Origin of the sequence: Bradyrhizobium sp. CSA112 (assembly GCF_029051645.1) — a bacterium.
Classification (GTDB): domain Bacteria; phylum Pseudomonadota; class Alphaproteobacteria; order Rhizobiales; family Xanthobacteraceae; genus Bradyrhizobium.
The window spans coordinates 132,598-176,126 of sequence record NZ_JAACFS010000013.1 but is presented as its reverse complement, the minus strand read 5'-3'; the positions used below and the strand labels follow the sequence as shown (position 1 = coordinate 176,126).

At 61.5% G+C, this 43,529-nt stretch carries 45 protein-coding genes; 27 read left to right on the top strand and 18 right to left on the bottom strand.

Going from position 1 to position 43,529, the window contains the following annotated elements; translation table 11 throughout:
* The first annotated feature begins 116 nt into the window (after positions 1–116).
* Entirely contained in the window at positions 117–407 is a 291-nt protein-coding gene (locus tag GWE18_RS22305) for a hypothetical protein (RefSeq protein ID WP_275187845.1), read from the top strand.
* A gap of 72 nt (positions 408–479) precedes the next feature.
* On the opposite strand, the gene GWE18_RS22300 is transcribed toward GWE18_RS22305, so the two are convergent.
* Positions 480–2,426, bottom strand: a complete 1,947-nt coding sequence (locus tag GWE18_RS22300; RefSeq protein ID WP_275187844.1) for an ATP-binding protein — start codon at positions 2,424–2,426, stop codon at positions 480–482.
* On the bottom strand, positions 2,423–3,100 hold the full coding sequence (locus GWE18_RS22295) for a response regulator transcription factor (RefSeq protein WP_275187843.1): 678 nt from the start codon (positions 3,098–3,100) through the stop codon (positions 2,423–2,425). Before GWE18_RS22295 ends, GWE18_RS22300 begins: the two co-directional genes overlap by 4 nt.
* Positions 3,101–3,258: 158 nt before the next feature.
* Here GWE18_RS22295 and GWE18_RS22290 point away from each other — a divergent pair, with 158 nt between their 5' ends.
* On the top strand, positions 3,259–4,524 hold the full coding sequence (locus GWE18_RS22290; protein ID WP_275187841.1) for a threonine ammonia-lyase: 1,266 nt from the start codon (positions 3,259–3,261) through the stop codon (positions 4,522–4,524).
* Between the two features lie 118 nt (positions 4,525–4,642).
* Here the strand turns inward: GWE18_RS22290 and GWE18_RS22285 are convergent, their stop codons facing one another.
* The 3 genes from GWE18_RS22285 to GWE18_RS22275 all read right to left on the bottom strand — a co-directional run bounded on the left by GWE18_RS22285 (position 4,643) and on the right by GWE18_RS22275 (position 6,938).
* Positions 4,643–5,035 (bottom strand): hypothetical protein, encoded by a 393-nt coding sequence (locus tag GWE18_RS22285; RefSeq protein WP_275187840.1) that lies wholly within the window; start codon positions 5,033–5,035, stop codon positions 4,643–4,645.
* Between the two features lie 216 nt (positions 5,036–5,251).
* Complete coding sequence (locus GWE18_RS22280; protein ID WP_275187839.1) at positions 5,252–6,007, bottom strand: class I SAM-dependent methyltransferase; 756 nt, start codon at positions 6,005–6,007, stop codon at positions 5,252–5,254.
* A 43-nt stretch (positions 6,008–6,050) separates the two neighbouring features.
* Positions 6,051–6,938, bottom strand: coding sequence for a helix-turn-helix transcriptional regulator (locus GWE18_RS22275; RefSeq protein ID WP_275187838.1), 888 nt, complete (start codon positions 6,936–6,938; stop codon positions 6,051–6,053).
* An 88-nt stretch (positions 6,939–7,026) separates the two neighbouring features.
* Between GWE18_RS22275 and GWE18_RS22270 the strand changes: the two genes are divergently transcribed.
* The 5 genes from GWE18_RS22270 (at position 7,027) to GWE18_RS22250 (ending at position 10,295) form a co-directional block, all read left to right on the top strand.
* Positions 7,027–7,719, top strand: coding sequence for an ABC transporter permease (locus GWE18_RS22270; protein ID WP_275187837.1), 693 nt, complete (start codon positions 7,027–7,029; stop codon positions 7,717–7,719).
* A 2-nt stretch (positions 7,720–7,721) separates the two neighbouring features.
* Positions 7,722–8,444, top strand: coding sequence for an ATP-binding cassette domain-containing protein (locus GWE18_RS22265; protein WP_275187836.1), 723 nt, complete (start codon positions 7,722–7,724; stop codon positions 8,442–8,444).
* Between the two features lie 32 nt (positions 8,445–8,476).
* Positions 8,477–9,304 (top strand): substrate-binding domain-containing protein, encoded by an 828-nt coding sequence (locus tag GWE18_RS22260; protein ID WP_275187857.1) that lies wholly within the window; start codon positions 8,477–8,479, stop codon positions 9,302–9,304.
* A gap of 41 nt (positions 9,305–9,345) precedes the next feature.
* Complete coding sequence (locus GWE18_RS22255; protein ID WP_275187835.1) at positions 9,346–9,849, top strand: hypothetical protein; 504 nt, start codon at positions 9,346–9,348, stop codon at positions 9,847–9,849.
* A gap of 137 nt (positions 9,850–9,986) precedes the next feature.
* A complete protein-coding gene (locus tag GWE18_RS22250; protein WP_275187834.1) occupies positions 9,987–10,295 on the top strand; it encodes a hypothetical protein in 309 nt (102 codons plus the stop codon).
* Between the two features lie 61 nt (positions 10,296–10,356).
* Here the strand turns inward: GWE18_RS22250 and GWE18_RS22245 are convergent, their stop codons facing one another.
* Positions 10,357–11,124, bottom strand: coding sequence for a lytic transglycosylase domain-containing protein (locus GWE18_RS22245; RefSeq protein WP_275187833.1), 768 nt, complete (start codon positions 11,122–11,124; stop codon positions 10,357–10,359).
* Between the two features lie 526 nt (positions 11,125–11,650).
* Here GWE18_RS22245 and GWE18_RS22240 point away from each other — a divergent pair.
* Positions 11,651–12,817 carry an MFS transporter gene (locus GWE18_RS22240; protein WP_275187856.1) on the top strand — a complete coding sequence of 389 codons (1,167 nt, stop codon included), beginning with the start codon at positions 11,651–11,653 and terminating at the stop codon, positions 12,815–12,817.
* Positions 12,818–12,983: 166 nt separating this feature from the next.
* Positions 12,984–13,184 (top strand): hypothetical protein, encoded by a 201-nt coding sequence (locus GWE18_RS22235; protein ID WP_275187832.1) that lies wholly within the window; start codon positions 12,984–12,986, stop codon positions 13,182–13,184.
* A gap of 57 nt (positions 13,185–13,241) precedes the next feature.
* Here the strand turns inward: GWE18_RS22235 and GWE18_RS22230 are convergent, their stop codons facing one another.
* Entirely contained in the window at positions 13,242–14,405 is a 1,164-nt protein-coding gene (locus GWE18_RS22230) for a kelch repeat-containing protein (protein WP_275187831.1), read from the bottom strand.
* A gap of 445 nt (positions 14,406–14,850) precedes the next feature.
* Here GWE18_RS22230 and GWE18_RS22225 point away from each other — a divergent pair, with 445 nt between their 5' ends.
* The 4 genes from GWE18_RS22225 to GWE18_RS22210 all read left to right on the top strand — a co-directional run bounded on the left by GWE18_RS22225 (position 14,851) and on the right by GWE18_RS22210 (position 21,728).
* A complete protein-coding gene (locus GWE18_RS22225; RefSeq protein ID WP_275187830.1) occupies positions 14,851–16,818 on the top strand; it encodes a peptidoglycan-binding protein in 1,968 nt (655 codons plus the stop codon).
* Between the two features lie 314 nt (positions 16,819–17,132).
* Positions 17,133–18,575 (top strand): DUF4403 family protein, encoded by a 1,443-nt coding sequence (locus GWE18_RS22220; RefSeq protein ID WP_275187829.1) that lies wholly within the window; start codon positions 17,133–17,135, stop codon positions 18,573–18,575.
* Positions 18,576–18,735: 160 nt separating this feature from the next.
* Positions 18,736–19,776 (top strand): alpha/beta fold hydrolase, encoded by a 1,041-nt coding sequence (locus tag GWE18_RS22215; protein WP_275187828.1) that lies wholly within the window; start codon positions 18,736–18,738, stop codon positions 19,774–19,776.
* A gap of 161 nt (positions 19,777–19,937) precedes the next feature.
* Complete coding sequence (locus GWE18_RS22210; protein WP_275187827.1) at positions 19,938–21,728, top strand: peptide ABC transporter substrate-binding protein; 1,791 nt, start codon at positions 19,938–19,940, stop codon at positions 21,726–21,728.
* Between the two features lie 205 nt (positions 21,729–21,933).
* Here GWE18_RS22210 and GWE18_RS22205 read toward each other — a convergent pair whose 3' ends face one another.
* On the bottom strand, positions 21,934–22,311 hold the full coding sequence (locus GWE18_RS22205; RefSeq protein WP_275187826.1) for a VOC family protein: 378 nt from the start codon (positions 22,309–22,311) through the stop codon (positions 21,934–21,936).
* Positions 22,312–22,475: 164 nt separating this feature from the next.
* Positions 22,476–22,856, bottom strand: coding sequence for a helix-turn-helix domain-containing protein (locus GWE18_RS22200; RefSeq protein ID WP_275187825.1), 381 nt, complete (start codon positions 22,854–22,856; stop codon positions 22,476–22,478).
* Positions 22,857–22,927: 71 nt separating this feature from the next.
* On the opposite strand from GWE18_RS22200, the gene GWE18_RS22195 reads away from it, so the two are divergent.
* The gene (locus GWE18_RS22195; protein ID WP_275187824.1) at positions 22,928–23,311 is read left to right on the top strand and encodes a nuclear transport factor 2 family protein; all 384 of its coding nucleotides are present in this window, start codon (positions 22,928–22,930) and stop codon (positions 23,309–23,311) included.
* Positions 23,312–24,188: 877 nt separating this feature from the next.
* Here the strand turns inward: GWE18_RS22195 and GWE18_RS22190 are convergent.
* Positions 24,189–24,731 (bottom strand): hypothetical protein, encoded by a 543-nt coding sequence (locus tag GWE18_RS22190; protein WP_275187823.1) that lies wholly within the window; start codon positions 24,729–24,731, stop codon positions 24,189–24,191.
* Between GWE18_RS22190 and GWE18_RS22185 the strand changes: the two genes are divergently transcribed.
* The 3 genes from GWE18_RS22185 to GWE18_RS22175 all read left to right on the top strand — a co-directional run bounded on the left by GWE18_RS22185 (position 24,730) and on the right by GWE18_RS22175 (position 27,410).
* A complete protein-coding gene (locus GWE18_RS22185; RefSeq protein ID WP_275187822.1) occupies positions 24,730–25,128 on the top strand; it encodes a hypothetical protein in 399 nt (132 codons plus the stop codon). The two genes, GWE18_RS22190 and GWE18_RS22185, sit on opposite strands and share 2 nt — an antisense overlap.
* A 224-nt stretch (positions 25,129–25,352) precedes the next feature.
* A complete protein-coding gene (gene cax / locus GWE18_RS22180) occupies positions 25,353–26,501 on the top strand; it encodes a calcium/proton exchanger (RefSeq protein ID WP_275187821.1) in 1,149 nt (382 codons plus the stop codon).
* 630 nt (positions 26,502–27,131) lie between these two features.
* Positions 27,132–27,410, top strand: a complete 279-nt coding sequence (locus GWE18_RS22175; protein WP_275187819.1) for a hypothetical protein — start codon at positions 27,132–27,134, stop codon at positions 27,408–27,410.
* Here GWE18_RS22175 and GWE18_RS22170 read toward each other — a convergent pair.
* Both GWE18_RS22170 and GWE18_RS22165 read right to left on the bottom strand, forming a co-directional pair.
* Complete coding sequence (locus tag GWE18_RS22170) at positions 27,399–29,327, bottom strand: HAMP domain-containing sensor histidine kinase (protein WP_275187818.1); 1,929 nt, start codon at positions 29,325–29,327, stop codon at positions 27,399–27,401. The genes GWE18_RS22175 and GWE18_RS22170 overlap by 12 nt on opposite strands.
* A 147-nt stretch (positions 29,328–29,474) precedes the next feature.
* A complete protein-coding gene (locus tag GWE18_RS22165) occupies positions 29,475–29,819 on the bottom strand; it encodes a hypothetical protein (protein ID WP_275187817.1) in 345 nt (114 codons plus the stop codon).
* A gap of 162 nt (positions 29,820–29,981) precedes the next feature.
* Here GWE18_RS22165 and GWE18_RS22160 point away from each other — a divergent pair, with 162 nt between their 5' ends.
* Positions 29,982–30,257: a hypothetical protein gene (locus GWE18_RS22160; protein ID WP_275187816.1), complete on the top strand. Its 276-nt coding sequence runs from the start codon at positions 29,982–29,984 to the stop codon at positions 30,255–30,257.
* Positions 30,258–30,467: 210 nt separating this feature from the next.
* Positions 30,468–30,752, top strand: coding sequence for a hypothetical protein (locus GWE18_RS22155; RefSeq protein WP_275187815.1), 285 nt, complete (start codon positions 30,468–30,470; stop codon positions 30,750–30,752).
* A gap of 32 nt (positions 30,753–30,784) precedes the next feature.
* On the opposite strand, the gene GWE18_RS22150 is transcribed toward GWE18_RS22155, so the two are convergent.
* Positions 30,785–31,306: a GNAT family N-acetyltransferase gene (locus GWE18_RS22150; protein ID WP_275187814.1), complete on the bottom strand. Its 522-nt coding sequence runs from the start codon at positions 31,304–31,306 to the stop codon at positions 30,785–30,787.
* Positions 31,307–31,488: 182 nt separating this feature from the next.
* On the opposite strand from GWE18_RS22150, the gene GWE18_RS22145 reads away from it, so the two are divergent.
* From GWE18_RS22145 to GWE18_RS22110, 8 genes are all read left to right on the top strand, one after another.
* On the top strand, positions 31,489–32,610 hold the full coding sequence (locus GWE18_RS22145; protein ID WP_275187813.1) for an AI-2E family transporter: 1,122 nt from the start codon (positions 31,489–31,491) through the stop codon (positions 32,608–32,610).
* 125 nt (positions 32,611–32,735) lie between these two features.
* A complete protein-coding gene (locus GWE18_RS22140) occupies positions 32,736–34,925 on the top strand; it encodes a DUF3141 domain-containing protein (protein ID WP_275187812.1) in 2,190 nt (729 codons plus the stop codon).
* Between the two features lie 28 nt (positions 34,926–34,953).
* The gene (locus GWE18_RS22135; RefSeq protein WP_275187811.1) at positions 34,954–35,925 is read left to right on the top strand and encodes a phosphate acetyltransferase; all 972 of its coding nucleotides are present in this window, start codon (positions 34,954–34,956) and stop codon (positions 35,923–35,925) included.
* 5 nt (positions 35,926–35,930) lie between these two features.
* On the top strand, positions 35,931–37,148 hold the full coding sequence (locus GWE18_RS22130) for an acetate/propionate family kinase (protein ID WP_275187810.1): 1,218 nt from the start codon (positions 35,931–35,933) through the stop codon (positions 37,146–37,148).
* On the top strand, positions 37,145–37,936 hold the full coding sequence (gene fabI, locus GWE18_RS22125; protein ID WP_275187809.1) for an enoyl-ACP reductase FabI: 792 nt from the start codon (positions 37,145–37,147) through the stop codon (positions 37,934–37,936). Before GWE18_RS22130 ends, fabI begins: the two co-directional genes overlap by 4 nt.
* An 80-nt stretch (positions 37,937–38,016) precedes the next feature.
* The gene (locus tag GWE18_RS22120; RefSeq protein ID WP_275187808.1) at positions 38,017–38,472 is read left to right on the top strand and encodes a potassium channel family protein; all 456 of its coding nucleotides are present in this window, start codon (positions 38,017–38,019) and stop codon (positions 38,470–38,472) included.
* A gap of 246 nt (positions 38,473–38,718) precedes the next feature.
* Positions 38,719–38,955 carry a hypothetical protein gene (locus GWE18_RS22115; protein ID WP_275187807.1) on the top strand — a complete coding sequence of 79 codons (237 nt, stop codon included), beginning with the start codon at positions 38,719–38,721 and terminating at the stop codon, positions 38,953–38,955.
* A gap of 136 nt (positions 38,956–39,091) precedes the next feature.
* A complete protein-coding gene (locus GWE18_RS22110) occupies positions 39,092–39,538 on the top strand; it encodes a hypothetical protein (RefSeq protein WP_275187806.1) in 447 nt (148 codons plus the stop codon).
* Positions 39,539–40,376: 838 nt separating this feature from the next.
* Here the strand turns inward: GWE18_RS22110 and GWE18_RS22105 are convergent.
* From GWE18_RS22105 to GWE18_RS22085, 5 genes are all read right to left on the bottom strand, one after another.
* Positions 40,377–41,132, bottom strand: a complete 756-nt coding sequence (locus GWE18_RS22105; RefSeq protein ID WP_275187805.1) for an outer membrane beta-barrel protein — start codon at positions 41,130–41,132, stop codon at positions 40,377–40,379.
* Between the two features lie 253 nt (positions 41,133–41,385).
* On the bottom strand, positions 41,386–41,676 hold the full coding sequence (locus GWE18_RS22100) for a hypothetical protein (RefSeq protein WP_275187804.1): 291 nt from the start codon (positions 41,674–41,676) through the stop codon (positions 41,386–41,388).
* A 47-nt stretch (positions 41,677–41,723) separates the two neighbouring features.
* Positions 41,724–42,182 (bottom strand): MaoC family dehydratase, encoded by a 459-nt coding sequence (locus GWE18_RS22095; RefSeq protein ID WP_275187803.1) that lies wholly within the window; start codon positions 42,180–42,182, stop codon positions 41,724–41,726.
* A gap of 29 nt (positions 42,183–42,211) precedes the next feature.
* Positions 42,212–42,862, bottom strand: coding sequence for a 3-oxoacid CoA-transferase subunit B (locus GWE18_RS22090; protein ID WP_275187802.1), 651 nt, complete (start codon positions 42,860–42,862; stop codon positions 42,212–42,214).
* Positions 42,863–42,865: 3 nt separating this feature from the next.
* Complete coding sequence (locus GWE18_RS22085) at positions 42,866–43,513, bottom strand: 3-oxoacid CoA-transferase subunit A (RefSeq protein ID WP_275187801.1); 648 nt, start codon at positions 43,511–43,513, stop codon at positions 42,866–42,868.
* Positions 43,514–43,529 lie beyond the last annotated feature (16 nt).

Here is a 43,529-nt window from a genome sequence, read left to right as displayed (position 1 = left end):
CCATTTTCATGGGATGTTGCCGCGGGCTCTCAAGGAGCATGTACATCTCGCGTCGGCTGCGGTGACCGATCGGCACATCGCAAAGAGCTGCACGCCCAATTCGGGAGAGATGACACATGTTGAGGAAGACAGGTTGGCTGAGCTCTGGTCTGACGATCGCGGCGTTTTCGGCCGTGGCTTCGTTTGCGCTGGGCGGTGTGGGTTCGGCCCAGGCGGCGGTGGTTTACTGCAAGACTGTCGGCGTGCCGAAGGGTTGCGTGGCGCGTCCGACGCCGGTTGCGGCGGCTGCGGTCGTGACGCCGGCCGTCGGCGTTGCCCGTGTCGGGGTCGGCGCGCCCGGCGTCGGCGTTCGTGCCGGCACCCCCATGAACCGCGGTGGCCCGGTCAATCGCGTCGGCCGTCGCTAAGCGCAAAGCGTTTTCAAGCGAAGTGGATTCCGGTTCGCGTAAAGAAAACGCGTCAAAACGAAGAGACGTAAATCAACCGGCAGCGCCGTCGCTGTCGGGAAAGCGGTGGGGTAATGTCAGTCTCACGCGCGTGCCTTGATCGGTCCCTTGGGCGCAGGAGCTCAATTCCAGCTCCGCGCCACAGCGCGCCGCGCGGCTTCGCATGTTGCGCAAGCCGCGCGCCGCTTTTATCGCGCCTGCCGCCGCGCCGTCAGGCGCGATCTCAAAACCCGTGCCGTCATCCTCGACGGTGATGCAGCCGCGGTCGAGGCCATCGGCGCCCGCGAGCGTCTCTATCCTCACCGTGATACGCCGCGCATTGGCATGCTTGACCGCGTTGGTCACGGCTTCATCCAGCAGGCGCACGATCTGGATGACGTGCCACGGCCGCAGTTCGGGATGAACCGGCAGGCCCTGCGGGGTGACCGCACGCCAGTCGAGTGCGATGTCGTGCGGACGTAGCTGCGCCATGGCCCGTTCGCGCCATGAGCCCAGCGCCAGCATCAGGTCGCCGCCGATATCGTCCATGGAGTCGATGACGAGGCGCAGATCCTTCAGCGCCGCGCGCGCCGCATCGCCGATTGGTGCGCTACCATTGCCGCGTTCGCTCAATGCCACGATGCTGACGAGCTGGCCGCCGAGCCCGTCGTGCAGGTCGCGCATCAGGCGCGTGCGCTCCCGCGCCAGCGCCGCGGCGCGGGCGCGCTCCTCCTCGCGGGCGAAACTGGCCTTCAGCTTCTCTTCCGCCTCGCGCACCTGGGTAACCAGGCGGCTGGCAAATCCGTCGACCTCGTTCAGCGCCCGCGCGAACCGCCAGGTCAGGCCTGCGCCGATCGCGACCAGCATCGCCGAGTACGACAGCCGCGCGGTGAAGATGCGATTGGGCATCATCTGAAATACCGAGAGCAGGTCGACAACCCAGCAGGTCAGCATGATCGTGACCGCGCAGCCGAGCAGCAGGCTCGCGACATTCCGCCGCTTCAGCATCGAGCGGGCGGTGACGACGGCTATGATGAGAAGGGAGAGGCCAACCATCGGCACGGCGAGATACAGGAACAGCGCTCGCACCATCGCCTGGCTTCCGAACAGGCCGGCCAGCGCCAACAGCACGCCGGGAATGAAAATGATCCAGCCGTAGCGCTGCCATTTCCAGCCCGAGAACAGCAGCGCAAATGTCAGCACCAGCCCGCTTTCGATCGGAGCCGAAGAAATCAGGATCACGTTGAGCCGGGAAAACGGCGTCTCGCCCATCGGCGTTTGCAAAAAGGCTTGGCCGACACCCACCGCCATTGCCGCGGCCAGAACGCCATAGGCCGGCTCATGGCGCCGCATCACCCACATGATTCCCAGGATGACCGCGAGGATCGCCTGCCACGACGAGAACACCACCGGCAGGGTGACGAAGATCAGCGTTCTCAGATTATAGCTCGGACGCAACAATTCGTCCGGGCCGACCCAGATGCGATCGAGAAATCCTGTGATCGGGCCCCAGATGAACAGCTTGATCGAAACGTCGTTGGCGCCGTCGTGCAGCACCGACGCGGGGATCACCGCGATCTGCGCCGTGTTGCGGTCGGGACGGTTGGCGGCGGGGTCGCGCCGGCTGTCCAGGATTACGACGCCGTTGACGGTGACCTCGACGCCGTTGGTGAAGCGCGGCAGAAATACCGACCAGGCACGCGCGGCCTCACTGGCCGGCCGGATGAACTGTCCGGCGAAGCGCGGCGGGTCGTTCATCGCGTGGCGCAGGGATGAAAAATACGGCAGCGTCACCGCGCGTTCGGCGCCGCTTTCCGAGAGCCTGAACGCCGTGACCTGATATTCGCCCGGAGGCTCCGGCAGCGACTGTCGCAGCGCGAAGATGCATGCGGCCACGATCAGCGCCTGCAGCAAAAGGTATTGGACGAGACGGGACGTTTGCAGCCGCCGCCGCTCGCGGCCGGGCAAGTCCGGTTGCGCGTCGTCTCCGTGGTCGTTCACAGCTTTATCAAGCCTTGCTGGACCGCCTCGAACACCGCCTCGCCCCGGGTATGGACCTCGAGCTTGCGGTAGATGCTCTTGATGTGCCCGGGCACCGTCTGGCGCGACAGGCCGAGATGGCTGGCGATCTCGGCATAGCTAAAACCCTTGGCGATGCCCCAGAGGATGTCGATTTCGCGCGGCGTCAGCTTGGCGGTGTTGAGCGCAGGGCCGGGCGGCGGCTCGGGCGTGTTCTGGGTCCGCCGCACAATGAACCGCGCGATCGAGGCCGAGATCGGCGAGTGCCCGGCGACCAGGTCGCGTACGGTGGCGGCGATATCGGTCGGGAACGCGTCCTTGAGCAGATAGCCCGTGGCGCCGACGGTGATCGCCGAGATCACGCTCTCCTCGTCGCCGAGGATCGAAATCACCATGATCTCGGTCTCGGGAAAGCGCTGCCGGGTTTCGCGGATCAGGTCGACGCCATGGCCGTCGGGCAATTGAAGGTCGGTCAGCAGCACTTTTGGCGCGCCTTGCGCGAGACAGGCGCGGGCTTCCGTGAGCGTGCCGGCAGCCCTGACCTGGTACCCGGCCTTGGCGAGCGCGTCCTGCAGCCGCCAAAGCGTCGGCGCGTCGTCCTCGACCAGCACGACCGTGATGGCCTCCGCCTTCGGTCCATCGCTCAATGGATTCATCTGAAAACTCCGGCCGCTGTCCCTGCGACCCTCGCAAGTGTAACGCCGCGGCGGCCTTTTGCGACACCCATGTTCATGGGGCGGGATTTTACGAGATTCGGAGGAGGCGCGTCCGCCGGAAAAGGCCTATACGATTGCCTCCCAACGAGGCCTCCGAAATGCCGAAAGCCCCCAAGAACGCCCCGCCGGACCAGCACGCTTCCGAACCCGGCCTTGCCGTCACACCCGATGACGTCATGGCCGCGGCGGCTGCGATCCGCGGTTCCGTCATCGTTACCGAATGCGATGCCAGCCGGACGCTCAGCGAGATCTGCGGCTGCAATCTCTGGCTCAAATTCGAGAACCTGCAGTTCACCTCGACCTTCAAGGAGCGCGGCGCGCTCAACCGGCTGCAGGCGCTGTCGCCGGAGACGCGGCATCGCGGCGTGATCGCGATGTCGGCCGGCAACCACGCGCAGGGCGTCGCCTATCACGCCCATCGGCTCGGCATTCCCGCTACCATCGTGATGCCGATAGGCACGCCGATGGTGAAGATCGAGAACACCAGGCGTCACGGCGCGGAGATCGTCATATCAGGCAAGACTCTGGAAGAGGCTGCCGAGTTCGCGCGCACGCATGGCAAGGCAAAGAACCTCGCCATGATCCACCCTTACGACGATCCCCTGATCATCGCAGGCCAGGGCACCATCGCGCTCGAAATGCTCGCTGCCGTGCCGCAGCTCGATATGCTGGTCGTTCCGATCGGCGGCGGCGGACTGATTTCCGGCATGGCGGTCGCGGCCAAATCGCTGAAGCCGGAGTTGCAGATCGTCGGCGTGCAGGCGCAGCTCTATCCTTCGATGTACAACGCCATCAAGGGCGAGCGCCTGCCGATGCGCGGCGACACGCTCGCCGAAGGCATTGCGGTGAAGGTGCCGGGCCGGATCGCCACCGAGATCATCCGCCGCCTCGTCGACGACATCGTGCTCGTCACCGAAGACCAGATCGAGCGTGCGGTGGCGATGCTGATTGCGATCGAAAAGACCGTGGTCGAAGGCGCCGGCGCGGCGGGCCTTGCCGCGGTGCTGGCCGCACCGGAACGTTTTGCCGGCCACAATGTCGGGCTTGTTCTCACCGGCGGCAACATCGATACCCGGCTGATCGCTTCCGTGCTGACCCGCGAGCTCGCGCGCGAGGGGCGGCTGACGCAGATCGCCATCGACATCGTCGACCGGCCCGGCCAGCTCGCCGCCGTCTCGGCGCTACTCGCCGAAGCCGGCGCCAACATCATCGAGGTCTCGCACCAGCGCACGTTCTCCGACCTGCCGGCCAAGGGCACCCTGCTCGAAGTGGTGATCGAGACGAGGGACCGCGCGCATCTGGAGGACGTGATGAAACGGCTCGGCGAGGCCGGATATGTCGCGTGGCTGCCGGGGCGACGATAGCCCTCAGGTTAGGAGTCGCACCGCGCCAGTGTCGCTGACTTCACAATCGCCAGGCTCGGCGGCGAGATCGCGAAAGCCTGCCTGGCGCATGAAGCCGAACAGCGCCTGCGGCGCCTTGCTATCCGCGAATGCGTTGCTCGATGTTGGCCGCCGGTCCCCCCGCGCGCACGTTGCGAGTGCCTGACGGATGAGCTTGTGAGCCCGCGAAGCTTTTCCACGGACCAATAGTTTCGACGATGATATTAATTCCAGCCACCGCGCTTTCGATTTGGCGCTGCACGCTGTCGACCTCGGACTTCAGGAACTCTTGCATTTTCTGGAGTTCGGAAGCCAGCTTGTGAAGTTCGTCTATCGAATTTGAGGTCAACCGGGCGACGGACGAGTTGAATCGCTCTGTGCTGATCTCCAGCGGGCTAGCGGGATTCGACTTCTCTTTGCTAGGTTGTGTCGCCAGGGCTTCGTCCGGCGGAGGTGCTTTTTCGTCGGGTGCGGCAGACGTTGGAGTATCCATCAGTTCCTCCTTTTGGTGCCCGCGGCTATAGGCGTCGTTGAGTCGTTAGGCGATTTGGTGGCGTGGCGGTGGCGATCCGGAGCCGAACCCGAAGATTTCCGGTTTATGGGCGTGCTGGATCGGGAACCGCTTTCTCCAAGCTAGTCGACGCCCGCGGCTGGTGCGGACACTTGCTTCAGGTCTCAGCCAAGCCTCGTCTGTAGGCCCACTTGGTTCTCATTCCTGGTTGTCACACAGGCATACTTGTCGCGCGCTTTCAGCCACCAGTGGGCTGCGGTCAAAATCACCGAAGCGCTCGACGAGGCGTAAGCCACCTGATGCAATTAGCAACGGCATCTCTTGCGGAAAGATGTTTCGCATCTGCAAGGGAGTCTTCCAGAAATCCTTCCTTGCCGATGTCGACCAATACCAATCCACGTGACTGATTTGGGTGAGGGGATCGTATCTTAGGGTCTCCTCGACGATTATCTCACCTTGAGTATCATGGACAATCGATCCGACCAGCTGGCGCTTGTCGGGAGTGCAGCTCAGTCTCGCCGCATTCGGAAGGAAGGCATCGAACACAAGCCTGCCCTTCGGTGATAGATGCCGTGCGACTGACCGAAAAAAGCCCGTGAAATCGTCCAGGCTATGCAGGTGCAGGACCGAATTCATTGCAACAATGATGGTTCCGAAGGTGCGTCCATTTAAGTCAAAATGGCGCATGTCCAACTGCACCAGGTCGAGTTCGACCGCCTGTGCCTCGGCGGAACGTCGCGCACGCTCGAGCATCTTGGCGGATAGGTCACCTCCAGTCACTTGCAAGCCTGATAGAGCCAGCGGAATAGTGAGACGACCGGTTCCACACGCGAGGTCGAGGACGCGACCACCTCGTTCGTTGGCTATCTCTACGTAGAAGCGCTCCATGGCCGGATCACTTGCCGCCATCAAATCGTATAGATCAGGGCGATCGTAGAGGCTGTTCTGTTCCATGAAAAAAGCTCTGCATGTGGCCGCGCGCTGATAAGTCCGCGCCCTAGTTCACCAGCCGCACCGCGCCGGCGTCGCTGACGTCATAGCCGCCGAGCTCGGCGGCGCGGTCGCGCAGCACGGCCTGACGCATGAAGTCGAACAGCGCCTGCGGCCCCTTCATGAAATAGTCGCGCTGTCGCATCACGAGGTCAAAACGCTCCCAGGCAAGCGGCAGGAAATCGAGCCCCGCTGATTTCGCCACGCTTCGCGTCGCGATGCCGCAATCGATGCGGCCCGCGCGGATGGCCTGGGCGATATCCGGTCCGGTCGGAAACGCGGGCTTTGCCAGTTTCAGATCGTCGAGCGCGATGCCGGCGCGCGCCAATAGCGCAAGCAGCAGCAATTGCGCGCCGGCTCCGGGTGGACGCTGCGCCATCCGCGCGCGCGTTGTCGCGATCGAGGCCATGTCGCTTAAGCCGAGCGGATTGCCTGATGCAACCAGAATGCCCTGCTCGCGCTGTGCAAAGCCGAGCACGACGGCATCGTGCAACCCCGGCGCAGCGGCGACCGCATCGAGATTGGCGGTTTCGTCGTCGCCATCGAGGCGGTGCAGATGGATCGCTGCGACCATCACCTCGCTTTGCGTCAGCCGCCGCAGGCCTTCCTCGCTGCCTTCGGGCAGGCTGGCGAGGCCGGAATTGCTTTCGCGCAGCGCCCATTCCAAGAGCGGATCATGGCTGCCGCCGACGATCGGCGGCGCCGCCACCTGCGCCAGCGCAGCCGGCGCGATCAGGCCGGCGGACACCCAGCGGTCCAGCGCGGCCCGCGGAAACAGCCAGCGCCCGGTCACCTTGCTGCAGGGCACCGCCCGCTCCGCCACCAGCTCATAGAGCTTGCGTTCCGAGAGCCGGAGATAGTCAGCCGCTTCGTCGGTGGTTAGCAGTTCAGGCATAGGCACCAATATGCATTTGAATGCAAATGTTACGGAAATTGACCATATCAGTGGCATCTGCGCAAGATATCTGCCAAACGGAATTTCGATGCCCCAAGACCTGACAGCCCTTCAACTCGTGCTCTCCGGCGATCCCGCGCTGTTCGCCATCGTGCGGCTGTCGCTTTATGTGAGTCTTTCCGCGGTGGTGCTGGCCGCGTTGATCGGCATCCCGCTGGGCGCCTGGATTGCGCTGACGAGATTCCCGGGACGCCAGGGCGTCATCGTCATGCTCAACGCGCTGATGGGCCTGCCGCCGGTCGTGGTCGGCCTTGCGGTCTATCTGACGCTGTCGCGGTCCGGGCCGCTCGGCGCGTTCGGCCTGTTGTTCACGCCGTCCGCCATGATCATCGCGCAGACTGTGCTGGTCACGCCGATCATCGCTGCGCTGACGCGGCAGACCATCGAGGACCTTTGGATCGAATACCGCGACGAGCTGACCGCGATGAATCTCGGCCCGCTGGGCCGGGTCGCAACGCTGATCTGGGACGCCCGTTTCAGCCTGGTCACGGCGCTACTCGCCGGCTTCGGCCGCGCGGCGGCGGAGGTCGGCGCCATCATCATCGTCGGCGGCAATATCGAGGGCTTCACCCGCACCATGACGACGGCGATTGCGCTGGAAACGTCGAAGGGCGACCTGCCGCTCGCGGTCGGGCTCGGCCTCGTGCTGATCGCGATCGTGATCGCCGTCAACGCGCTGGCCTGGACCGCGCGCCGGGCCGGCGAGCGACTGGCGGGATGACCATGCGCGCGCCTTCCGAAGAACTGCCGATTGTGTTCGAAGGCGTGACGGTTGCAGCCGGGCCCGTCACGATCCTCGACAGTATCTCGCTCACGCTGCTGCCGGGTCCGCCCACCGTGCTGATCGGCCCCAACGGCTCGGGCAAATCCACACTGCTGCGCATGGCGATGGGGCTGCTCGCGCCGTCGCGCGGGCGCATCACCTGGGGTGGCCGAGAAAACGTCCCGCCGCTGAAGCGCGCGATCGTATTTCAGCGCCCGGCGATGCTTCGGCGCAGCGCTGCCGCCAATATCCGCTTCGCGCTGCGCGCTGCCAGCATCGCGCACGCCGAGCATGCGCGCCGCACCAGTGAACTGCTCGAATTGGTCGGCCTCGAGCGGCTCGCTGATCGCGCTGCTCGGCGGTTATCCGGCGGCGAGCAGCAGCGGCTCGCGCTGGCGCGGGCGCTTGCGCGCGATCCCGCAGTGTTGTTTCTCGATGAGCCGACCGCGAGCCTCGATCCCACTGCCACCAAGGCAGTGGAGGACATCATCCGCACTGTAAGCGAACGCAACATCAAGGTCGTGATGGCCACCCACGATCTCGGCGAAGCGCGACGGCTCGCCGGCGACATCGTCATGCTTCACCGCGGCCGCATCGTGGAGACCGGCGCCGCCGCGTCGTTCTTCGATAGGCCGCAAACCGCCGAGGCCAAGACATTCCTCGCGGGCGAATTACTGGTTTGAACTATTGGTTTGATGGGAGAAAACAAATGAACATGCTTACGCGCCGCTTGCTGATCGCGGTGACCGCCAGCTTCGTATTCGCAGGCCACGCCTTCGCCCAGGACAAATCGATCGTGGTGGCCTCGACCACCTCGACGCAGGATTCCGGCCTATTCGGCCACTTACTTCCGATGTTCAAGGCCAAGGCCGGCATCGACGTGAAGGTGGTGGCGCAGGGCACGGGACAGGCGCTCGATACCGCCCGCCGCGGCGATGCCGACGTGGTGTTTGTCCACGCCAAGCCTGCGGAAGAAAAATTTCTGGCTGAAGGTTTTGGCGTCAAGCGCTATCCCGTGATGTACAACGACTTCATCCTGATCGGCCCGAAGGCCGATCCGGCCGGCATCAGGGGATCAAGGGACATCGTTGCAGCGCTCAGCGCGATCAAGGCGAAGGGCGCCGACTTCATCTCGCGCGGCGACAAATCCGGCACGCATCAGGCCGAGCTCAACCTCTGGAAGGTCGCCGGCATCGACATCGCGAAGGACAAAGGCCCCTGGTACAAGGAGATCGGGCAGGGCATGGGCGCGGCGCTGAATACCGCCTCGGCCTCCAACGCCTATGTGCTCGCCGATCGCGGCACCTGGCTGTCGTTCAAGAACCGCGGCGACCTTGCCATCGCGGTCGAAGGCGACAAGCGCCTGTTCAACCAGTATGGCGTCATGCTGGTGAACCCGGAAAAACATCCGAGCGTGAAGAAGGATCTTGGCCAGCAGTTCATCGACTGGCTGGTGTCGTCGGAAGGCCAGAAGGCGATCGCCGACTACAAGATCAATGGCGAGCAGTTGTTCTATCCCAACACCAACGATTCCGGCGCGTGATGCGGGGGCGGCTTTCGGCAGCTCTTGCGGTTCGGGCTTGGATGCATCCGGTTGGCTTTGCCGCCGCGCTGATCGTTTCAGTCGCAACGGCAAGCGCCGCCGCCGACGGCTGCGAAAAATTCGCTTGGCCGCTCGCGCGCGACCGCGCAGCGTTCGCGGCGGCGGACAAGACGACGATTTCGGCGGGCGAGACGTTGGCAGCGCTGCCGGCGGGCGCACTGGTGATCCGCCTGCAGCCGGGGCCGCAGGCTTCCTTCGCGATGCCGCCGGAGCGCAAGCCGCGATTGGAGCAGTGGCACGGCGGCTTGGTGCGCCTTCCAGCGCTACCAAAACCCGGCATTTATCAGATCACGCTCTCCGACGACGCCTGGATCGACGTCATCCAGAACGGTCGCTACGCTCGCTCCGTCGGCAGCACCGGCCGCAGCGATTGCCCGGGCGTGCGCAAGAGCGTGCGGCTCGATCTCGATGCAAGCTCGGTCGTGCTGCAGGTCAGCAGCGTGGCGGCGGACACGATCGCGATGACGATCGCTGCGGTGAACTAGCATCGCTCTCGCCGCAGGAACTTCGCATTAATCTATGTGAACATTAGTTCAGGAAGCGAATCGCGGTCTTTATGTCGCACGCCGGAACGTCACGCGCGCCGATCGGTTAGCTTCGACACGTTCATTGGAGTTCGACGATGAAGAAGCTAGCTATCATGTTCGCCGTTGGTGCTGCCACGCTGATCGGAGGTTCCGCCGCTTACGCCGCCGACAATGCGGTGAAGGCGAAACCGTCGACGGATGTTACGCAGTCCTCGACCGACATCAGCGCGCACCGTCGCCACTGGCGTCATCACCGCTGGGGCCACCATCACTACAGGCCGTACTATCGTAGCTACGGCTACTATGCGCCGCGTCGGTACGGTTACTACGGAGGACCCCGCTACTATGGCGGTGGACCCGGTATCAGCTTCAGCTTCGGCACCGGTCATCGCGGCTGGTACTGAGATAACGAGGTGACAGCAAAGAGGCCCGCGAGCGCGGGCCTCTTTCGTTTGGCGGCAACAGTTATAGTTCCCGCGCCGCCCGCGATGACTTCGTCCGGTTCGAAGCTGACGCAAGACGCACGACGGATTGTTTCCCCGCCTTGCGCGCCGATGCCTTGCCTGCCAGCAGCGCCATGCGGGCATGGGTCTTGCGGGACGCAGTACGGGCATGTCGAGCCGCCGAGCTTGCGACACGCAGTTTCCTGACCGCCGCGTACTTCTTGCTCTCGGCAACATACTTCTTGCTCTCGACAACAACGGTTTCCGCCTTGCGCACAAGCGCGCTGGCGGAAGGCGTCAGGTCGACATTCACCGCCGCGATCTGGTCTTTTCGGGCCAGGCCGCCGACGCCCTCGCATGGCGCCTTCTGCGGCAGATCGGTCGGCATGTGGACGGTGCCATCTTCGTCAGTCCAGGCTTCGGCCTTTTGGCCGGTGATGATCTTGACGTAAGCGCGCGTTTCCTTTGGCAGCGAGCTGCGGCGCGACAGCCACTTCTCGATCCTGCCGCCGCCGGCATTATACGCTGCTGCGGCAAGTCCCAAATTTCCGAACTGATCATGGAGCTTGCGAAGGAACTTTGCCGACGCAGGGATCGCCTGCAACGGATCGAACGGGTTCTTCAAACCCATTTCGACGGCCGTCCGCGGCATGAATTGCGCGATGCCCTGCGCGCCTGCATGACTGACTTCCCCGGAACGAAACCTGCTTTCCTGCCACAGCAGGCGCACGAAAAATCCGATCGGGAGATCGTGTTCCTCGGCGGCAGCCTTGACCGCTTCACAGATCACATTCGATGGTGCGCGTTCCTCATCGATCGACGCAGCGGCATGAGCCGCGGCATCAGCCGCCGTCGTCGTCTCAGATGGCGCGGCGACATTTGTTGCCTCCTCTCCTTGCGAAGATTCAGCCGACGCAGTCGCAGTTCCGGCATGGGAGTTCGATGGTGCGGCAGGTTCCGATTGCGCTTCGGCGACGAAAGATGGTTCCGTCCATACTGACTTGTTATTGGAACTTTCAAAATCCGCGGCGACTACCAACACAGCAATCACAACGGCGAAAAGATATCGCATCAACTTTCCATTCGTGGTGGGTGATGGCCGGCCGGATAGAAGTCGGATGTGGACATTTCGCGGATTAACTGCGGCAGCGAGATGGTATTCGCACCCGTAATTCTACCGAGGGGAACTTTTGGAAATGCGCGTGAGAGCGTTTTCAAGCGAAGTGGAAGCCGGTTCGCGTAAAGAAAACGCGTCAAACCAAGAATCGAGAGACCCGTTCCGATGTAATCGGAACGGAACAGGCTCTCGTGGGCCGATTGCCTACATCGCTCTTTACGCCGCGCTGTATGGCGCGTTTGGCGTGGCCTCGCCGTTCTGGCCGAAATATTTCGAAACCAGAGCGCTAACGCCCGAGCAGATCGGCATCATCCTGGCGGCTGCGTTGTTGATGCGGCTTGTCGCCGGTCCCCTTGTCGGGGTGTTCGCCGACGTCGTGCAATCGTTGCGCCTTGTGCTCGCAGCCTGCGCCGGCTTAGCGGCCGCAACGGCCGTTGCATTGCTGTGGGCCGATGGCTTCTGGCTGTTGCTTGTGGTGGCGCTGGTTCAAGCGGCAGCGCTGGCGCCGACGACATCGATCGCCGACGCGTTGTCGGTCAGCGCAGCCAGGCCGCAGATGGCGGGGAGGCCGTTTGAATATGGCTGGATTCGCGGTTCGGCGTCGGCGGCTTTCGTTTGCGGCACGCTGGTCATCGGGCAGATCATAAGCCCCACCGACCTCACGCGCGTGATCTGGCTGAATGCTGCTCTGCTTGTCGTCGCCGCGGGAGCAACCGCGTTGGTGCCCGGGGTTACAGCTCACTCGGCGCCGCACAGCGGCGCATCAAAGATCGCGGGCGAGGTTCACCGACTTCTTGGCGTCGCGCGGTTTCGAATCCTGATTCTCGTCTCGGCTCTGGTCTATGGCAGCCACGCCATGCACGATGCATTTGCCGTCATCCGCTGGAGCAATGCTGGGATAGACACCTTCGTCATAAGCGTCCTGTGGTCGGAAGCCGTCGCTGCAGAAGTCATGGTGTTCTTTCTGATCGGTCCGGCATTGCTCAACCGATTCGGTGCGCGGGGCGCGGCTGCCTTGGCGGCCGCGGCCGGAATCGTGCGTTGGTCGATTGCGGCAATGACAAGCTCGGTGACGGTGCTTGCGATTTTGCAGCCCTTGCACGGATTGACCTTCGCTCTGCTTCATCTCGCTTGCATGCGTATGATGGGAAGCCTCATTCCCACCCATTTGGCCGCAACCGCCCAAGCAATTTACGCGTTTGGTTCCGGCGTTGTGACTGCCGCATTGACGCTGTTTTCGGGATTTTTCTATGCGAGCTATGGAGGAGGGGCGTTTGTTGCGATGGCACTTCTCTGCGGCCTCGCATTGCCGCTCGCCTGGTTCGGCTTTTCCGACGCGCGAGATTCGGCGCCTCGCATCGCTTGATCGACGCGTTGCCGCCAGCCGTGCCACAAGGTTTCAGACTCGTAGGTGCTTCTTGTTCGATTAATTACAGCGCGCCATTGATCGATGGCATCAGTGGTGGGATCGGTATACCCTGAGATTCGCGCTGACAGCGTGGCGCCAATCCCTCTGATGAAAGAAGCCCATAATGAGCGAGCGACTTGAAACGCTGAACAAAGCCCGTGCGCGGATGATCGAGGACAGGGACGCGCATGCGAAGGTGCTGGCCGCGCCTTTCGACCGCGACAGGGCCGAGCGGGCTCGCAACAAGTTCATCGAGATTCAGATGCTGATCGACGCCCTGGACCGCGCGATCAGCGGAGAGGGAGCCGTTGCGCTTAAAGGCTGAGCCGGGGCGCGTAGGGCGGATTGGAGCGCCGAAGGCGTAATCCGCCGTCGCACGTAGTCAAACGGCCAGCGTAAACGCTTCGTGCACAGACGACTGGACCGCCCCGCCGGTCACGGCTCCTCCACCCGCAACGTAGATGGCATCGCCAATGGTGGTGGCGCCCACCGCGTGCCTCGGCGTCGTCATCGGCGCGTGAGACTGCCAGGTGTTCGCCTGGGGATCATAACTCTCCATCTGACCGAAAACGGCGCCTTGCGTTATCTGACCTCTGTCCTGCACGCCGTATTCGCCGCCCATCGCGAACAGCCGGTCGCGGTAGACGACGAGGCCATGGCCGGAACGCGCGGTAGGCAGCGGCGCGCGCTCCTTCCATGTGTCTGATACGGGCAGATAAACGTGATGAAGATCGGTGTTGTATTCAAAGGTGTTGAAGCGGCCGCCGATGATATGGATCATGCCGTTATGGGCGACAGCTCCGACATGGTCGCGCGCGGCGGGGAGCGCTTTTCGGATCTCCCACCTGTCGGTTTGCGGATCATAGACCTCGTGCCAGCCGACGCTGGCGCGCTCGTTGGTGGGAGCGCCGGCGCCGCCGATCAGATGTATCTTTCCGTCAAGCGCGACGGCTGCGGCAGCACCGCGCGGACGTGAGAGTGGCGCGATGGTCGTCCACTTGTCCGCAGCCACGTCGTAGAAAAACGCATTCGGATCCGGATTGCGATTCTGCTCGATGAAGCCGCCAAGCGCGTAGACCCGGCCGGCATCTGCTACGACGGCGACGTGGTTGGCGCCGCGCGGCAATGGCGCGGCGTTGAACCACCGGTCGTCCCTGGGATCGTAAACATGGTGATAGGCGCGGTCGACGCGTCCCTCGCCATAGCCGCCGACAATATGCATGCGCCCGGCCCAGGCCGTGGCCCAGGCCATTTCACTTCGCGGCAGCGGCAACGCCGCCTTGGGATTCCAGCGTCCCTGCGGGCCCTTCGGTGCGGGGCTTTCCACTTTTCGCTGAGCAATCTGCTCGGTCGTGAGGTGATGCGGCGTGCCGCCCTGGAGTCTGGCGTACGGGTCGGCGGAGGGCGCCGCTTCAGGCAGGGCTGTGCCTGACTGAGTGCCATGCCCCGCATGCTGGGCCAGCGCCGGCGCGCAACCGACCGCCGCGCCAGCAGCCGCGGCAACGAAAGCTCTCCTGTTCAGACGCGGCGGATCGGATGAAGACATGAGAACTCCTGAGCTGGAGTAGCTGGATCATTGATGGTCGTAACAAAGGTGTGCCCGGTCAATGCAACAACTCCGGAACGCGGTGCCGATGTACTCAATTGCAGGTGAGGCCATGGCGGAACTAATTCGCCGATCCAGCATCACAACTGTTAGCTACCTCACACATGAATACTACTGGACGCTGTAGGCTCTCACAGCTCGCCGCGAGTAGTGATCCTTCGGCTGGCAAAACGAATATCGATACTGAGGACAGCGTCATCGGCTGGTTGTCACCGGCCGCGACGATCGGGCTTTCGTGCATGAAAACGCAGGTCGCGAACTGCATCGACAGGCGTCCGGCTCTGCCGGACAAATGGGCCGGCGTATGAGCAGCAAACCGAGGTCGAGGACGCAGCGATCGGCGAAGAGGAAACCGGCAACAGGCACACCAACGGGGGAACGCGCTATGGCTCAAATCGGAAGGTCTACCGACCCCTCAACCGCTGATAACCGCGACGACGTCGCAGGCAGCGAGGTCGCATCGTTCCGCTATAACAATCCCGGCGCACAATATCCCAGCGCACGCGCCGCGCGTTTCGGCCAGACCGGCTATGGCATCATCGGGGGCGGCCACAAGATCGCGCGCTTTCCCTCGCCGGTGAACGGCGCCGCCTCGAACTTCGATCTCTTGTCGCGCAGCTATGTCGGCATGCGGATCGGCGAGGCCGGAACAAAGTGGACCGGCGCGCACGGCTTTGGCGTGCCCGGCTATGATCCGAACGCCATACTGACCAAGGAAATAGTCGACGATCCCGTGCAGGCGATTGCCTTGCTGAAGGCCATTGCAGGCCGCGAGTCGGGCAAGGGCAATAACCTCACCGAGGAGCAGTGGCGACAGGCGCACCGCATGTACAAGGCCGGTAGCGCCGACGCTTTCTTCGATGGTCTGCCCGCTGTAGCCGTTGTCCAGCCGCCCGCGAGCGGTGCGCCTTCGGGTGCGGGTCTGGTACAGCGCGCCCGCGCGCATATCGGAGAGCAATACGTCAACACGCAGATACCGAAGGACGACCCGCATTGGCACGGCCCGTGGGATTGTGCCGAGTTCGTCTCGTGGCTGGTCTATCAGGAAGCCGGCATGCTTTACGGCTGCGTTGACAACACGGCGCCGCCAGCCAAGGCCGATGCCTATACGGGCGCCTGGAAGGCCGACCTCGAGCGGCTCGGCAAGCGCGTTTCGGTGGAGGAGGCGGCGGCGACTGCCGGTGGCATCGTGCTTCGCTATCCACCGGGTCCGGGCAAGATGGGCCACATTGCGGTATGCGACGGCGCCGGTGGCACTATCGAGGCCAAGGGGCGGCGCTACGGCGTGGTGGCCGATACCGTGCATGGCCGCGGATGGCACACCGGCATTCTCATTCCCGGCATCTCCTATGACGCCGCGGCCCCGATCAAGGTCGTCTCGCCCGCAATCATCTATGAGGTCGACGCGCCGAACATGGACATGGCCGTCGTTGCGCGCATCCAGGCGGCGCTGGCCGCCAAGGGCTTCGATCCCGGTTTGATCGACGGCGAGTTTGGGCTGAATACGCAAGCGGCCGTGCTGCGTTTCCAGGAAGCCGAGGGCATGGTGGTCGATGGCGCGGTCGGGCCGGAGACGGCGGCGGCGCTCGGCGTGTCGCTCGGGGCCGAGGCGGTCAAGCCTGTCGTCGCGGTCGCGGAGACGGGGGCGGTCGCTGGCCCGCCCGCGCTCGACATGCAGCAACTGCTCCCGCTCATTCTCATGTTGCTATCGAAGGAGAAACCGATGGCCGCCGATCCTGCCAAGCCGGGCCAAGGCCTCGAACTGCTGCTGCCTCTGATTCTGCAGTCGGCGCTTACCGGCAAACAACTCGATATCACGCAGCTTCTGACCGTGCTCGCGACAGGCAAGCCACTGACGACGCCGGCGGTCACGCCGATCGCGAACGCGCCGGTGCTCGCGCAGCCGGTCAACACCGTCCCGGCGCCGGTCGTCTCGCAACCGATTCTGCCGCTGCACCCGGGCGCCGCCGCGGCGCCGGTCGATCCCATCACGGTGTTGCTGCCGATGCTCTATGAGCGGCTGACCGGCAAGCCGTTCCCGGGCACCGAGAAGCCGGATGCCCCGCCCGAGCCGGTTGCGCCAGCCATGTCGCGGCCGAGTGTGCAGCTCTCTACCGGCGCGCTCGGCATCGTTACGCTGCTGCAGTCGATGGGCGTTCTCAGTTTACCCTTCAATCTGGGAGCGATCGCCGGTCAGGCGCCCGCCACAACCGCGCCGGTTTCAGGCTCGACACTGGCGACATTGATTCCGATCATCACCGGCGTGATCGGCGCCACCGGCGGCTTCGGCGCGCTGGGCGGAATCGCATCGAAGGTGCTGGGCGGACTGCTCAGCGCGTTCGGGAAGAAGTGAGGGTGAGATTGCCGGCGCGGGGTGCGTTGGCAAGCGAGTGGCGTCGCGGCCGTCGATGAACGTGAGGGGCATCGCTGCTAGGCTCACCGCGCTGATCGGTCCCGCCGCCGCTGGCGCGCGACATTGCGCATTCGTTGCGTGGTCAATAGTGGATATGCCTCCGGCGCCGGTGCCATGAAGCGAGCCATTTTTTACTTCCGCACCGCAGCGACAGCCGCGCGGTGAAGCAGCCTCTAGTTGCGCGACGTTACGCAAGTCCTTAAGCTCAGGCGCCGGGAAATACGGCATGTCGTCTGTGAACTGCGGTGGCGGGCATGGCCGATTCAGCTGATACACGCGGCAGGACTTTTCTGGGTTGTTCCAGCCATTGCGTCCGCTTCTGCGGCGGTGTGCTTGGCTTGGTGTTCTTCGTGTCAACCGGCGCGGCGACCGAGAAGCCGCCCCCCAACGCAGACGCCGCGCCGGTTATGCGGACACAGTCGCGGATCTCGGCAACGATCGAGTTTGGTCTGCCTGCGTTAGCAGCAGCCATCGAGCGCGATATTCCGAAACGGCTGGCAACGATTGACGAGCGGATCAACTGCGTACGGCGGCGGGTACTGGGATTCCAGGTCAGCGCGAATTGCGATATCTGGGGCTATGTGGAAAGAACCAGCGGTGTCTCGCTTTACGGGCGAGGCGACCGAGTGTTCGGGGCCGTCTCCATACGCGGGGTGGCGGAGGGACAGGGTGCCAACCGGTTTACTGCCCGCATTCACGGAGAGACGGAAGCGGCCGCAACCGTCGAGGTCGAAGCGCGGCCGCAATTGCGCAAGGACTGGTCGCTCGACCTCAATTTCAGCGATTCCTTTCGATGGAGCGAGCCGCCATATCTTCACGTGTTGGGTCGCGACATCCCGCTTGCTGAATATGCCGAGCCCCGGATCAAGACCCAGCTCAATCGCGTTCGATCGCGCGCGATCGCGGCAGCCCGACGTATCGATTTGCGGGATAAGGCCGCAAAGGCCTGGGCTCAGGCCTTCGAACCCATTAGGCTTTCCGCCGAACCTCCAACCTGGCTGCAGTTAAAGCCCGAGGCAGCCGCGTTCGCAGGCGTCCGCGCAAGCTCAAAGACGCTGTCCGGCACGCTCGAACTCGCCGGAACGGCCGAGACCGTTATCGGCGCAGCGCCGCCCGCGGCCTCGCCTACGGCGTTGCCATCGCTCGGCACCGATGTCAGTGCACCCGGCAGCTTCGATATCATTTTGCCGGTTCGCATCAGCTACGACACGTTACGCACCGGGATCGAGAAGGCGATCTCGGCGCTGCCAAAGAACAATGCTATTCGCGATGTTCAGGTATATCCATCCGCCGGCAGGCTCGTTGTTGGCCTGCGCATAGCTGCGGACTCCGAACCCGACCCTGCCGCGGGTGAATGGATTTACCTGTCCGGCAAGCCCCGTGTCGATACCGACAAGAAGACGATCGGATTGGCCGAGCTTGCCGCTAGCGATACGATCAAGGACAGGATCCGACAGCTATTGGGCGATGACCAACTACTCACGCAATTGCAGGAGCAAGGCGGCGTGAGCTATGGCATCGCCTATGATAACTTGCTCAATGCAGCCAACGAAAAGCTGACACGACCGCTGAAGAACGGCTTTCGCATGGAGGGTCATCTCACTTCCGCGAAACTCGACAACATCTCGCTGCTCGCCGACGGGCCGATGATCCTGATCCATGCAAGCGGTGAGCTCAAGATCCTATACGGCTTGTAGCCCAATGAGCGCCCGGAGATCCAACCTAGCAGGCATTTTCGCTTTCGCAGCCTGGGCGCTTGTTGGTGGTGCCGGCATGGCGGCTGGGCAGACTTCGTTTTACCAGGCACCTGCGTCCGCGGCCGCCGGGCCACCCGGCAGCCTTGTTCGACGGGAGATCATGACCGGTGCGCCGTTTGGCGCCGCAACCTATCGCGTTCTCTATCGCTCAACGGGGCTCGATGACAAGCCGATCCTGGTCTCAGGTATTGTGGTTGTCCCGCAAGGGCCGTCTCCGCCAGGCGGTCGGCCGATCGTCGCCTGGGCGCACCCGACGACAGGAATCGTTCCACGATGCGCGCCGTCGCTAGCGATCTTCGTGTTTCAGCAGATCCAGGGGCTGCGGTCGATGGTGGAACGCGGCTATGTCGTGGCAGCGACCGATTATCCGGGGTTGGGAACGCCGGGACCGCATCCTTATCTCGTCGGCACAAGCGAGGCGCGCGCGGTCATCGATTCGGTGCGGGTAGCGAGTACCATGCCTGGTGCCGGCGGCGGTACTCGTTTCGTCGTATGGGGTCATTCGCAAGGAGGTCAGGCCGCTCTCTTCACCGGTATGATTGCCAAGTCCTACGCGCCGGACCTGAGGCTTCTTGGCGTGGCTGCGGCCGCACCCGCCACCGATCTTGCCAAGCTTATGACCGACGATATCGATACCGCTGGCGGCAAGAACATCACGGCTATGACGCTCTGGTCATGGCAGCGCGTGTACGGCGCTCCGATGGACAAAATTGTCGATCGACGCGCCATTCCGACGATCAATCGCCTTGCTCAGGAATGCATCGAAGGCCCGCTTGACCTTTTTATCCGACAACGTACGGAAAAGCCGCTCGAACAATACTTCCTGGCGGTGAAGAGCCCTGCCGAGATCGAACCGTGGCGCTCCTTGCTCGCAAAGAACACACCTGGGTCCTTGCCGCCTGAAATTCCCGTTTTCCTGGCGCAAGGCGACAAGGATGCCGTCGTTCGCCCCGAGGTAACACACACATATGCCGCAGAACTCTGCAAGGCAGGCAGCAATGTCGAAATGTTGGTCATGCCCAACATAGGCCATGGCCGTGCGGCGCAGGCCAGTACTCGCGCCGCCGTCAACTGGCTCGGTGACCGGTTCGCCGAGGCGCAGCCGCCGAACACCTGTGGCACCCTCGGCTATGCGCGTTAGAGCAGCGGTTGCCTGCAAACTTCTATACGCCGCGTTGTACGCTGCGTTTGGCGTGGCGTGACCGGAAGGCCGGGATCCTGCTTTGACAGGTTCGCGCCGACCTGATCCATTTCCTGCATCGAGCGTGACGAGACATTCAGCACAGTTAAGGAGCGGGCCCCATGAAAGAACGGGAACTTCGAGACCTGATTGCAGACGTCAAGACCGGCCGGTTGTCGCGGCGGGCCTTTGTCCAGCGAATGATCGCCATCGGCCTTACGGCGCCGATGGCCGGGATGATGCTGAGCCAGTCCGGGGTCGCGATGGCTGCGACCGCGCTTCCCTACAAGCCGACCAAGGCCGGCGGCGGCGGCGTGCTGAAGCTGATGTATTGGCAGGCCATCACCCTGCTCAATCCCCATTTCGCCGTCGGCACCAAGGACCAGGAAGGCTGCCGGATCTTTTACGAGCCGCTGGCGGGATGGGATGGCGACGGCAATTTGGTACCGATCCTCGCCGCCGAGATTCCGAGCAAGGAGAATCATGGATTGGCCGAAGACGGCCGCTCGGTGGTCTGGAAGCTGAAACGCGGCGTCAAATGGCATGACGGCATGCCGTTCACGGCCGACGATGTCGTCTTCACCTGGGAATATGCCAAAACGCCGGAGACCGCGGCGGTCTCGATTGCCAACTACAAGGATATCACGGTCGAGAAGATCGACGACTTCACCGTCCGCCTCACCTTTGCCAAGCCGACGCCGTTCTGGGCCGATGCCTTTGTCGGCAATTACGGCATGATCATCCCGAAGCACCTGTTCGAGGATTATGTCGGTGCCAGGTCGCGCGAGGCGCCGCACAATCTGAAGCCGGTCGGCACCGGCCCTTATCTGTTCGTGGATTTCAAGCCGGGCGACATGCTCCGCGGCAAGATCAATCCCAACTACCACGTCGCCAACCGGCCGCAGTTCGATGAGGTGGAGGTCAAGGGCGGCGGCGACGCGGTGTCGGCGGCGCGCGCGGTGCTGCAGACCGGCGAATACGACTATGCCTGGAACATGCTGGTCGAAGAGGACATCCTGCTGAAGCTGGAAGCCGCTGGAAAGGGCAGGGTGAACATCACCCCGTCAGGCAACGTCGAATTCATGCAGCTCAATTCGACCGATCCCGCGGTCGAGATCGACGGCGAGCGCGCCAGCATAAAGACCAAACATCCGCTGTTCAGCGATCCGGCCGTGCGCCAGGCCGTCAATCTCCTGATCGATCGCGCGTCGATCGAGAAATTCATCTATGGCCGCACGGCGCGCGCCACCGCGAACTTCCTCAACAACCCGGAACGCTTCCGGTCGAAAAACACCAAATTCGAATTCAACATCGAGAAGGCCAACCAGATCCTCGAGGCGGCCGGCTGGAAAAAGGGCGGCGACGGCATCCGCGCCAAGGACGGCAAGCCGCTGAAGTTCGTATTCCAGACCTCGATCAATGCGCCCAGGCAGAAGACCCAGGCCATCGTCAAGCAGGCGTGCCAGAAAGCGGGCATCGACGTCGAACTGAAGTCAGTGGTGGGATCGGTGTTCTTCTCCTCCGACGCCGCCAATCCCGACACCTACACGCATTTCTATTGCGACGCGCAGATGTACAACACCACCATGCCGCAGGCCGATCCGCAGTTCTTCATGAACCAGTATTTATCGTGGCAGGTGGCGAACAAGGAAAACAAGTGGCAGGGGCGCAATGTCTCGCGCTGGCAAAGCAAGGAATACGACGAGACCTACAAGCAGGCCGAACGGGAGCTCGACGCGGTGAAGCGCGCGGCGCTGTTCGTCAGGCTCAACGACCTCGTCGTGACAGACAATTACATCCAGCCCATCGTCTCCCGGACCCGGGTCGCGGCGCTCGGCAACAAGCTGACCGCGCATATCTCGGGCTGGGACAACGATTTGTGGCAGCTCGCTAGCTGGTATCGGGAGGCGTGAGGCAAGGCGCTCGGATGTGCCTGCTATAGAGGTTGAACGGATGGTGGCGGGACGATGATGGAAATAGATTCTCCGGCGCCTTACCATCGCGGCTTGGAGCCTGTGCGATGCCGTCATCGAATTACGTTGTCAGCGTCACCGTAATGCCGACTCGTTGGCCCAAGGTCCGTAGGATCGACCCGCTCGCGGGCAAGCTCCGCGGCAGTCAAGCTGGTTCTCCCTCACGCTTGGCATTCGGCTTTTGCACGACACAGAAAAGATTGCCGTCCGGATCCTGTAACACCACGTAATCAGCATCTTGCGGATACCGCCACGGATACTGTTTCGCTCCGATCGTCAGCAAGCGACGAACTTCTTCCCGCTGGTGCTCGGTATAAAGGTCCAAGTGCAGCCAGCTTCTCCTCCAGCCGCGGCGATCGCGAGCCTGAAACGATATATTGGGCCCACGGCCTTCAGGATCACAAAGGACAATCCAGCCACCGCTCGCAGGCGCTCGCGGAATATACTGCAAAGCCTCCTGCCAAAATGCGACCATCCGCTCAAACTCATGGCAATGGATCACGACTGAGCCAATTCTGATCATCTCCGCGTCTCCGCTACGTGGATCTTATTCGTGACCACATTCTCCCGGCGGCTACGGGTAGCGGCGTTGTTCACACACGAACCCGACTACGGTGGCAGTGTCACCGTAATGCATGAGACCAAGCTTCGGATGTGCGGGGCGATCACGATTCTACGCTAACTCCGTCAGCTTTCGTGGTCATGCGACCGAGCAACCGCTCGATCATTCCGGCGTGACCAAAGCTCGAGCCGATCGAGGATGCTTAGGAGCTCGGTGCCCTTGAGGGAGAGCGAGTAGGTCACGCGCCGTGGGAACGCGACGGTTGGGGAGCGCAGCACCAAGCCTCGATCTTCAAGCCCATCCAAGCGCTCAGAAAGCACCTTCGGAGATACGCCCGGTAGAAGCTCTGCCAACTCTCCGTGCCGTTTCGAACCGTCCTTCAGGTGCCAGAGTACAAGTGCGTTCCACCGGTGGCCCAGGAAGGCCAGCCAATCCTCGACCGGGCAATCTGCCGGGCGACGCGGTTGCGGATTGTCGAGTTCTAATCGTAGCGCAGCAGATGACAATGCGGCTTCCTTCCCGTTTGGTTAGCACTGAAGGTGTGTGCTTCTCTTCTCCAACAACGAGGAGATGAGACATGACCGTGACTGAGCCAGCCCAGATGAACGAGGCATTCGCTCAAGCCTTCAACAGCCGTAACATAGATAATCTGCTCGCGCTGTACGAGATGGATGCCGTCCTGCGTGTGGATGGAAGCGAGCGAAGTCTGATAGGGCTCGACGCGATCGCTGGTGATTTGCAGCGTCTGCTGCAAGCGCCCGGCACACTGACGTCGCGCAACAACTTTTGCGTCCAGCACAGTGACGTCGCTCTGCTGCGCGCGGATTGGGAACTGCGCACCCAGGACGGCTCCATCGTGGCGTCCGGCAGCTCCGCCGAGTTGGTCCGCCGCCAGTCCGATGGCACCTGGCGGTACGTCATCGACCACGCAGTGGGTGCCTCCCTGCCACGCGTCAGCTAAGTGGAAGGGCTATCATGGTCAGATCGCGACTCGAGCCGAATGTCGCTCTCGGTGGTTGCGTGGTTGCTCGGCGATCAGCGCCGTTGCCTGTTCGACCGCGCGACGAGCTGGGCCGATGCGCTTGTCTTTCGCAATGTATGAAAAAAATCGCTTCAAGAGCGGCGCGCGCGAGCGACTTTCTCCTGGTCCGCCTGCGGCCAAGTCAGCACGCGATCGAGAAGTTCTTTAACCTGCTCTTTGGTCATGACGGGATGATAGCAAATTCGATGCGCACGCCGCGGCTCGTCTCCGGACAGAGGGGCGGGAAGGCAAGGCGAAGCAGCGAAGGCAAATGGTGCCTGGCCGGCGTCCAAGTAGACCACCAAGCAGTTGATAAGCCTAAAGTTTATGGTCCTCAAAAACCGGGAGTACCATTAGGTATACCAAGCCAATGTTTCACAATTTCGGTTCGAATCCGCTTCTTGCTGAACTTGCAACATCAGGAGCTACTCTCGTCAATTCCTTGTGAGCGCCCGTTGTGAGGTCACACAGCATGAGTGGTAGGCCCATAGCAGATCAACCCTTGGCCCGAGTGTACGCCTGCTCTTCGAGGCTCATGACCTGAAGGTCATAGGTTCAAATCCTATCCCCGCAACCACTTTTGTTATACTTCGCTTACCGTCTCGGTCTAACGACCGGGGCGGGCGCAGAGTGCAGGGCGGGAGATTGAGTCGATTCAGTTGCTGGCGCGCATGAACAGGTCCATCGAGTGTGATAGACGGGCATCTGCTTTCGACAAAGCGGGCTATCTCCTCGAACTCTGAACCAAGCAGCCAGCGTCAAGCTCCATTCACGCAATCTCCTCGACGGAACCGTGCCTGGGCGCGAGCGGTTTAGACTAGCCTGGTGTTGGTGCACCCTGACGCACGGCGGCGGCAAGAATGCGGATCAGGTGATAGGCGATCAGATTGAGCAGGAGTCGGTGGCGACGCGAGCGATGCCGCGATGTTTGGTCTTGCGCATGGTGCCATGCTGCTTGCCCCATCCGAAATGCACTCGACCATCGCACGGCGCGATTGCGCCATGCCGCACCCCGGATGCCGCGTGATTTGTTCGTCAATGGCAACTCAGGAATTACGAGGCCTCTATTCTGCTGCCCGGGATCAAGATCGACACCGATCCGGAGAATTTCCAGCCGATCAAGCAAATGCGGTTGATTCGGTTCGATGGGCGCACCTGGCAGCCGATCGGCGACGTGATCGAGAGCGCGTTTTCGGATACGCCGAAAAACTAATCTAGCGATCGAAAGTGGGGGGCCAGACCGTTGATCTAGGTCAAACCCCCAGTCAGCGCCGAAGGCTGTCGTCGGGTACTGATCGGCGGCTGGGGAATCGTTGAAGTTCAAATGCACGACACCCCCATCTACAGGAGGAACAGCCATGTTTCGTCATGCTCTCGCTGCTCTGGCAGCAGTCGTTGTAGTCGGCGCCAGCTTCATCCCGGATGACGCATTCGCGCGTCGGGGTGGCGGCGGCTATCGTGGTGGAGGCTTTCACGGTGGCGGCGCTCATTTCCGTGGCGGCGCGGTTCATGCTGGTCGTGTCGGCGTTGCCGGCCGGGGATATGGGGTTGCGGGACGCGGCTATGGATATCGTCCGATACCCGGTCGCCCGATAGCGCGCACGGCGGTCCGCAGAGGCGTCTATCGCGGAGCCGCCTATGGTGCGGCGGCCGGCGCCGTGGCAGCAGGAGCCTACGGCTATTATGGCGGATACAATAGCGGCTGTTACCAGAACGAATACGGCGCCTGGGTCTGCCCGCGTCAGTATCCGTATTGAGCGGGAATTCGGGTGCGCTCGGCGGTAGGGGTCTGATGCCTGCCGGTCGCGGGCACTTGATCGGCCGCCCGCACCACGCGTTGACGACTGCATGACGGCTGCCGGCTCGGCTTCTGTTTGACCCCGGTCTGAACCGGCCGGCAGCCCCGAGCGATGCGCGTACCCGGCTTTGTGACGGCAAGCACTTATGAGGGCAGCGCCATTTATCGCGTCGGAAGGTGCTCATGAATCCATTGCTGAAGGAAATCCGGCACAATCCTCTGCTATGGCTGCTGGCGTTCGTGCCGGCGCTGTTCGTCGCGCAAAACATCAAGCCGGACGCGCACACGCTGCTCTTCGTGCTGTCGGTCCTGGCCATCGTGCCGCTCGCCGGGCTGCTAAGCCACGCCACGGAATCTGTGGCGGCCAAGACGGGCGACACCGTTGGAGGCCTGCTCAATGCGACGCTCGGAAACCTGACAGAGCTCGTCATCGCGTTAACCGCGCTGCACGCCGGGCAATATACGCTTGTGAAGGCATCGATCGCCGGTGCGATCGTGACCAACACGTTGTTCATGCTTGGCATGTCATTTCTGCTGGGCGGACTAAGGCATCATGTGCAGGAATATGACCGGGGCAGCGCCCGGCTGCAGGCGAGCCTGCTTTTCCTGGCGACGATAGGGATCCTGATTCCCTCAGCGGTCTCCGAAGCCGATTCTGCGGCCGGATTGGCGTTCACGGCGAAGTTGAGCGTTGGCCTGTCCGTGTTGCTCATCGCGGCCTACGGCCTGGGCCTGCTGTTCTCGCTCAAAACCCATCGCGAATTGTTTGGCGGGGCTGGGCACGCGGAGGCTGGCGAAGCACCGTGGCCCATGGGGCTGGCTCTAGCCACGCTGGCCGGCGTCACCATACTGGTCGCACTGGTCAGCGAGGTTTTCGTCGAGTCGGTGCAAGAGGCCGCGGTGGCTTTTGGGATGACGCCGGCCTTTGTCGGCTTCATTGTCGTTGCGCTGGTAGGGGGAGCCGCAGAAATGGCCTCGGCCTTTTCCGGCGCACGCAAGAACCGGCTGGACCTGAGCGTGGGGATTGCGCTCGGGAGTGCATCCCAGATCGCGCTCTTTGTCGCGCCTGTCCTGGTGCTGCTCAGCTACGTCATCGGGCCGGAGCCGATGAGCCTGCAATTCTGGCCGGGCGCGGTGGTCATGATGCTTATCGCGACCATGACCGCATCGCTGGTGACCAACAGTGGCCGCTCGGCATGGTTTGTCGGCGTGCTCGTACTGATGGTGTACCTGATCTTTGCCATGACGCTTTACCTGCTGCCGCCCCGGACACAAGGCGAAAACAAACATGCATCGACCCCGACGATGCACGTTGGCGTGCGTGGATCCTAGCTCACTGGCCGGCTGATTCTGCCGGCTCAGCGCTCGTACATCCGCTTCACGGTAGGTTCACTCGTACAGGGCGCAGACGCCAGCCTGCCATCGCACACACCTGCGGACAGCGCGGCGGGTCTGGCGGACGGTAGTCCGTGCCACGCATACGCCGTTGACTCTCGTTCTGCCTGGTCCACAGCCGACGGCAACTCGCGTCACCATTTCGTCCACCTGGGGAGGCGGCGCTGGTGTCATGGCTTGCGCCGATGTTGCAACGAACAAGGCGAAGCCAGCCACAGCAATCAATCTAAGCATTGTTGTTCTCCCTTAGCTGTCCATTCCATCGCAACGAACAAACCGAGGCGGCTTTGAGCCGCCCCGATCGGAAGCGGCGAGAGTAATGTTTTTCACACCCTGTTTCATGGTCTTCTCTGATGTGCATGGATCACGGTAGCGATGCATGTCCTCGCGTTTTGGAGTGCCTGGTCTTGACTCAGATCAAGGGAATTGGAGCGGAGGATAACTTCCGGTTTGCCGCTCAATCAGCGTCAATTGCCCGTGGGGACAATGACCATTGGGACAATAGTGCGGGCAGGGCGTTTGTCGTAAGCACGTGGCAATAATTGTTCCCTCAGGCAGGGGGCGCCGATGATTGATCAGTTGGAGTTTGAATTGCGCGCTACGCTGTGCAGACAGCTCGCCAAGCGTGAACCAGCAAACCGAATTTATTGGATTGCCGAGGCGGAGAGCTGGTCCCGGCTGTCGAAAGAGAGAAGCGGCGGCGCTGCCGAAGAAAAATCGATTCCGGCATCACGGCGAGTTGACGGGAGAAGTCGGCTCGGTTCTCTTAATCCTGGCGTAGTCGGGGATCGCGCGATCAGGGACCCGACCATTCCCGCGACTGATATCGCACGCCTACCCAGCTGAAGCATGGCGGGAAATCGGTAACTTGATCCGGAACACCCGTCCGGGCTCGTTGCTCGCGGATATCTGACCATCATGGGCTTCCACAATTGTCCGCGCAATGGATAGCCCCATGCCCATTCCTTTAGGCTTGTTGGTGACGAACGGCTCGAAGACCTCCTTCAGCTTGTCTTCGGGTATGCCCGGACCATGATCCGATATCGCCAGTTCGGCAAAATTCTCGACGCGCGAAGTCCGGATGCTGATTACGCGGTCGTCACTGGGCGTGTCCGCCATCGCGTCGATCGCATTGACGACGAGGTTGAGAATAACCTGTTGGAGCTGGATGCGATCGCCGACAATAGGGAGTGCAATAGGCGAGATTATGCTGTTCAATTTGACTTCGCGCCCAATCGCCAGTGCCGAAAGAAACTCGACTGTTTCCCGCACGAGCTCATTGAGGTCGATACTTTTCGGTTCGAAGGGCGCCCTTTTCAGCAGGCTGCGCAACCTCCGAATGACTTCGCTGGCGCGCCGGTCATCCTGCACAATATCGCTCACGATATTGTTGAGCTCGTCGATGTCGGGATCCTTGGACGCCAGTATTGATTGGGCGGTTTCGGCGTTCGTGAGAATGGATCCAAGAGGCTGGTTGATCTCATGGGCAATTGATGCGGTCAACTCACCGGCCGTCGAGAAGCGATTGATATGAGCAAGTTCCGCCATGCGCTGACGCGACTGCACCTCGGCGGTGCGGCGTCGGCGATGCTCCTGGAGCAAGATCGAGATAAGCGCGGCCTGTATCAGAACGATCGCGCTGACCAACGCGATTTCCCAGGAATACTTCTGCCATGCGGGTAGCTCGCGGAAATAGATTTGGCTGCCTGCGGGAAGTTCGGCTTCACTGATTCCCCAACGCTGCATCTGCCGCCAGTCGAATATTGTCTTATTGCTGGAAACCTCAGAAAGGTGTTCTGGCGTTGCCGCGCCGGTCAGGAGTTGCAAAGCCATCCTTGCCGTCTTCGCGCCATGCTCACCAATGCTATAGAGGCTTCCTCCGATAATCCCGCGGCCGATATACTGATCGAGAAAGCCATAGAGCGGCACGCTTGCCGCCCCGGAAACACGCTCAACGACCTCGTGCGGAACGAATGGCTGGCCGCTGCCGTCCTGAAACACCGTGATGATGAGAACGATATCACGCGAAGGCAGTTGTGAGAGCTTTGGAAGAAGTTGTTCCAGGGATAGATCTGAAAGGTAAGTAAACGAGATCCGGTTCTCGTACGGACGGAAATCGTTTTTCGCCTGGGAGAGAAGCTCTTGATCGAAATCCGAGGTTCCCGAAATAACCACTACTCGTTCCGTCGCGGGATGAAGGCGAAGCACCAAGTCGAGAGTCGGTGCAAACTCCCTCTTGATCAGAACGCCGTATATGTTCGGTGGCAGGGAGCGATTGCCGAGTTGTCTTCTATCCATCCCGCAGAACACGATTGGTGTCCCGGGAAAGAGCAGGTCGCCATACGTCATTAAGAAATCGAATGCCGGCACCATGATGGCGACCGCGACGTCGATCTTCTTGTCCGCATATTTTGCACGGAGAAACTCTTGCAGAAGTACCTTGTAGGAGTTTGAGCTAAATCGAGACAGATCCATTGCTTCGCGATAGATCTCGACCGGCTCGGCGGAGCTGGACCTAAGCGTGTGGACGAATTCCGCTTCCAGGAGCGACAAGCCCGGCAATTCGACCCGCTCGTCAAAAAGCAGAACGATATGCCGCGTTGCAGCCGACGCCGGCAAACAGCAAGTGATCGCCATTAGGATGCTGGTGCATGCAATCAGCAGGATGCTGCGCAGCTCCGTGACGCGGCCCGTCGCCGCTCTGAGCGTGACGACAGGCCACACTGGCAAGCAGATGCGGAGAGGCGCGCCGAATTCTCGCATAAACCCACCGCTCGGATCGAGTGATCCGCGTCTGGCCACCGTCCGCTCGTGCTGGACAGCTCCCTATAACAGCACGATTTGGCACACCATGGAATGGGGCAATGACGGCGGCTGATGCGGCCTGATGCAGCTTGCGCCGCCCCGAACTCAGGGCGTCAGCGATTTGCGCCTCAAGCATTCGCGCAGCAGATCGTCCATAACGCGCTGGGCCGCGCCGTCGAGACAGGAAGCTGCTCCGGAATACAGCGGAACAAGCAGGTTCTGGCGCTCGCCGTTGAATTCGTTGAACTCGTGTGCCTCGTTGGTCATTCGGGCTTCGCTATTTTGATGGGTGTCGTCATACATGTTCAGCCTCGATCCGGTTGTCTGGACGAGTTTTCCGAAAATCTGAACCGGTGCGCCGGTTGCATTTCCTAATGCCCCCGCCTCGCGCGTGGCAGCGATACCCTGAGTATGATTTATCCTATCGACGGCGCTCACATTCAATTGCATCAAAGGACATTGTCCTTGAGGGCATTGTCCGAGGGGCACTTGATCCTGAAAGCGCGCGTGGTGCGCTGTGATCGTGATATTGGTCAGCGAAGCTTATTGACTTGGATCAAGCAAACGGCGCATGGATGACTTTCGGTGGTCCTCTCAGTAGAGGAGATCGATATGAAGAATATCACCATCAAGCGGGCGTTTTTGGCTACCGCGGTTTTCGCGCTCGGAACTCTCGGATCGCTAGCATGGTCACCCAACAATGGTCTTTCGCTCTCGATTGAGAGCGCGGAGGCGAGGGTAGGACGGCCGTTGACCCCCGTGAGCGTCGCAGGCGTTGCACGACGACAAACCCGCCGCGCGGTGGTCGGCGGAGTGGCCGTAGGTGCAGCCGCTGCAGGCACAGCCTGTGTCCGCGTGCTGGTAAACGGCCGATATGTCTGCCGCTGAATTGTAACGCCGCGCGCGGGCAAATCTCGGGTATTTGGGCGGGACGTCGCCTGATTAATCCGCGAAGCCGCGCGCGGTCTTTGTCGTGGCAATCAAGCGGCGCGGGACGTCCTCTGACGCTCTTCCACCCCTTTCGCCTGTGCAGCGGACAGACGGGGTTGTCTTTCGATTGAACTGCTGCGATCATTTCGTCGGTCAAAGGCGGGCAGCTTGTCGATGCGAAGTTTCCGGCTGTGGGCGGCGGACGTGATAGCGGCTTCGATCATTGCCTATAGTGCCGACAGCGCCTTTGCGAATCCGCTGACGCCGTTCCGTTATGAATCGCAGGCGCAACGACATTGCCCTGCCGACGTGGTCGTCTGGCTGGATCTCGGCAAGGGAATCTATTACTCGAAGCGGCAACGACGGTATGGAAGCGGCTTTACTGGAAGTTTTGTGTGCCGGGAGGAAGCCCGTAGCAACGGCTATCGCCGCTCGCTGCTGGGGCTGCGGTAGCGCCGAGCGAGTTCCGCCAGGATCCTCGGTGTTCAAGGTAGCTGCAGCGTCAGGTGCACCACCTGAGGCGATCCTTTCGCGTCGGTCCGGAAGCCGAACTTTTTGAACAGTTTCAGCATGGCCGTGTTCTCGGGTAACACTTCCGCGACCAATTCCTTGAGGTCGGCGTTGCGCGCTAGGACCGCGAGATGCCGCATCAAGATCGTTCCGATACCCTGGCCCTGATAGGCGTCCACCACGACGAAAGCGACCTCCGCCTGGCCTGGCTGGACCACGATATAGCGTCCGCCACCGGCGATGACCGGGCGACCATCTTCGGAGATTTCCGCGACGATGGCGACGTGGGATTCGAAGTCGATGTCGAGGAAGAAGGCCATTTCCTGCTCGGAGAAGCCCTTCTTTGGCACGAAGAAGCGCCGCTGCAGCGATTGCATGCTGGTCCGTCCGATCGCCGCGAGCATCCCGGCCCGGTCATCAGGGCGAAGCGCACGGATCGTGATTGGACGGTCGTCGCGAAGATGCTCGCGGACCGAATATTCGGCGGCTTCAGGCATGGCAGAAGCTCCTCGGCTCCAGTGCACTTGATCAGCCAGAGCGACCTTTGCGTGCTGCTGCTTGATCTGGATCAAGCGCGAGCTTGGGCGAGCGCCGATAGGCTCTGAATGTCAGGTGAAGTCCTATCGGCCTGCATTCGGTCCGCGGTTGGGCTGTTGCGCGCGTCAACGAGGGCGAAGCAATGGCCCAGAGAGTAGTTCGACAGACGACATCCGGAGGAGAAGTCATTCAGCTGGCGCTCCGCCTCGGTCTGCTGGCCTTCCTCGTTTACTGGTCGTTCGTTCTTGTTCGTCCATTCATCCCCATACTCGTCTGGAGTATGGTTCTGACCGTGACCCTGTACCCGCCGTACAACTGGCTATCGGTGCATCTCGGCGATCGGCCGAAGCTGGCGGCCGCGATCATCACGATCATCAGTCTCGCGATCGTCATTGGACCGGTGACATGGCTTGGATACGGTGTGGTCGATGGCTTGCAAGACTTTGCTCGCCAGCTTGGCGCCGGCGCCCTGGTCATTCCATCGCCTCCGGAAGGCGTCAAGGCTTGGCCGGTCGTCGGCACCCAGATTTACGAACTCTGGGATCATGCTTCGACAAATCTGAGGGTCGCGCTCAAGGAATTCGCTCCGCACCTCAAGCCATTGGCCGGGCCAGTGCTCGCCTTTGCCGGCAGCGCGGGCTTGGGAACGCTCAAGTTCGTCGCGTCGGTGGTGCTGGCGGGCTTCCTGTTCCATTACGGTCCCGGCCTCGTGGCAGCAATAAAAAGGATTCAGACGCGCCTGGTCACCCAGCGAAGCCAGGATTTCGTTGGGCTCGCCGGGTTGACGATACGCACGATCGCGCAGGGAGTTATCGGCGTAGCCGTCCTGCAATCACTGCTGGCCGGCATCGGACTGAAGCTTGCAGGCGTGCCTCATGCGGGCGTGTTGGCCTTCCTTGTGCTTGTTTTTGCGATCCTGCAGATCGGGTCGGCAATCATCCTTATTCCCGTCATCATATGGATCTGGGCTACCAAGGACTTTGCCCTGGCTCTTCCGTTGACGGTCTATCTCCTAGTCGTGGGCTTGGCCGACAATGTACTGAAACCGATACTGATGGGACGCGGGCTGAATACGCCTATGCTCGTCATCTTCATCGGTGTCCTGGGCGGGATGCTGGCGCATGGCATCCTCGGGCTGTTTGTCGGACCCATCATCCTGGCGGTGACCTGGGAACTGACGATGGCATGGATCCGCGAAGAGCGGGCCGACGCGGCCGCTACTGGTGCCGAGCCGAGCACGGAAAAAATCACCGTCGACGCCTGACCGTTGCGCACCTCCTGATGTGACAACCCGCAGAACGAAGGCTGGCGCCCTTGACCTATGTCAATGGTCCCGTCCGGCCTCGCGCAATCCTGATCCCTGGGCTGCAACCAGTGAGAGATTTGAGTATGTCTACCGACAAGCCGGCCATCTCTGGCGAGACGCTTCCGGGACTCTTTGCGTCCGGCCTCGAATATCTGGTCGATACCGGGCAACGCAGCGTCCTGTTCCTCGACGTCATGCGCGAGCGCGGATTGCAATACCGCGAACACCTCGCTGAAACGGCGCCTCATGTCCTCAACTATAAAGTCGAATTGATCATTGATGGCAGAAATCTTCCGCGACCGGTCAACTACGGGCTGGTAAGCGTTGCTCCGCCAAGTGGCGTGACGATCGATAACAAGCGCCGTCCGTTCGTGGTGGTTGATCCTCGCGCGGGTCACGGGCCGGGAATCGGCGGCTTCAAGGCTGACAGCGAGATCGGCGTGGCAATGAAAGCCGGCCATCCCTGCTACTTCATCGGCTTCCTGCCCGAACCGATGCCGGGTCAGACCATCGAGGACATCGCAAGAGCCGAGGCTGTCTTTATCGAGAAGGTTATCGCCCTGCATCCGGAAGCCGACGGCAAGCCGTGCGTGATCGGCAATTGCCAGGCCGGCTGGGCGGTCATGATCCTTGCTTCGCTGAGGCCGGAGCTGTTCGGTCCGCTGATCATCGCCGGCGCACCGTTGTCCTACTGGGCCGGCGTCCGCGGCAAAAATCCGATGCGCTACTCGGGCGGGCTATTGGGCGGAAGCTGGCTGACCGCGCTCACCAGCGACCTTGGCGGAGGAAAGTTCGACGGAGCATGGCTTGTCCAGAATTTCGAGAACATGAATCCGTCGAACACGCTCTGGACCAAGCAGTACAACGTCTATTCGAAAGTCGACAGCGAGGCGGATCGCTATCTCGAATTCGAGCGCTGGTGGGGCGGCCATGTCAACTTGAATGCCGAGGAGATCCAGTTCATCGTCGACGAGCTGTTCGTTGGCAATAACCTCGCCGCCGGGCGTATCAAGACATCGGACGGCCAGACCGTCGACCTCAGAAAGATATCATCCCCCATCGTCGTGTTCTGTTCAAAGGGCGACAACATCACGCCGCCGCAGCAGGCACTCGGCTGGATTCTCGATCTCTACAGTGACGTCGACGATATCCGGGCCTACGGGCAAACCATCGTCTACACTGTTCACGAGACCGTCGGGCACCTCGGAATCTTTGTCTCCGGAGGCGTCGCCAAGAAGGAGCATAGCGAATTCTCAAGCAACATCGACCTGATTGATGTGCTGCCGCCCGGGCTTTACGAGGCGACCTTCGAAGCTAAATCCGCCGACACGGCCAATCCCGATCTCGCGATTGGAAAGTGGATCATGCGGTGCGAACGGCGCACGCTGGACGATATCAGGGCCATGGGCGGCAACTCGGCCGAAGATGAACTGCGGTTTGCGACAGCCGCACGTGTATCCGAAATCAATCTCTCGAATTACCGGAAGTTCGTGCAGCCGTGGGTCCGTGCGGCAGTTACTCCCCAAATGGCGGAGTTGATGCGCCAGTGGCATCCTCTACGCGTCTCTTACGAGGCCTTTGGAGGCGATAATATCGTCATGAAGGGCGTCGCGAGAGCTGCTGACAACATTCGCGAGCAGCGTAAGCCGGCGGCAGAGAATAATCCGTTCGTCAAGTTTCAGGAGACGGTCTCGAAGAACATCGTCGATGTGCTCGATAAATGGCGCGACACGCAGGAAGCGCTGAGTGAAGCGCTCTTTCTCGGCATCTATGGATCGCCGGTGGTGCAGGCCGCCGTCGGCATCACGCCGGATGCCGACGTTTCGCCAAAGCCGCAGATGTCGTCGGAACATCGCGAGCGCCTGGAGGCGCGCATCGTCGAGCTCAGATCGCAGGTCGGCAGCGGCGGTCTCAGGGAAGGCGTCATTCGCGGCCTGCTCTATGTCGGAAGTTCGCGGGGGATGGTCGACGAGCGGAGCTTGGAGGCATTGCGGCGGGCTCGAGCCAACGATGCAGGCTCGCGTCTGACGCTTGCGCAGTTCAAGAAGATCGTGCGCGAGCAATTCTTCATATTGCTGCTCGAGCCGGCGGCAAGCCTTGCCGCCATACCCAAATTACTTCCGTCTGACGAAGGCGAGCGGCGTGCCGGCCTGGAGGCAATCCGCAGCGTGCTGTCCGCGAGTGCGGAAATATCCGGCGAAGCCGCCAAGCGGTTCGATCGCGTGACTGAATTGTTCGGCCTCGCCGGAAAATCGCGGGCGAAGGCGTCTTAGGCGTTGGCGAGTTGATCGGAGAGTGGATATGGGCATTGCATCCATCGAAGCGGGCGAAGCGAGAGCCGGCGCGAAGTACGATCGTCTCATTGCAGCAGCCAAGGCGATCCCGCCGGCGACAACCATCGTTGTGCATCCGTGCGATGAAAGTTCGCTGCGCGGCGCAGCCGATGCCGCCGGGGCGGGCATCATCAAGCCCGTACTTGTCGGCCCATCGGCGAAGATCAGGGCGGTTGCGTTCAAGCACGGTATCGACATCAGCGCATTTGAACTGGTCGATGCGCCTCACAGCGAGGCTGCTGCAGCAAAGGCCGTCGAGCTGATTCACGCGGCCAAGGGCGAGATGCTGATGAAAGGCAGCCTGCACACCGACGAACTCATGCGAAGCGTGACCGCAAAGGCGGGTGGATTGCGCACGGAAAGGCGGATCAGCCACGTCTTCGTGATGGACGTTCCGGCCTACAGCGAAACCATCTTCGTCACGGACGCCGCGATCAACATCTTTCCGGACCTCGATGGCAAGCGCGATATCGTGCAGAACGCGATCGACCTCTATACTGGCATTGGAATTGGTACAACGCCCCGAGTCGCCATTCTCTCGGCGGTCGAAACCATCACATCCAAGATCCCGTCGACCATTGAGGCCGCGGCGCTCTGCAAGATGGCGGACCGGGGGCAGATCACGGGCGGTCTGCTCGATGGGCCGCTTGCATTTGACAACGCGATCGATTGCGAGGCTGCAAGAATTAAGGGTATAAAGTCGGAAGTTGCGGGACGAGCCCAGATCCTGGTGGTGCCAGATCTCGAGGCCGGCAACATGTTGGCGAAGAACCTTGCATATTTCGCGAAGGCGGACAGTGCTGGAATCGTACTGGGCGCTCGCGTGCCGATCGTGCTGACGTCGCGTGCCGATTCGCCGAGAGCGCGCATGGCTTCCTGCGCGGTTGCGACGCTCTATGCCGACGCGCGGCGCCGCCGCGCCCAGATAGCCGCAGCGTGACAACCATGGATACCATCCTTGTCGTCAATGGCGGTTCCTCAAGCGTCAAGTTCCAGGTGTTTGCCGTGGATGACAACGGCAGGCTGTGCCGGCAGATCAAGGGGCAGATGGACGGGATCGGCAGCCGTCCACGGCTGCGCGCAACCGGCGCGGCGGGCGAAGCATTGGCGGATCGATGCTATCCGATCGAGAACGTACCGGACGTTCCGGCCGCATTGATGCTGGCCAGCGCTTGGCTGCGGGACGAACATCAATTCAGCCCGCTCGCGGTGGGCCATCGGGTCGTCCATGGCGGTCCCGACTACGATCGCCCTGTGCTGATCGACCATGGCGTGATCGCGCGTCTTGAGCGGTTGACGGCACTTGCGCCGTTGCATCAGCCCCACAATCTGGCGCCGATCCGAATCCTGCTTGCCAAATTTCCTGCTCTGCCCCAGGTCGCCTGTTTCGACACGGCCTTTCACCGCGACCACGACGAGGTCGCGGACCACTACGCCATACCCCGCCGGCTGCACGAGGAGGGAGTCCGCCGTTACGGATTTCATGGCCTTTCCTATGAGTACATCGCAAAGACGCTGCCGAACGTTGCGCCGGAAATTGCCCGGGCGCGAGTCATCGTGGCGCATCTCGGAAGCGGCGCCTCCATGTGTGCCATACACGGCGGACGGAGCGTGGAGAGCACGATGGGGTTCACCGCGCTCGATGGGCTTCCGATGGGAACGCGCACCGGCCAGATCGATCCCGGCGTCATCCTGTACCTGATGACCGCTAAGGGCATGTCACCCGCCGAGGTGCAGGACTTTCTCTACCGCGATTGCGGGCTGAAGGGACTTTCCGGCATCAGCAATGACATGCGGGAGCTCCAGAACAGCAGCGATCCCCATGCGGCGTTTGCCGTCGACTATTTCGTCTACAGAGTGGCGCTGCAGGCCGGAATGCTGGCTGCGGCCCTGCAAGGTCTCGATGGTTTCGTTTTCACCGCAGGGATCGGTGAAAATTCCGTCGGCATTCGGGCAAGGATTGCCGAGCGGCTCGAATGGCTCGGGGTATCTCTCGACCCGGTCGAGAATGCTCGCCACAGCCTTCGGATATCGCGCGAGGACAGCCAAGTTCCGATCTACGTCGTGCCGACCGATGAAGAACTCATGATTGCACAGCACACATTGTCGTTGCTGTGGAATCGACGCTCATCCTCCAGTCTGAAACGCGAGAGAGCGTCATGACAGTTCCCGCATTTCCAGAAACCAAGGTTGCGCTGAAGGGCCGGAAGGGGCTGATCGTCGGCATCGCCAACGATCAGTCGATCGCATGGGGATGCGCCAAGGCGTTTCGAGCCTTGGGCGCGGAGCTCGCTGTCACCTATCTGAACGAACGGGCAAAGAAGCATGTCGAGCCTCTGGCAAAGGAGCTCGAGGCGTCGATTTTCATGCCGCTCGATGTGAATACCGAAGGACAGACCGAACAGGTGTTCGAACGGATCGGGAAGGAGTGGGGACAGCTCGATTTTCTGCTGCACTCGATTGCCTTTTCCCCGAAGGAGGCGCTGCATGGGCGCGTCGTCGATGTCGAGCGCGACGGTTTCCTCAAGACAATGGAAGTTTCCTGCTGGTCGTTCATGCGGATGGCGCATCTGGCGGAGCCGCTGATGAAGAACGGCGGCACGCTCTTCACCATGACCTACTATGGCAGCCAGATGGTGGTCAAAAACTATAACGTCATGGGTGTTGCCAAGGCAGCCCTTGAAGCGTCAGTCCGCTATATCGCAGCCGAGCTCGGCCCCAAGGGCATCCGGGTGCACGCGATTTCACCAGGGCCGCTGGCGACGCGTGCGGCTTCGGGGATTCCCGAGTTCGACGAGTTGATGGACAAGGCGCAGACCACGGCGCCGACGCGGAGCCTCGTCAGCATCGACGACGTCGGCGCGGCGACGGCGTTCCTGGCGCTCGACGGTGCGAAGCTCATCACGGGTGGCGTCATGTATATCGATGGTGGATACCACATCATCGATTGAGGCGTTGAGTCAAAGCTCGATCATTCCCCGGCGCCAAGACTGCCGGCCCGGCCAGGCGGTCCATCTCCGGAGGCCTGCTTATGTTGCGTCAGTTTCTCGTGGGTGCAGCCGCAAGCGGGTGCAACATTGCGATCCATGCCCTGGTAATGGTGACCGTTATAAAGGTAGCGCGCCTCGCGGATGAGTTGGCTACGGCATATCAAACGGTTCGATTGATTGCGATCATGATTGCCGCCGTGACCGTCCTGATGATCGCCCACCTTGCCGAGGTGCTGGTCTGGACATTGACTTACGCGGCGGTCGGCGTCGCGCCCGAAGGCACGGACCTGATGTACTTCGCGTTTGTAAACTATACGACCCTCGGCTACGGCGACGTAACCCCGGTCAAGCGTTGGCATCTGCTCGGGCCGATGACTGCGATGAATGGTGTCCTGTTGTTCGGCTGGTCGACGGCCGTGATCTTTGAGGTATTGCGAACGACGTTGCTGGCGGGCGGCGAAGAGGGAGATAGAAAGAAGCGCGGATGGCCCAAGTAGTGTTGAGGTACGCCACCCACATGACGGCCGACGCCCCTGGCGTCGTTCATGCTATGCGCCGTGCAGATCCGGTTTCGCTCAGGATAGCCCACGGAAGTGAATGAGCGCGGCCTTGATCTGTATCAATCCGGGCAGTGGCGGCCGTGGTCAGCCTCCAGGTCGCGCTCCGGACGGACCTTGAGAGGGCTGCATCGAAGTTGCCGAGCGTTCGGGATCATCTGGAGGCTCTGACACAGGGAGAACAAAATGAAACTCTCAATCACATTATCAGCCTTGCTGGTTGCCGGCTTCATGACCGCAACGACAGAGCCGGCCAGCGCCGTCGTATACTGCCAGTATGTCGACTATCCAGCGGGCTGCGTTGTAAGACCAGGTGTCGTGCTGCGCCCGCGCCCGGTTGCGCGAGCTGCGGCGCGAGAGGCGGTACGGCCTGGAACGCCGATGAACCGTGGAGGTCCAGTGAACCGCGTCGGACGGCGCTGATAGGGCTTTCTTGCCGCAATAGCACCTCGTTGACGTCGCGGGTCGCCCGAGGTTGAGGTGAACCGGACCTTGCCAAGACACGAACCTACCTGAGTTCGACCTCGAAAGCGGATGAGGCGTCGCGGTGGAGCAGCGCATGCCATTGGCGCGATATTTCCTTTATGTCGGCGGAGTGTTGCTCACTCTGGTGTTCATTCTGGACGCATGCCTAACCGAACTGCAGGTCATGGAGGGATCGCAGGCCAATTCACCCGTTATCCGCATTCATTCCGATCGGAAATGGCCGGAGCGCATCGTTTTCGATACCACCCTGCAGACGATCGTTCCCGCGCAGACTGTGATCGCGGAAGACCGCGTCGCCAGTCCTGCGACGGTCACCGACGTCGCTGTAAAGGAGAGGGCACGCGAGGCATTTGCTTTGATGCAGCCATCCAATGCGAAGCGGCTGGAACCGTCCGACCCTGGAAGGCGAGAGCTGAAGCAGAAACGGCAGCGCAAAATCGTGAAGCGACACGTGATGCCGCGATCGGTGCTCGTCGCGCGGCAACCGCAGTTTGGCTGGTTCGGTAACACCATCTGGTGATGCTATTCTCAATCTTCCGATGGCCTTGTCTGCCATTGCGCCAACTTTTGGCCAACGCACAAACCAATCTTTCAAAGTAATAGCAGTACGGTGACGCAGAGGATGAGGAGTGTTTGCCAACCGGACCTGACGGTGCTTTTTGACTCACGAGAAGACCCGATACCTATTCCTACCGGTAGGCGATTGTCGTTGGCGGGAAGCCTGCTTGCTTGAAGCAAGGCATCAGAGATGTGAGGCGACCGACACATCGGCATGACGATGTCCTCCGGCGAACATTCCCATTCGGAATGCTCGCCATTATCCAACTCCACGACGATCCAAGTGCGGTGATACAGATCAATTGGTAAGCAGCGCTGATCAAACTGTGTTGTGGGTCATTTGTTGCCAGGCAAGCTCACCGAGCCGCCGTCCAATTGTACAACGGCAACGGCCCTTTTTCACTTTTGTACGCATAGCGGTCTAAGCGTCTCGTCAGAACTCCGGGCCTTGGCGTACTCAATCAGTGCCTGCCGGGCCGCATCGCACCGCTCTGCGCTGGTAAATTCCTGGGTCGAAATCACGGCGCCGTTGGCAACGCCAAGCCAGCTAACGATGATTAGAACGTGGGGCACAATATCCTCCTCGCCGAGCAATAACATGCCGATGACCCGACAGCGCATGCGCTATCCTGGCCACGACGCTCGTTGATGCGTCCCCGTGCGTTGATCTAGGTCAAGCGCCGCTGACGGCCCTTTATGGTTCTCGCCCAGCAGCGGTAGCACCCAACATTCGCACTTAACAAAAAAGCCCCGGCACTGCGCCGGGGCTAAGGCTTTGCTCGCTGGAGATACGCGCTTGATCAGTAGCGGGCCGCGACGGGAGCACCGAAACCGCCGAAGCGGTAGTTGATGCGCAAGGTGACCATATCGACATCCTGGCTGATCCGGTTGAGAGCACCGGCAACAATCGGGTTGACGACCGAGAACGAATTATTGGCATCGCCCATGAAGAGGTGGTCGTACTCAACACCGAACGACCAGTTCGGTGCGAAGCCGTACTCAAACCCGACACCCACGACACCGCCCCAACGGGTCGCGCTGGCCGAGGCCAGTTCAGCGCCGGTAATCGTGCTAAGGATGCTAAATTCGTTGCGCGTCACTGCCGCGCCGCCCTTTACGTAAAACAGCGCCGCGTTCCAGGCGTAGCCGATCTGGCCGGTAAAGAGGCCGATAGCATCGGTCGAGGTGCGAGTGGAGAACAGAGGATTGATAAGGCTGACGCGCTCGTTGGTGAGATCTGCCCAATCGCCCTGAGCTTCCAGGCCAAACACCCACTGATTGGCTTGCCAACGATAGCCAATCTGGCCGCCGATGAGGCCTCCGGACCGCTCGCGGCAGCCTTCCCCGAAGACAACGCCAGCCACATCAACGAAATCCCAGCAATTGCGGCTCTGGCCCCAGCCACCATTGGCGCCGATGTAGAAGCCGCTCCAGTTGTAGATCACTGGAAGGGGTGCGGGTGGTGGTGCCTTGACTGCCATATCTGCGGCGGATGCCGGGGCGGCGATGCCGACCAATGCCACTAGACCGACGGTAGCAAGCAAAAAACTCTTCATCTGTTCCTCTCCATTTCCGTCGGCTTAAAATGCTGTCCCCACCAACGGTGTTGCGTTGCATTGATTCCAACTTGCAACGTGAATCCTACGTACTTTAGGCGTAAGACCACGTGCCAAAATGGCAACACTCAAGCGCAATTGGTGAGCTGGCTTGCAAGCGCGGCTTCTATTTCGACGCGGCTCATCTTCGCTTTGTTGATTATCGTGCATATGGCGGGAGCTGAGGTGGCGAGAGTTTTGCGCATTGGTGGCTCTATTCGATCCTCCCGGATGGTTCATCAGGATCATCCGCCGCGTCCCCGCTGTCTTGTTCCTGTCCTTCTTCAAGCCAGGACAGAATGCTTCCCGATGCGATCGCGCGTCTCGGCAAATGCGGAATGATTGTTCCGGCGGTCACGACCAATCCCTCGTCGAATCTGGCACGTGCAAAGTTCTTGGCTTCGATTTCGGTCTCGAAAGTTCGGGTCGACCGAGAGCGCCGGCTTCGGACCACTGTGCCTTTCCATGGAATTTCGAAGGTCACATACCAGCTCTGCTTCTTCATCCGATACTTCCGATGGATTGGCGACCCGCGCGTCTCCAGCAACAGGCTCAGCGATAATGCAGGGCAATCAGCTCAGCGACGCAGGCAGGACGCTGGCCGCCTTCGATTTCGATCACCATGTGATAGTTGACCCTCAAGCCATCGGGCGGGACGTCCTCCACTTCCGCGATGCTGGTGCGGCCCCTGATCCGTGAGCCGGCCGGGACGGGGGAGAGATAACGGATCCGGTCCGCGCCATAGTTCAACGTGTTGCGCAGTCCTTTGAGGCCCATCACGGAACGAATGAACATCGGCGCAAGGCTGAGCGACAGGAGGCCGTGAGCGATGGTCCTGCCGCCCGGCATCTCCTTTTTGGCCCGCTCCTGATCGACGTGGATCCATTGCTCGTCGCAGGTCGCCTGCGCAAAGAGGTTGATGCGTTCCTGGGTTACCTCAATCCATTCGCTGGCGCCGATCTCGGTGCCGACCGCTGCCTTGAACTCACTGAAGTCGCTGAAGATGCGCATCGCTGGTCCTCGTGCCTAGGCTTGTCGGATCAGATTTTCATTTCCGGAACGTTGGCTGGGATGAACAAGTCCGCTTCCGTTACCGCCATGACCTCGGCGACGGTGACGCCCGGCGCGGTCTCCTGAAGCGTTATCCTTCCGCCGGTGAAGCCGATCACCGCCATGTCGGTGACGACCAAGTCGACCGGCCGGGAAGAGGTCAGCGGCAGCGCGCATCTCTGGACGATTTTCGATTTCCCTTTGGCGGCGTGCTGCATGGCGACGATGACGCGCTTTGCTCCGCTCACCAGGTCCATCGCACCGCCCATGCCTGGCACCATCTTGCCGGGGATCATCCAGTTCGCGAGGTGTCCTTCGGCGTCGACCTGAAGGCCGCCGAGGACCGTTATGTCCACGTGACCACCGCGGATCAATCCGAACGACATCGCGCTGTCGAAGACGCATGCGCCGGGCAGGGCGCTGATCGGCCGTCCGCCGGCATCGGTGAGCAGGGGGTGGGCCATGCCTTGCTCCGGCATTGGTCCCGTGCCGATCAATCCGTTCTCCGATTGAAAAAATACCTTGAGATCGGACGGAACGAAGTTCGCGACCAGCGTCGGAATTCCGATGCCGAGATTGACGAGGTTGCCGGCGCGAAGTTCGCGTGCCACCCGCCGCGCGATGATCGACTGAGCGTCCATGGGTCACCCGTTGGCGATGAGGTAGTCGACGAGCGGCGCGGGCGTTATGACATGGTCGGGCGCAATAACGCCGACCGGGACAATGTGCTCCGCGGTGACGATGACGGTGTCGGCCGCCATCGCCATGACAGGATTGAAGTTGCGCGCGGTCAGGGCGTAGGCGAGGTTGCCGAGGTAATCCGCCAGGAATGCATGGATCAGCGCGAAGTCCGAGCGAAGCGCCGTTTCAAGCAGGAAGTTCTTGCCGTCGATGTCGATCCGGCGCTTGCCTTCTTCAACGATGGTCCCGACGCCTGTCGGCGTCAGGACGCCTCCCAAGCCGCAGCCGCCGGCGCGGATACGTTCGACGAACGTGCCCTGCGGCACCAGGTGGACGGCGACCTGGTTGGCCATCATCTGTTTTTGTACGTTCGGATTGAGTCCGATGTGACTCGTAGTAAGCGTCGAGACCAGCGCCGCGTCGAACAGTTTCCCGACGCCTTTGCCGGGGATCGCGGCGTCATTGCTGATGATGGAGAGCTCGGACTTCCTTTGCCTGACCAGTTCGTCTAGCAAACGCTCGGGCGTTCCCACCCCCATGAACCCACCGACCATCACAGTTGCGCCGTTGGGGATCCTGGCGACCGCTTCTTCCACAGAGACGGCTTTCATAGGAGCTCCGATAATT

Excerpts from the sequence above, each read along its gene's own strand:
- GWE18_RS22165 (WP_275187817.1), bottom strand. The coding sequence starts at position 29,819 with ATGCAATTGAATGTGAGCGCCGTCGATAGGATAAATCATACTCAGGGT.
- GWE18_RS22290 (WP_275187841.1), top strand. The coding sequence starts at position 3,259 with ATGCCGAAAGCCCCCAAGAACGCCCCGCCGGACCAGCACGCTTCCGAA.
- GWE18_RS22185 (WP_275187822.1), top strand. The coding sequence starts at position 24,730 with ATGTTTCGTCATGCTCTCGCTGCTCTGGCAGCAGTCGTTGTAGTCGGC.
- GWE18_RS22215 (WP_275187828.1), top strand. The coding sequence starts at position 18,736 with ATGACCGGTGCGCCGTTTGGCGCCGCAACCTATCGCGTTCTCTATCGC.
- cax (WP_275187821.1), top strand. The coding sequence starts at position 25,353 with ATGAATCCATTGCTGAAGGAAATCCGGCACAATCCTCTGCTATGGCTG.
- GWE18_RS22150 (WP_275187814.1), bottom strand. The coding sequence starts at position 31,306 with ATGCCTGAAGCCGCCGAATATTCGGTCCGCGAGCATCTTCGCGACGAC.
- GWE18_RS22305 (WP_275187845.1), top strand. The coding sequence starts at position 117 with ATGTTGAGGAAGACAGGTTGGCTGAGCTCTGGTCTGACGATCGCGGCG.
- GWE18_RS22210 (WP_275187827.1), top strand. The coding sequence starts at position 19,938 with ATGAAAGAACGGGAACTTCGAGACCTGATTGCAGACGTCAAGACCGGC.
- GWE18_RS22265 (WP_275187836.1), top strand. The coding sequence starts at position 7,722 with ATGCGCGCGCCTTCCGAAGAACTGCCGATTGTGTTCGAAGGCGTGACG.
- GWE18_RS22230 (WP_275187831.1), bottom strand. The coding sequence starts at position 14,405 with ATGTCTTCATCCGATCCGCCGCGTCTGAACAGGAGAGCTTTCGTTGCC.
- GWE18_RS22135 (WP_275187811.1), top strand. The coding sequence starts at position 34,954 with ATGGGCATTGCATCCATCGAAGCGGGCGAAGCGAGAGCCGGCGCGAAG.
- GWE18_RS22145 (WP_275187813.1), top strand. The coding sequence starts at position 31,489 with ATGGCCCAGAGAGTAGTTCGACAGACGACATCCGGAGGAGAAGTCATT.
- GWE18_RS22175 (WP_275187819.1), top strand. The coding sequence starts at position 27,132 with ATGATTGATCAGTTGGAGTTTGAATTGCGCGCTACGCTGTGCAGACAG.
- GWE18_RS22105 (WP_275187805.1), bottom strand. The coding sequence starts at position 41,132 with ATGAAGAGTTTTTTGCTTGCTACCGTCGGTCTAGTGGCATTGGTCGGC.
- GWE18_RS22100 (WP_275187804.1), bottom strand. The coding sequence starts at position 41,676 with ATGAAGAAGCAGAGCTGGTATGTGACCTTCGAAATTCCATGGAAAGGC.
- GWE18_RS22295 (WP_275187843.1), bottom strand. The coding sequence starts at position 3,100 with ATGAATCCATTGAGCGATGGACCGAAGGCGGAGGCCATCACGGTCGTG.
- GWE18_RS22205 (WP_275187826.1), bottom strand. The coding sequence starts at position 22,311 with ATGATCAGAATTGGCTCAGTCGTGATCCATTGCCATGAGTTTGAGCGG.
- GWE18_RS22130 (WP_275187810.1), top strand. The coding sequence starts at position 35,931 with ATGGATACCATCCTTGTCGTCAATGGCGGTTCCTCAAGCGTCAAGTTC.
- GWE18_RS22190 (WP_275187823.1), bottom strand. The coding sequence starts at position 24,731 with ATGGCTGTTCCTCCTGTAGATGGGGGTGTCGTGCATTTGAACTTCAAC.
- GWE18_RS22285 (WP_275187840.1), bottom strand. The coding sequence starts at position 5,035 with ATGGATACTCCAACGTCTGCCGCACCCGACGAAAAAGCACCTCCGCCG.
- GWE18_RS22095 (WP_275187803.1), bottom strand. The coding sequence starts at position 42,182 with ATGCGCATCTTCAGCGACTTCAGTGAGTTCAAGGCAGCGGTCGGCACC.
- GWE18_RS22250 (WP_275187834.1), top strand. The coding sequence starts at position 9,987 with ATGAAGAAGCTAGCTATCATGTTCGCCGTTGGTGCTGCCACGCTGATC.
- GWE18_RS22110 (WP_275187806.1), top strand. The coding sequence starts at position 39,092 with ATGCCATTGGCGCGATATTTCCTTTATGTCGGCGGAGTGTTGCTCACT.
- GWE18_RS22235 (WP_275187832.1), top strand. The coding sequence starts at position 12,984 with ATGAGCGAGCGACTTGAAACGCTGAACAAAGCCCGTGCGCGGATGATC.
- GWE18_RS22275 (WP_275187838.1), bottom strand. The coding sequence starts at position 6,938 with ATGCCTGAACTGCTAACCACCGACGAAGCGGCTGACTATCTCCGGCTC.
- GWE18_RS22270 (WP_275187837.1), top strand. The coding sequence starts at position 7,027 with ATGCCCCAAGACCTGACAGCCCTTCAACTCGTGCTCTCCGGCGATCCC.
- GWE18_RS22170 (WP_275187818.1), bottom strand. The coding sequence starts at position 29,327 with ATGCGAGAATTCGGCGCGCCTCTCCGCATCTGCTTGCCAGTGTGGCCT.
- GWE18_RS22140 (WP_275187812.1), top strand. The coding sequence starts at position 32,736 with ATGTCTACCGACAAGCCGGCCATCTCTGGCGAGACGCTTCCGGGACTC.
- GWE18_RS22120 (WP_275187808.1), top strand. The coding sequence starts at position 38,017 with ATGTTGCGTCAGTTTCTCGTGGGTGCAGCCGCAAGCGGGTGCAACATT.
- GWE18_RS22085 (WP_275187801.1), bottom strand. The coding sequence starts at position 43,513 with ATGAAAGCCGTCTCTGTGGAAGAAGCGGTCGCCAGGATCCCCAACGGC.
- fabI (WP_275187809.1), top strand. The coding sequence starts at position 37,145 with ATGACAGTTCCCGCATTTCCAGAAACCAAGGTTGCGCTGAAGGGCCGG.
- GWE18_RS22280 (WP_275187839.1), bottom strand. The coding sequence starts at position 6,007 with ATGGAACAGAACAGCCTCTACGATCGCCCTGATCTATACGATTTGATG.
- GWE18_RS22195 (WP_275187824.1), top strand. The coding sequence starts at position 22,928 with ATGACCGTGACTGAGCCAGCCCAGATGAACGAGGCATTCGCTCAAGCC.
- GWE18_RS22090 (WP_275187802.1), bottom strand. The coding sequence starts at position 42,862 with ATGGACGCTCAGTCGATCATCGCGCGGCGGGTGGCACGCGAACTTCGC.
- GWE18_RS22255 (WP_275187835.1), top strand. The coding sequence starts at position 9,346 with ATGCATCCGGTTGGCTTTGCCGCCGCGCTGATCGTTTCAGTCGCAACG.
- GWE18_RS22220 (WP_275187829.1), top strand. The coding sequence starts at position 17,133 with ATGGCCGATTCAGCTGATACACGCGGCAGGACTTTTCTGGGTTGTTCC.
- GWE18_RS22225 (WP_275187830.1), top strand. The coding sequence starts at position 14,851 with ATGGCTCAAATCGGAAGGTCTACCGACCCCTCAACCGCTGATAACCGC.
- GWE18_RS22260 (WP_275187857.1), top strand. The coding sequence starts at position 8,477 with ATGCTTACGCGCCGCTTGCTGATCGCGGTGACCGCCAGCTTCGTATTC.
- GWE18_RS22160 (WP_275187816.1), top strand. The coding sequence starts at position 29,982 with ATGAAGAATATCACCATCAAGCGGGCGTTTTTGGCTACCGCGGTTTTC.
- GWE18_RS22115 (WP_275187807.1), top strand. The coding sequence starts at position 38,719 with ATGAAACTCTCAATCACATTATCAGCCTTGCTGGTTGCCGGCTTCATG.